Source organism: Microbacterium abyssi (genome assembly GCF_015277895.1).
Lineage (GTDB): Bacteria > Actinomycetota > Actinomycetes > Actinomycetales > Microbacteriaceae > Microbacterium > Microbacterium abyssi.
Window position 1 is genome coordinate 3,221,207 of the sequence record NZ_CP063815.1, and the last position, 46,081, is coordinate 3,267,287.

50 protein-coding genes (1 of these 50 only partly in view) are annotated in these 46,081 nt (G+C 68.0%); 18 read left to right on the forward strand and 32 right to left on the reverse strand.

The features are described 5' to 3' along the window. A protein-coding gene (gene msrA / locus IM776_RS15540; protein WP_194421024.1) for a peptide-methionine (S)-S-oxide reductase MsrA crosses the window boundary here: on the reverse strand, nt 1-367 show its 5' portion. Its footprint begins 167 nt before the window's first position; only the first 367 of its 534 coding nucleotides appear in the window; the start codon lies at nt 365-367; the stop codon falls past the left edge of the window. 74 nt (nt 368-441) lie between these two features. On the opposite strand from msrA, the gene IM776_RS15545 reads away from it, so the two are divergent. The 5 genes from IM776_RS15545 to IM776_RS15565 all read left to right on the forward strand — a co-directional run bounded on the left by IM776_RS15545 (nt 442) and on the right by IM776_RS15565 (nt 4,445). Then, nucleotides 442-843 (forward strand): cupin domain-containing protein, encoded by a 402-nt coding sequence (locus IM776_RS15545; protein WP_228479807.1) that lies wholly within the window; start codon nt 442-444, stop codon nt 841-843. A gap of 123 nt (nt 844-966) precedes the next feature. Then, nucleotides 967-1,797, forward strand: a complete 831-nt coding sequence (locus IM776_RS15550) for an SDR family NAD(P)-dependent oxidoreductase (RefSeq protein WP_194421025.1) — start codon at nt 967-969, stop codon at nt 1,795-1,797. A 53-nt stretch (nt 1,798-1,850) separates the two neighbouring features. Beyond that, the gene (locus IM776_RS15555) at nt 1,851-2,768 is read left to right on the forward strand and encodes a DUF808 domain-containing protein (RefSeq protein ID WP_194421026.1); all 918 of its coding nucleotides are present in this window, start codon (nt 1,851-1,853) and stop codon (nt 2,766-2,768) included. Nucleotides 2,769-2,796: 28 nt separating this feature from the next. After that, complete coding sequence (pnuC, locus tag IM776_RS15560) at nt 2,797-3,510, forward strand: nicotinamide riboside transporter PnuC (RefSeq protein WP_194421027.1); 714 nt, start codon at nt 2,797-2,799, stop codon at nt 3,508-3,510. Next, nucleotides 3,510-4,445, forward strand: a complete 936-nt coding sequence (locus tag IM776_RS15565; RefSeq protein ID WP_194421028.1) for a J domain-containing protein — start codon at nt 3,510-3,512, stop codon at nt 4,443-4,445. The genes pnuC and IM776_RS15565 overlap by 1 nt, the downstream gene beginning before the upstream one ends. A gap of 36 nt (nt 4,446-4,481) precedes the next feature. Here the strand turns inward: IM776_RS15565 and IM776_RS15570 are convergent, their stop codons facing one another. Then, nucleotides 4,482-5,321: a helix-turn-helix transcriptional regulator gene (locus IM776_RS15570; protein WP_194421029.1), complete on the reverse strand. Its 840-nt coding sequence runs from the start codon at nt 5,319-5,321 to the stop codon at nt 4,482-4,484. 148 nt (nt 5,322-5,469) lie between these two features. Here IM776_RS15570 and IM776_RS15575 point away from each other — a divergent pair, with 148 nt between their 5' ends. Together IM776_RS15575 and IM776_RS15580 are read left to right on the forward strand one after the other, a co-directional pair. Further along, the gene (locus tag IM776_RS15575; RefSeq protein ID WP_194421030.1) at nt 5,470-6,414 is read left to right on the forward strand and encodes an SDR family oxidoreductase; all 945 of its coding nucleotides are present in this window, start codon (nt 5,470-5,472) and stop codon (nt 6,412-6,414) included. A 40-nt stretch (nt 6,415-6,454) separates the two neighbouring features. Further along, nucleotides 6,455-6,682, forward strand: coding sequence for an RNA-binding S4 domain-containing protein (locus tag IM776_RS15580; protein WP_194421031.1), 228 nt, complete (start codon nt 6,455-6,457; stop codon nt 6,680-6,682). Between the two features lie 21 nt (nt 6,683-6,703). Here IM776_RS15580 and IM776_RS15585 read toward each other — a convergent pair whose 3' ends face one another. Together IM776_RS15585 and IM776_RS15590 are read right to left on the reverse strand one after the other, a co-directional pair. Beyond that, nucleotides 6,704-7,294 carry a protein-L-isoaspartate O-methyltransferase family protein gene (locus IM776_RS15585; RefSeq protein ID WP_228479809.1) on the reverse strand — a complete coding sequence of 197 codons (591 nt, stop codon included), beginning with the start codon at nt 7,292-7,294 and terminating at the stop codon, nt 6,704-6,706. Nucleotides 7,295-7,296: 2 nt separating this feature from the next. After that, nucleotides 7,297-7,863, reverse strand: a complete 567-nt coding sequence (locus IM776_RS15590; RefSeq protein ID WP_194421032.1) for a dihydrofolate reductase family protein — start codon at nt 7,861-7,863, stop codon at nt 7,297-7,299. Nucleotides 7,864-8,006: 143 nt separating this feature from the next. Here IM776_RS15590 and IM776_RS15595 point away from each other — a divergent pair, with 143 nt between their 5' ends. Together IM776_RS15595 and IM776_RS15600 are read left to right on the forward strand one after the other, a co-directional pair. Beyond that, a complete protein-coding gene (locus IM776_RS15595) occupies nt 8,007-8,663 on the forward strand; it encodes a histidine phosphatase family protein (protein WP_228479810.1) in 657 nt (218 codons plus the stop codon). A gap of 61 nt (nt 8,664-8,724) precedes the next feature. After that, the gene (locus IM776_RS15600; RefSeq protein WP_194421034.1) at nt 8,725-9,510 is read left to right on the forward strand and encodes a DNA/RNA non-specific endonuclease; all 786 of its coding nucleotides are present in this window, start codon (nt 8,725-8,727) and stop codon (nt 9,508-9,510) included. A 63-nt stretch (nt 9,511-9,573) separates the two neighbouring features. On the opposite strand, the gene IM776_RS15605 is transcribed toward IM776_RS15600, so the two are convergent. Then, the gene (locus IM776_RS15605) at nt 9,574-9,984 is read right to left on the reverse strand and encodes a DUF1428 domain-containing protein (protein ID WP_194421035.1); all 411 of its coding nucleotides are present in this window, start codon (nt 9,982-9,984) and stop codon (nt 9,574-9,576) included. 33 nt (nt 9,985-10,017) lie between these two features. After that, nucleotides 10,018-11,391 carry a replicative DNA helicase gene (gene dnaB, locus IM776_RS15610; RefSeq protein WP_194421036.1) on the reverse strand — a complete coding sequence of 458 codons (1,374 nt, stop codon included), beginning with the start codon at nt 11,389-11,391 and terminating at the stop codon, nt 10,018-10,020. Between the two features lie 554 nt (nt 11,392-11,945). Between dnaB and IM776_RS15615 the strand changes: the two genes are divergently transcribed. Both IM776_RS15615 and IM776_RS15620 read left to right on the forward strand, forming a co-directional pair. After that, a complete protein-coding gene (locus tag IM776_RS15615) occupies nt 11,946-12,935 on the forward strand; it encodes a hypothetical protein (protein WP_194421037.1) in 990 nt (329 codons plus the stop codon). A 92-nt stretch (nt 12,936-13,027) separates the two neighbouring features. Beyond that, nucleotides 13,028-14,824, forward strand: coding sequence for a beta strand repeat-containing protein (locus tag IM776_RS15620; RefSeq protein ID WP_194421038.1), 1,797 nt, complete (start codon nt 13,028-13,030; stop codon nt 14,822-14,824). Nucleotides 14,825-14,935: 111 nt separating this feature from the next. Here the strand turns inward: IM776_RS15620 and rplI are convergent, their stop codons facing one another. The 5 genes from rplI to IM776_RS15645 form a co-directional block, all read right to left on the reverse strand. Next, a complete protein-coding gene (gene rplI, locus IM776_RS15625) occupies nt 14,936-15,388 on the reverse strand; it encodes a 50S ribosomal protein L9 (RefSeq protein WP_194421039.1) in 453 nt (150 codons plus the stop codon). Nucleotides 15,389-15,399: 11 nt separating this feature from the next. Continuing rightward, a complete protein-coding gene (gene rpsR, locus IM776_RS15630; protein WP_071641238.1) occupies nt 15,400-15,654 on the reverse strand; it encodes a 30S ribosomal protein S18 in 255 nt (84 codons plus the stop codon). Between the two features lie 67 nt (nt 15,655-15,721). After that, on the reverse strand, nt 15,722-16,225 hold the full coding sequence (locus IM776_RS15635) for a single-stranded DNA-binding protein (RefSeq protein ID WP_194421040.1): 504 nt from the start codon (nt 16,223-16,225) through the stop codon (nt 15,722-15,724). A 5-nt stretch (nt 16,226-16,230) separates the two neighbouring features. Then, nucleotides 16,231-16,599, reverse strand: coding sequence for a 30S ribosomal protein S6 (rpsF, locus tag IM776_RS15640; protein WP_144793773.1), 369 nt, complete (start codon nt 16,597-16,599; stop codon nt 16,231-16,233). 119 nt (nt 16,600-16,718) lie between these two features. Beyond that, nucleotides 16,719-17,648 (reverse strand): cation diffusion facilitator family transporter, encoded by a 930-nt coding sequence (locus IM776_RS15645; RefSeq protein WP_194421041.1) that lies wholly within the window; start codon nt 17,646-17,648, stop codon nt 16,719-16,721. Nucleotides 17,649-17,693: 45 nt separating this feature from the next. On the opposite strand from IM776_RS15645, the gene IM776_RS15650 reads away from it, so the two are divergent. Continuing rightward, nucleotides 17,694-18,590 (forward strand): hypothetical protein, encoded by an 897-nt coding sequence (locus IM776_RS15650; RefSeq protein ID WP_194421042.1) that lies wholly within the window; start codon nt 17,694-17,696, stop codon nt 18,588-18,590. A 185-nt stretch (nt 18,591-18,775) separates the two neighbouring features. Here the strand turns inward: IM776_RS15650 and IM776_RS15655 are convergent, their stop codons facing one another. From IM776_RS15655 to IM776_RS15675, 5 genes are all read right to left on the reverse strand, one after another. Beyond that, entirely contained in the window at nt 18,776-20,194 is a 1,419-nt protein-coding gene (locus IM776_RS15655) for a DUF6716 putative glycosyltransferase (RefSeq protein WP_194421043.1), read from the reverse strand. Nucleotides 20,195-20,204: 10 nt separating this feature from the next. Beyond that, a complete protein-coding gene (locus IM776_RS15660) occupies nt 20,205-21,077 on the reverse strand; it encodes an N-acetylneuraminate synthase family protein (protein ID WP_194421044.1) in 873 nt (290 codons plus the stop codon). 68 nt (nt 21,078-21,145) lie between these two features. Next, entirely contained in the window at nt 21,146-22,318 is a 1,173-nt protein-coding gene (locus IM776_RS15665; protein ID WP_228479812.1) for an acylneuraminate cytidylyltransferase, read from the reverse strand. After that, complete coding sequence (locus IM776_RS15670) at nt 22,315-23,664, reverse strand: polysialyltransferase family glycosyltransferase (protein WP_194421046.1); 1,350 nt, start codon at nt 23,662-23,664, stop codon at nt 22,315-22,317. Before IM776_RS15670 ends, IM776_RS15665 begins: the two co-directional genes overlap by 4 nt. Next, entirely contained in the window at nt 23,661-24,641 is a 981-nt protein-coding gene (locus IM776_RS15675; protein WP_194421047.1) for a glycosyltransferase family 2 protein, read from the reverse strand. Before IM776_RS15675 ends, IM776_RS15670 begins: the two co-directional genes overlap by 4 nt. A gap of 56 nt (nt 24,642-24,697) precedes the next feature. On the opposite strand from IM776_RS15675, the gene IM776_RS15680 reads away from it, so the two are divergent. Further along, a complete protein-coding gene (locus tag IM776_RS15680) occupies nt 24,698-25,846 on the forward strand; it encodes a hypothetical protein (protein ID WP_194421048.1) in 1,149 nt (382 codons plus the stop codon). Here IM776_RS15680 and IM776_RS15685 read toward each other — a convergent pair. Next, entirely contained in the window at nt 25,839-27,149 is a 1,311-nt protein-coding gene (locus IM776_RS15685) for a glycosyltransferase (protein WP_194421049.1), read from the reverse strand. The two genes, IM776_RS15680 and IM776_RS15685, sit on opposite strands and share 8 nt — an antisense overlap. Nucleotides 27,150-27,213: 64 nt before the next feature. Here IM776_RS15685 and IM776_RS15690 point away from each other — a divergent pair, with 64 nt between their 5' ends. Then, nucleotides 27,214-27,852: a TetR/AcrR family transcriptional regulator gene (locus IM776_RS15690; RefSeq protein ID WP_194421050.1), complete on the forward strand. Its 639-nt coding sequence runs from the start codon at nt 27,214-27,216 to the stop codon at nt 27,850-27,852. A 121-nt stretch (nt 27,853-27,973) separates the two neighbouring features. Here the strand turns inward: IM776_RS15690 and IM776_RS15695 are convergent, their stop codons facing one another. Next, entirely contained in the window at nt 27,974-29,401 is a 1,428-nt protein-coding gene (locus IM776_RS15695) for a CCA tRNA nucleotidyltransferase (RefSeq protein ID WP_194421051.1), read from the reverse strand. A gap of 146 nt (nt 29,402-29,547) precedes the next feature. Beyond that, nucleotides 29,548-30,153: a TetR/AcrR family transcriptional regulator gene (locus tag IM776_RS15700; RefSeq protein WP_194421052.1), complete on the reverse strand. Its 606-nt coding sequence runs from the start codon at nt 30,151-30,153 to the stop codon at nt 29,548-29,550. Nucleotides 30,154-30,228: 75 nt separating this feature from the next. Here IM776_RS15700 and IM776_RS15705 point away from each other — a divergent pair, with 75 nt between their 5' ends. Next, nucleotides 30,229-31,452: an FAD-dependent oxidoreductase gene (locus IM776_RS15705; protein WP_194421053.1), complete on the forward strand. Its 1,224-nt coding sequence runs from the start codon at nt 30,229-30,231 to the stop codon at nt 31,450-31,452. Here IM776_RS15705 and IM776_RS15710 read toward each other — a convergent pair. From IM776_RS15710 to IM776_RS15720, 3 genes are read right to left on the reverse strand one after another with little or no spacing between them, the layout of a single operon-like run. Then, nucleotides 31,439-31,723 (reverse strand): hypothetical protein, encoded by a 285-nt coding sequence (locus tag IM776_RS15710; RefSeq protein ID WP_194421054.1) that lies wholly within the window; start codon nt 31,721-31,723, stop codon nt 31,439-31,441. The two genes, IM776_RS15705 and IM776_RS15710, sit on opposite strands and share 14 nt — an antisense overlap. A 25-nt stretch (nt 31,724-31,748) precedes the next feature. Continuing rightward, nucleotides 31,749-32,801: an LLM class flavin-dependent oxidoreductase gene (locus IM776_RS15715; RefSeq protein ID WP_194421055.1), complete on the reverse strand. Its 1,053-nt coding sequence runs from the start codon at nt 32,799-32,801 to the stop codon at nt 31,749-31,751. Between the two features lie 29 nt (nt 32,802-32,830). Further along, complete coding sequence (locus IM776_RS15720; RefSeq protein ID WP_194421056.1) at nt 32,831-34,345, reverse strand: DUF7059 domain-containing protein; 1,515 nt, start codon at nt 34,343-34,345, stop codon at nt 32,831-32,833. A 98-nt stretch (nt 34,346-34,443) separates the two neighbouring features. Between IM776_RS15720 and IM776_RS15725 the strand changes: the two genes are divergently transcribed. The 3 genes from IM776_RS15725 to trxA all read left to right on the forward strand — a co-directional run bounded on the left by IM776_RS15725 (nt 34,444) and on the right by trxA (nt 38,010). Next, on the forward strand, nt 34,444-36,543 hold the full coding sequence (locus IM776_RS15725; protein WP_194421057.1) for a DUF6049 family protein: 2,100 nt from the start codon (nt 34,444-34,446) through the stop codon (nt 36,541-36,543). A 94-nt stretch (nt 36,544-36,637) separates the two neighbouring features. Continuing rightward, the gene (gene trxB, locus IM776_RS15730; protein ID WP_194421058.1) at nt 36,638-37,609 is read left to right on the forward strand and encodes a thioredoxin-disulfide reductase; all 972 of its coding nucleotides are present in this window, start codon (nt 36,638-36,640) and stop codon (nt 37,607-37,609) included. Nucleotides 37,610-37,662: 53 nt separating this feature from the next. After that, complete coding sequence (trxA, locus tag IM776_RS15735; protein WP_228480001.1) at nt 37,663-38,010, forward strand: thioredoxin; 348 nt, start codon at nt 37,663-37,665, stop codon at nt 38,008-38,010. Between the two features lie 69 nt (nt 38,011-38,079). Here trxA and IM776_RS15740 read toward each other — a convergent pair whose 3' ends face one another. From IM776_RS15740 to rpmH, 10 genes are all read right to left on the reverse strand, one after another. Beyond that, nucleotides 38,080-38,415, reverse strand: a complete 336-nt coding sequence (locus IM776_RS15740) for a tryptophan synthase subunit alpha (protein WP_194421059.1) — start codon at nt 38,413-38,415, stop codon at nt 38,080-38,082. A gap of 9 nt (nt 38,416-38,424) precedes the next feature. Beyond that, the gene (locus IM776_RS15745) at nt 38,425-39,867 is read right to left on the reverse strand and encodes a sugar porter family MFS transporter (RefSeq protein WP_194421060.1); all 1,443 of its coding nucleotides are present in this window, start codon (nt 39,865-39,867) and stop codon (nt 38,425-38,427) included. Nucleotides 39,868-39,937: 70 nt separating this feature from the next. Continuing rightward, nucleotides 39,938-40,915, reverse strand: a complete 978-nt coding sequence (locus tag IM776_RS15750) for a ParB/RepB/Spo0J family partition protein (RefSeq protein ID WP_194421061.1) — start codon at nt 40,913-40,915, stop codon at nt 39,938-39,940. Beyond that, complete coding sequence (locus IM776_RS15755) at nt 40,915-41,838, reverse strand: ParA family protein (RefSeq protein WP_194421062.1); 924 nt, start codon at nt 41,836-41,838, stop codon at nt 40,915-40,917. The genes IM776_RS15750 and IM776_RS15755 overlap by 1 nt, the downstream gene beginning before the upstream one ends. A 1,021-nt stretch (nt 41,839-42,859) precedes the next feature. Continuing rightward, complete coding sequence (gene rsmG / locus IM776_RS15760; RefSeq protein ID WP_194421063.1) at nt 42,860-43,477, reverse strand: 16S rRNA (guanine(527)-N(7))-methyltransferase RsmG; 618 nt, start codon at nt 43,475-43,477, stop codon at nt 42,860-42,862. A gap of 38 nt (nt 43,478-43,515) precedes the next feature. Next, nucleotides 43,516-44,010 (reverse strand): Jag family protein, encoded by a 495-nt coding sequence (locus IM776_RS15765; protein WP_194421064.1) that lies wholly within the window; start codon nt 44,008-44,010, stop codon nt 43,516-43,518. Beyond that, nucleotides 44,010-45,077 carry a membrane protein insertase YidC gene (gene yidC / locus IM776_RS15770; protein WP_194421065.1) on the reverse strand — a complete coding sequence of 356 codons (1,068 nt, stop codon included), beginning with the start codon at nt 45,075-45,077 and terminating at the stop codon, nt 44,010-44,012. Before yidC ends, IM776_RS15765 begins: the two co-directional genes overlap by 1 nt. A 3-nt stretch (nt 45,078-45,080) precedes the next feature. Continuing rightward, nucleotides 45,081-45,431, reverse strand: coding sequence for a membrane protein insertion efficiency factor YidD (gene yidD, locus IM776_RS15775; protein WP_194421066.1), 351 nt, complete (start codon nt 45,429-45,431; stop codon nt 45,081-45,083). Then, nucleotides 45,428-45,778, reverse strand: a complete 351-nt coding sequence (rnpA, locus tag IM776_RS15780) for a ribonuclease P protein component (protein WP_194421067.1) — start codon at nt 45,776-45,778, stop codon at nt 45,428-45,430. The genes yidD and rnpA overlap by 4 nt, the downstream gene beginning before the upstream one ends. Before the next feature lie 5 nt (nt 45,779-45,783). Beyond that, nucleotides 45,784-45,921 carry a 50S ribosomal protein L34 gene (gene rpmH / locus IM776_RS15785; protein WP_005054680.1) on the reverse strand — a complete coding sequence of 46 codons (138 nt, stop codon included), beginning with the start codon at nt 45,919-45,921 and terminating at the stop codon, nt 45,784-45,786. Nucleotides 45,922-46,081 lie beyond the last annotated feature (160 nt).

Sequence of the window (46,081 nt, forward strand, 5' to 3'; positions counted from 1 at the left end):
CGTCGGCGATCGTGTCGCGGGCGATCTGCTCCTGCTCGGAGCTGAGCGGGAAGATCGCCGAGCGGTAGCTGGAGCCGACGTCGTTGCCCTGGCGGTTCAGGGTCGACGGGTCGTGGATCTGGAAGAAGAACGCCAGGATGTCGCGGTACGTCGTCTTCGTCGGGTCGAACACGATCTCCACGGCCTCGGCGTGGCCGGGATGGTTGCGGTAGGTCGCGTCGGCGTTGTCACCGCCGGTGTAGCCGACACGGGTGTCGAGCACGCCGGGCTGGCGGCGGATGAGATCCTCCATGCCCCAGAAGCAGCCGCCGGCGAGGACGGCGGTCTCGGTGCCGGGTGTGCGGGTGATGGTGCCGGGCTCGGTCATATGCACTCCTTTTCGCCCTTCAAGTCTGACGCACGATCCGGGCGCGGGTGCCATTCTTGAGGAACACTCAGGAAGTGCGTGCCGACGGGAGACGATCGATGGATGCCGACAAAGCAGGCGCTGCGAACCTCCTGCCCCGGATCGTGGGTGATGCCCTGACCGCATCCGCCGCGGAGGCCGGATCGGCCTGGCGGCTCGAGCCCGCCGAGCGTGGCCTCGACGCGAACGTGATCGTGCTGCCGGCCGGCGATGAGATCCGGACGCACACAGGACCCGAGCTGGACGTGGTGATCGTGGTGCTGACGGGTTCGGGCACGCTCGAGACCGAGGCGGATGCGATCGCCCTCGAACCCGGCGGAATCGTCTGGCTGCCCGCCCGCTCGCAGCGCCGGTTCATCGCGGGCGACGACGGCCTGCGCTATTTCTCGGTGCACCAGCGCAAGCCCGGTCTCGGCATCCGATCGCGGGTCGGGTGACGCTCGGATGCGAGAGGGGTTTCGTCGGTTTCGACCCGTTCTCAACCGACGAAAGGCATCCCGCGTGGTCGGTGCGTCACAAAGTTCCGTGTCGGGATGCCGTGACCGCATAGCGTTTCACGCATGAATGCGAACCCGATCACTGACGCTCTCGTCCTCATCACCGGCGCCGCGCGCGGCATGGGCGAGCTCTACGCCCGCCGCGCCGTCGCCGCGCGCGCTCGCGCGGTCGCGCTGTGGGACATCGATGAGGATGCCGCGAACGCACTCGCCGCCGAACTCTCCCGCTCCGGCGTCGACGTGCGCGGATACCGGATCGACGTCTCGGAGCGTGAGCAGATCGTCGCCGGCCTCGAAGGGGTGCGCGCCGACTTCGGCACTCCGGACGTCGTGATCAACAACGCCGGCATCGTGCGCGGCGCCGCGTTCTGGGAGCACGACCCGGTGCGTGACATCGAGGCGACGATGCGTATCAACTCGCTCGCGGCGATGTGGCTGACTCGCGAGGTCCTGCCGGAAATGATCGCGGACACGTCTCGGCCGAAGCGCATCCTCAACATCGCCTCGGCCGCGGGAACACTGGCGAATCCGAACATGAGCGTCTACGCGGCATCCAAATGGGCGATGATCGGCTGGAGCGAATCGATGCGCCTGGAGCTCGCCGCCCACGGTCATCGGCACATCAAGGTGACGACGTTCTGCCCGAGCTACATCTCCACCGGCATGTTCGCCGGAGCACGAGGGCCGCTGCTCACGCCGATCATGACGCCCCGGCATGCGACCGCCGCCGCGTGGAACGGGATGCTGCGCGGAACTCCCATGGTGCTGCGCCCGTGGACCGTGAAGCTGTCGATGGCGCTGCGCGGAGTCCTGCCGACGGCGGCCTGGGATCTCCTGGCCCGCCACGTGTTCAAGGTCTACTCGTCGATGGACCAGTTCACGGGACGCTCCTGAGGTGGCAGTAGTGTTGCTTTCCTGAAGTTTCGCGAGGTCTCACAGGGGGACGCATGTCGGTTGGTCTGCTCGCTGTCGTCGACGACATCCTGAGCGCGGCGCTCAAGGCGTCCGCGAAATCCGCCGGCGTGGTGATCGACGACGCCGCCGTGACCCCGCAGTACGTGCAGGGGATCACGCCGGCACGCGAGCTCCCGGTCGTCGCGAAGATCACCATCGGGTCGCTGGTGAACAAGTTCGTCATCATCATCCCTATCGCGCTGCTGCTGACGGCGTTCGCGCCGTGGGTGCTGCCGTTCCTGCTGATCATCGGCGGCACCTATCTCTGCTTCGAGGGCGCCGAGAAGGTGCTGGAGTGGTTCGGGTTCCATCACGAACATGCGGACGAAGGCGCCCGCAACGAGAACAAGCTCGTGTGGGGCGCTATCCGCACCGACCTGATCCTCTCGACCGAGATCATGCTCATCTCACTGTCGAATCTCGACGCTGGACTGAGTATCTGGATGACGCTCGCCATCCTCGCCGTGATCGCCCTGGCCATGACCGGACTCGTGTACGGCGCGGTCGCACTCCTCGTGAAGATCGACGACATCGGGCTGAAGATGGCCAAGAACCCGTCTCGCCGGGTGCGGCACACCGGTGCCCGGATCGTTCGATCGATGCCGGCGGTGTTCCGGGTCATCAGCGTGGTCGGCACCGTCGCGATGCTCTGGGTCGGCGGGCACCTGCTGCTGGCGAACCTCGGTGAGGTCGGGATCGTGTTCTTCAGCGACATGCTGCACGGCATCCACGACTTCCTCGCCCCGGCCGGAGCGGTGATCGCGTGGATCGGCGAGACGATCGTGTCGGCAGTGGCCGGTCTGATCGTCGGACTCATCGTCGTCGGTGTGGTGCTCCTGATCGCGCGGATGCTGGGCAGGCGGCCCTCGTTCAACGAGGGCGGCGAGTCGCCGGTGCAGGTCGCGGCGTAGGACGCCGCCGACGACACGCGCGACGAAGATGGAATTTCTGCGCTGGCTGGTCGACGCCTTCAACTCGCAGTGGATGCTGCCCGGTGGACAGACGCTCCTCATCCGCGAAGTCGTCGGCAACGTCTTCGGACTCGCCAGCGCGCTCGGCGGGATGCGCCGCAGGGTCTGGGCGTGGCCTGTCGGCATCATCGGCAACCTGCTGTTGCTCACCGTCTTCCTCGGCAGCATCCTGAGCCCCGAGCACGACCTGCCGAACCTGCTCGGGCAGGCCGGGCGTCAGGTCATGTTCATCACGGTCGCGATCTACGGCTGGATCCGCTGGCGGCAGGCTGCATCCGGAACCGGCCAGGTGGCTCCGCGCTGGGCCTCCAACGGCGCGCGCGTCGGCCTGGTCGTCACCCTGGTCATCGGCACCGTCGCCGTCACTCCGCTGTTTCGCGTTCTCGGGTCGTACGAACCGGTCTGGGCGGACGCCTGGACGTTCGTCGGCTCACTGCTCGCGACCTACGGCATGGCCAAGGGCTGGACGGAGTTCTGGCTCATCTGGATCGCCGTCGACGTGGTCGGCGTGCCGCTGCTGTTCAGCGCGGGCTACTACGCCACCGGATTCATGTACGTCTTCTATGGCGCTTTCACCGCCATCGGCTTCGTCGTCTGGTGGCGAGCGCAGGCGAACGCCAAGCCGCACATCGACACCATCATGCCCGACCCTCGCGTGAGCAGCGACGAGAATAGGGACTGATGTTCGACAGCCCGCTCTCCGCCTCCGCCTATGAGGTGCTCGATGTCGCGCCCGACGCCACCGCGGAAGAGATCAAGCGCGCGTTCCGCCTCCGCCTGCGTCAGACACACCCGGATGCCGGCGGTGACGCCTCGGCGTTCATCCAGGTGCAGCGGGCCTGGGAGCTGATCGGAACCCCGGAGGGGCGCGCCGCCTACGATCGCGGCCACGGATTCGCGACAGCATCCAGCACCACCACCGGCGAACAGGACTGGAGCGGATGGCGCGCGCCGGCGCCGCGCACCGACACCCGCCCGAAAGCACGCGCGTACGGGCATCCCGGCGGCTGGCGCCGCGAGCGCTATCTGACACTCATCCGCGAGTGGGCGGGTCGCGGCGTCGACCTGCCCGACCCCTACGACCCGGCGCTGGTGCGAACCGCCCCGCTCGAGATCCGGCGGCTCCTGGCCGACGCCCTCGCCGAAGAGGCGACCGCGAGCACCGTCTCCGATCTCGGCATGGGATTCACGGTCTGGCACGATGTCGCGACCGGTGCCGATCCTGCCGACAAGCTCGACCACGTCGTCCTGAGCCCGTCCGGCCTGTACGGCGTGATGTCGGAGGACTTCGCCGAGGTCGTGCGCTTCCGCCGCGGCGAGATCATCGGCCGCGGCGTCGACGGCCGCGCGCCGGTCGCCACCCTCCTCGCCCGCATGCGCGCCATCGCCCGCGCCGCGAAGGTGCGCTTCGGCGGCGCGATCATCGTCCTCCCCGACGACGACCTCGATCAGGCGGTGACGGCGCTCGGCAAGGTGCGCGGCGTACCCGTCGTCGTCGTGCGCCGCAGTGCGCTGAGCATGGTCCTGCGGCAGGGCGTGCCGGGCGCCCGCGACATCGGCGGCAACGAACTGTTCGACGTACGCACCCGCCTGCAGCACACCGTCCGCTTCGTCTGACCTCGACGCCGGTCGCGGCTCACCCTGAACGCGGCATCACAGCCGCTGACCGCCGATCACCGACAGCAGCTGCAGCTTCTCGTGGCTCTCCGAGCCGGGCACCGCGGTGTAGACCAGCAGCGAGTGCGACTGGTCGGGGTCGATCAGCGTCTGGCATGCGAGTTCGAGCAGGCCGACCTCGGGGTGGATGAAGTGCTTGACCGCGCTCGGCCGTACGCCGACCTCCTGGCGCTCCCAGAGGGTGCGGAACTCCGCGCTCTGCGCCAGCAGCGACTCGGAGAGCTCGACCCCGCGCGAGGAGGGGCCGCGCAATGCGATCGTCTCGCGCAGCCCGGAGACCCACAGGCGCGACAGGTGATCGTGATCCTCCGGCGCGTAGCGCTCGCGCACACCCGGATCGGTGAACCACCGATAGCCGATGCTGCGCTCCGGCCCCTCGAACCCGGTCAGGTCGCCGGTGAGCGCGACTCCGAGCGGGGTCTGTCGAAGAGTCTCACCCCACTCCGTCACGATCTCGGCGGGGGTGTCGTGCAGGCGGTCGATGATGCGCAGGAGTCCGGGACTGATGTGCGCGCTGTGCGCACCTCGAGGAGCCGGGCGATGCCCGGCCAAGCGCACGAGATGGTCACGCTCAGCGATCGACAGGTGAAGGCCCTGTGCGATGGACGCGATCATCTGCTCGGACGGCTGGGGTCCGGTGCCGCGCTCGAGGCGCGCGTAGTAGTCCGTCGACATGTGGCACAGCTGCGCCACCTCCTCGCGCCGCAGTCCGCCGGTGCGCCGCCGGGGCCCGCGTGTGAGCCCGACGTCCTCGGGCTGCAGCGCCTCCCGGCGGTTTCGCAGGAACGCCGCCAGCCCATCCCGGTCGATCGCCATGCACTCCCCTCCCATCGATTCTGAACCAGTTCTACCGCGGTGCGGTCCCGCCAGCCACTGACTGACGAGTCCTGGATAGTCTCCACCCGCGCCGCGAAGGTGGAACTGCACACACGAACATCCACGGCAGAGCAAGAGGGATCAGCCCATGGCATCCACGTCCATCGACATCCGTTTTCCAGACCTGAGCGGAAAGCGAGCAGTCATCACGGGAGGCAGCGACGGCATCGGCCTTCGCATCGCCACCCGTCTCGCCGCAGCCGGCGCCGAGATCGTCCTGCCGGTGCGCAACACCGCCAAGGGCGAGTCAGCGATCGCCGTCATCCAGAAGGCGGCACCGGACGCCCAGGTGTCGCTGCGCACCCTCGAGCTGTCGTCGCTCGATTCGGTGGCGGCCCTCGGCGAGACGATGCGCGCCGAGGGCGCGCCGATCCATTACCTCATCAACAACGCCGGCGTCATGACCCCGCCCGATCGGCAGACCACGAGCGACGGCTTCGAGCTGCAGTTCGGTACGAACCACCTCGCGCACGTCGCTCTCGTCGCACATCTGCTGCCGTTGCTGCGGGCGGGTTCGGCGCGCGTGACCTCACAGGTCAGCATCGCCGCGAACCAGGGCGCGATCAACTGGGACGACCTGCAGTGGCAACGTTCCTACGACGGGATGCGCGCCTACAGCCAGTCGAAGATCGCGTTCGGCCTGTTCGGCCTCGAACTCGATCGCCGCAGTGCGGCATACGACTGGGGCGTCACGAGCAACCTCTCGCACCCCGGCGTCGCGCCGACCAGTCTGCTGTCGGCGCGCCCCGAAGTGGGACGCTCGGCAGACACCCGGCAGGTGCGCCTGATCCGCTGGCTGTCCGCCCGCGGCCTCATCGTCGGCACCCCCGACACCGCCGCCCTGCCCGCCCTCTACGCCGCCACGTCGCCGGATGCCGGGGCACGACGTCTCTATGGGCCCAAGGGCCCCGGGCACCTCGGCGGGGCTCCAGCAGAGCAGAAGCTGTACACGCGGCTCCGCAGCGAGGACGACGCCCGCAGGATGTGGATGGTCTCGCAGGAGCTCACCGAAGCCCGCTTCCCGGAGGAGTAGACCGAAGCTTCGCAGGAGCCGCGGCGGCTAGCATTCAGGAATGGCGAACTCAGACCCGATCGACGACGTATCCATCGGAGGCGACGTCATCCGCCTCGGCCAGTTCCTCAAGTTCTCAGGGCTCCTCGACTCCGGCGGAGACGCCAAGGAGGTCATCATCGACGGCTACGTGAACGTCAACGGCGAGGAGGAGCGCCGCCGCGGACGGCAGCTCCGTGACGGCGACCTCGTCACGTTCGAGAGCCGGACGGTGCGCGTGCGCCCCTGAAGCGTAGGCCGCCCCCTGCCGTCAGTCCTCCCTCAGCGGAACGAAACTGTAGAGCCCGGCATCGTTCCTGCGCTTGACGCGGCCGTCCCGAACATCGGCGACGGTCATCGCTCCGGAGATCGGTGCGACCATGCGCCCGCCGTCGGCGAGCTGCTCGATGAGCTCGTCCGGTACGCGCCCGAAGTCGGCCGAGACCAGGATGCGCTCGAACGGGGCGGATGCCGGGAGGCCGAGCGTCCCCGTGGTGGCCTGCTCGATGCGGGCGTCGATGCCCGCCGCGGAGAGCCGGTCCCGGCCGAACTCCACGAGTTCGGGCACCCGTTCCACGCCGATCACAGCGCCGTCGCGGCCCGCGAGGTGCGCGAGCAGGGCCGTCGTCCAGCCGGAGCCGCTGCCGACGTCGAGCACGCGGTCGCCGGGCTGCACGGCGAGCAGTTCCAGCATCCGCCGGACCGTCGACGGCTGCGAGTTCGTGGCATCCCAGCCGATCATGACCGGACGGTCGGTGTCGGCGAGGTGGCGCACCTCGTCCGGGAGGAAATCCGCCCGCGGGACCGCGGCGAAGGCGGCGCGCACCCGCTCGCGCGTCTCGTCGCTGATCGGAATGCTCACGGTCAGGCACCGGGAGGACCGTCAAGGACAGTGGGAATGTACTCGAGCAGCTGACTGCGATCGTCGAAAGTGCGCGCTTCGATGAGATCGAGGCGCACGTCCGGGTAGCCGTCGAAGATCCGCTCCTGCCCCGTGGCGCCGGTGATGACGGGGAAGATCACCACGCGATAGCGGTCGGCAAGGCCCGCCGTGAGCAGCGAACGGCACAGCGAGAGGCTGCCGATGGTGCGCAGCGGGCGGTCGGAGGTCTCCTTCAGCTTCCGCACGAAATCCACCGCGCCTTCGCGCACAAGGGTGGAGTTCGGCCAGGTGAGCGGCTCCTTCAGCGTCGAGGAGAACACGTACTTGGGCACGTCGTCGAGCGATTCCACACCCTCCGTCTCGCTGGCCGCGAAGGCCGACATGAGCCGGTAGGTCGTCGCACCCATGAGGATGGGATGGTCCTTCTCGGGAAGGCCCTCGAGCCAGCCGAGGTACTCGGGCCCCTCCAGCCCCCACCACCCGGGCCAGCCCTCGGCGGCACCGTAGCCGTCGAGCGAGATGATGAAGTCGATCGTGAGTCTCTGCATCCGATCCTCCATGCGCGATCCGTGAACGACCGGCGCAGGAGGCCGGGCCGGCTTTCGCGGCGATCCTACGCCGCCGGATGCCGCGACGTAACCCCGTTCGCGGGTTCCGGCACCGACGGCGGCTGCGCCGGTACGGTTGCCCTGTGGACGCCACCGACCCGCTGCCCGATCGACCCGCCCCGGACAACCCGCAGGGCAAGCTCGTGCTGCTGCGGCACGGCGAGACCGAGTGGTCGCGCGACGGCCGGCACACCGGGCTGACCGACATCCCGCTCACCGTGCACGGTGAGGAGCTCGCGCGTTCGGCCGGTGAGCTGATGCGCGACTACGACTTCCGCCTGGTGCTCAGGTCGCCGCTGCAGCGCGCCGGCCGCACCGCCGAGCTGGCAGGACTGGACGCAGAGGTCGACCCGCTGCTGGTCGAGTGGGACTACGGAGGGTACGAGGGCCGCACCACGAAGGAGATCCGCGCCGAGCTCGGCTACAACTGGTCGGCCTTCACGCACGGCGTCATCCGTGGCGAGACACCAGGCGAGACAGTCGAAGAGGTCGCGGCGCGCGCCTCTCGGGTGCTCACCAGGGTGCTTCCCGCGATGGTCGACGGCGACGTCGCACTTGTCGGGCACGGACACTATCTGCGGATCCTCGCAGCCGTGTTCCTGCGGCAGGCGCCGAGGTTCGGCGCATCGATCACCTTCGGTGCCGGATCCGTGTCGGTGCTCGGCTATGACCGCGAGCACCCTGCGATCCTGGCGTGGAACCACGGTCCGCGCCTGCCGCTGGAGCCGCCGAAGTCGTGAGTGCTGTGATCGCCCGCGCGTGAGGGCGAACGATGTCCGCGGCATCCGTCACCATGGAGGCATGGCCGACGGATACGACTCCGCTTTCCTGACCACCTCGCTTCCCCTCCCTCGATCCGCGGGCAGAACTCGCGAGCTCACCTACCCGCGGTTCTCGGTGCTGCTCGACCCCGAACGACGGCTCGCGGCCGTCACGGCCGTGAACATCGACGGCGCGCTTCTCCGAGACGTCCCGCGCACGGGCGACTGGCGCCTGGATCCGAGAGTGGATGCCGCGGAGCAGACCGGCCCTGATGTCTACAGCCGCAACGATCTCGATCGCGGCCACCTCGTGCGACGGCGCGACCCCGGCTGGGGTGAGGCCGACGAGGCACGGGATGCCACGGAGGCGACGTTCTTCTACCCGAATGCCGCGCCTCAGGCGGCCGGGTTCAATCAGTCCAAAGAGCTCTGGCTGGGTCTCGAGGACCACGTTCTCGAGTACGCCCAGGCGACCGACCAGCGGGTGTCGGTGTTCACGGCGCCTGTGCTGGGCGATGACGATCCGCCCTATCGCGGCATCCGCATCCCGCTCCGATTCTGGAAGGTCGCGGCCTGGCAGGGGCCGGGCGGACTCGCGGCGGCCGGGTTCATCCTCGATCAGACCGAGCTCGTCGACACTGCCGAGGGGCTGCTCGCGGCGCCGCCGCTGGGAGTGTTCCGCACGTTCCAGGTGCCGATCGAGGAAATCGCCGGGATCAGTGGCGTGGACTTCGGGCCGCTGGCCGCGGCCGATGTGCTGAACGTGCGAGGCGCGCGTCCGGATGAGTGGCGCCCGCTGAGCGATCCTGCCGACATCACACTGTGACACGCCAGGCAGTTTGGGACTGTCACCATCCGTGCTGGAACCGCCCGCAGCACGTGGGAAAGGCTAGACGTCGGTCTGCTGCTGCGACGCGATGTGGAAGCTCTCGCCGATCACGCGTCCTCCATCGAAGATAGGTTCCTCGTCGAGCGTGGCAAGCACACGCGGGTCTTTCATCGCCGCAGCGTTGCCGCGATCGCGGGCTTCCTTCGACGGCCACTCCGTGATCGACACGACGACCGATTCGGAGTCGGAGGCGCCGGCAACGGCCGCTAATCCCCGCAACTCACCGGGAGCGTATGAGGTGCCGTCGGCATGAAAGTCGTTCTGGTCGGCCGCCGAACCTGCTTGCCAGTAGTCGGTGATCTTCGTCGCGCCGTGCTCGCGGTAGACGTCGGCCACGCGTTCCGAGAATGCCAGATAGGCGGCCTTCCGGTCGCTGAGAACGGGGACGATGGAGATGTCGGCGAACGTCATCGGTGGCTCCTCATGGTCGTCGCTGCTGCGACCTCAGTTGAAGTCCCCGCCCGGCGCCATGTCGGCGAATCGCGAGTAGTGGCCCTGGAACGCGACGTTGATGGTCGCGGTCGGGCCGTTACGGTGCTTGGCGACGATCAGGTCGGCCTCGCCGGGACGCACGTCCTTGTCGTAGACCGAGTCGCGGTGCAGCAGGATCACCATGTCGGCATCCTGCTCGATCGATCCCGACTCGCGAAGGTCGCTGATCTGCGGCTTCTTGTCCTGTCGGGCCTCTGAACCACGGTTCAGCTGCGACAGCGCGATGACCGGAACCTGCAGCTCCTTTGCCAGCAGCTTCAGAGCACGCGAGAACTCCGAGACCTCCTGCTGACGCGACTCGACGCGCTTGCCGCTCGTCATCAGCTGCAGGTAGTCGATCACGACCATCTTCAGTCCCGCGCGCTGCTTGAGGCGACGGCACTTCGCCCGGATCTCGACGAGCGTCATGTTCGGGCTGTCGTCGATGTACAGCGGGGCATCGTTGATGCGGCCACGGGTCGAGGCGACCGTCGTCCAGTCGCGCGGGTCGAGTGTTCCCTTGCGCATGTGCTGCAGCGGGATCGCGCCCTCGGCACTGAGCAGACGCATCGCGATCTCACTCTTGCCCATCTCGAGCGAGAAGAAGATCGCGGGCTGGTTGTGCCCGATCGCGGCGGCACGTGCGAAATCCAGAGCCAGCGTTGATTTGCCCATAGCAGGCCTCGCCGCCACGACGATCATCTGTCCGCCGTGCAGGCCGTTCGTGAGCTCGTCGAGTTCCTTGAACCCGGTCGGCACGCCGGTCATCGACCCGTCGCGGCCGCTGGCCGCCTCGATCTCCTCGACTGCGGCATCCACCGCGACGGTCAGCGGAACGTAGTCTTCCGCTGTCTCGGTGCCGGTCACGGAGTAGATCTCGGCCTGGGCGTTGTTGACGATGTCGGTCGCGTCGCCCTGACCGTCGTAGCCGAGCTGCACGATGCGCGTGCCGGCATCCACCAGGCGACGCAGGATCGATCGCTCCGACACGATGCCCGCGTAGTACCCCGCATTCGCCGCAGTCGGCACGATCGAGGTGAGCGTGTGCAGGTAGTCGGCGCCACCGGCCCTGCCGAGCTCGCCGGTCTTGATCAGCTCGTCGGTGACAGCCACGACGTCGGTCGGCTCGCCATGCGAGTACAGCGAGAGGATGGCCTCGAAGATGAGCTCGTGCTTGGGGATGTAGAAGTCGGCGCCCTTGAGCGTCTCGATCACGTCGGCGACGGCGTCCTTCGACAGCAGCATGCCCCCGAGCGCGCTCTGCTCGGCGAGAAGGTCGTGCGGCGGCGTGCGCTCCGGCTTGCGCTGTCCTCCGAGACGCTCCTCCGAGATGTCGGCTATCGACACTGTGCTCCCTTCGGTGCGGCTGGCAGGTGGTGCGGCAGAGGGATGCTGTGGCTTCCCCGGCTGGCGACAGCGGAGTGTTTCGCGGTCGCTGGGAGCGAACCACACACCACCGACATCTCGTCGCTCGTCCACGGTATGAGCGGAGTTTTTCTCATGCAACACGGCCTGTGGATAACTATGTGGAGAGTGTGCGGAGAACCTCGGAGTGTCTGTGCAGAACGGATGTGGATAACCCTGTGACAGCAACGCACATCCGAATGTCTTAGCCAGCGTGACCTGGGATTTATATTTTCCTCAGCCTGTGGACGAGAACCTGTTTAAACGACTGATTGAAGGTTCCTTCTGATGCGGTGAGATGTGTACAACTTGGGGAGAAGTCAAGACTTGATTTTCTCGGGCGCGTCCATGACTTTCTGTCGCTCGAACGCCCTTTCCGAGCCGAGATCAGGCAGCGATCCGACGCGAACACCCTGGACAGGGTGAACGTCCGCGAGTATCGTCGGCCGCGACACGACTTGTGTCAGATGGCGTTTCCCTCAGAGGGGGAGGTGAACGTGAGTACTACCGCATCTCGCCGGATCTCGACCGGCGTCGCATGGAGCGCGTTCGCTGTGCTCGCGTGGGCTGCCCTCACCCTCCTGACCTCCACCGGCACCGCGCACGCGGACGAGGAGACCGACGGACCACTGGACGGGCTCACGTCTCTCGTGGGGTCGACGGTCGGCGCCGGCACAGACCTCGTCTCAGATGTCGTGACCGACACCGTCACTCCCGCAGTCGAGTACGTGGCACCCGTCGTCACCGAGACCGTCCCCACCGCCGCCGAGCCCGTGGCGCAGAGCGTGTCCCAGACTGTCGACGCGATCCCGGTCGTCCGCGATGTGGTCCCGCCCGTCGTCGCCCCGGTTGCGGACGCGGCGACCGAGACCGCCACGGAGGTCACCGCTCCAGTGACCCAGCTGCTCAAGGACTCCCCTGTCTCACAGGTCACCGATCCGGTTCTCGACGCGGTCTCGGACATCCACATCGTCGGCGACGTACTTGAGGACCTGTCCATCACTGATGCCGCGACCGAGATCTCCCGCACTGTCGACGCCACGGCCGGGGTACTCGGAGGCGCGGTCGAGGATGCCTTTCCTCCTGTCCTCGAGACGGTCGACCGTGCGGTGCCCTCTGGTCCGGACGCATCTGCGCCGGAAGTAGACGCGGCCGATCCGTCGCCGATGCGCGAGCCCGCCATGCCTGCGATGGACAAGACTGCCACGAGCGTGAGCGCGGGTGCCGCCACGGTTGCGGCGGTGACGGCCGCGATCTCCGAAGCGGACGCTGCCGGTGAATCCGGTGTGCCCGCACGCGCTGCGCACCTGCCGCCGGGCTCTCCCGCACCCTCGTCGTCCACCGGCCACGGCGGCCCTGTCGGCGATGCCGCCCGCCCCGGCGACACGTCCGACGATGCGCTTCGCGCCTGGAAGCACCCGCTCGGCGCGACCGATGACGTTCTTCCGTGTTCTCCGGTCTTCGAGACCGACGCTTCTCCTGACTGACCCGGGTCCGGTCATCCCTCGCGGATGACATACGTCCGCGTGCGCCCCGTTCGCGCGCGCTCAACCGACCCATCTCAGTCAGGAGTTGAATCATGCAAACCTTCGTGAAGCGCGCCCTGTGGGGCGTCGCTATCGCCGGCGGGATCACCCTGCTCGGCGCGACTGCCGCCAACGCGGCAGAAACCGATGGAGAGGACAGCATCCTCTCCGGAACCCAGGCGGTCGCCCCCGTTTCGGTGCCCGTCGACGTCTCCGGCAATGCGATCTCGCTGCTCGGAACGTCGAATGCGGATGCTTCGGCGTCCGCTCCTGCCACGGCACCTGCCCCGCCTCCCGCCGCGGAGACGAGCGGTGTGGACGGAACGGCTTCCGGAACGCAGGCGCTCGTGACCGTCGACCTCCCGGTGACGGTTCAGGACAGCGGTGTGAGCGTGCTCGGCTCCTCCGATGTCGCCGCTCCAGCCGAGGCTCCGGCGGCCAGCGAACCGGCAACGCCGACCGCACCGGCCGTCAGCACCTCCGGCACCGACTCGCTGCTCAGCGGCACGCAGGCGCTGCTGGACGTGAACGTGCCCGTCACGGTCACGGACAACGCCGTCTCCGTGCTGGGCGAGAGCGCGGCATCCGATGACACCACAATGGGCACCACGGCACCGGCCGACGGAACCACCGGCACGATGCCGATGACCGAGGGAACCGACGGCACCGCCAGCGGATCCCAGGTCACCGCACCTGTCACGGCGCCGGTGAACGCCACCGGCAACGCGATCAGCGTGCTCGGCGAGAGCGCCGCATCCAGCGACGCAACCGCAAGCACCATGCCGGCTGACGGAACCACCAGTGCCATGCCCACCACCGACGGAACCGACGGCACCGCCAACGGAACCCAGGTCACCGCACCTGTCACCGCACCAGTGAACGCCACCGGCAACGCGATCAGCGTGCTCGGCGAAAGCGCCGCATCCAGCGACGCAAGCGCAAGCACCATGCCGGCTGACGGAACCACCAGTGCCATGCCCACCACCGACGGAACCGACGGCACCGCCAACGGAACCCAGGTCACCGCACCCGTCACCGCACCAGTGAACGCCACCGGCAACGCGATCAGCGTGCTCGGCGAAAGCGCCGCATCCAGCGACGCAACCGCAAGCACCATGCCGGCTGACGGAACCACCAGTGCCATGCCCACCACCGACGGAACCGACGGCACCGCCAACGGAACCCAGGTCACCGCACCTGTAACGGCGCCGGTGAACGCCACCGGCAACGCGATCAGCGTGCTGGGTGAGAGCGCGGCATCCGGTGACACCACAATGGGCACGACGCCACCGGCCGACGGGACCACCGGCACCATGCCCATGACCGACGGCACCGACAGCACCGCCAGCGGAACCCAGGTCACCGCACCGGTGACGGCACCCGTCACGGTCGGCGGCAATGCGATCAGTCTGGTCGGTGAAAGCGCCGTCACGGGCGGTGGCGCCGGTGCTCCGGTGTCCACGCCGTCCACTGGTGACGACACGGTCACGTCGGGGCTGGATTCGCTCCTGGGCGGCTCGCAGATCGCTGCTCCGATCAGCATCCCGCTGGACGTCGGCGGCAATGCGATCGGCGTGATCGGCGACAGCACCGTGATCGACCCCGGCACCGACCCGGGAACCGACCCCGGTACAGACCCGGGAACCGACCCCGGCACTGACCCCGGAGAAGCTCCGGGAACCGACTCCGACGCCACCCCCGTCCCCAGCGGACAGGGCGGAAACGTCGTGGAGGCAGGCGGCGGCATGCTCGCCAAGACCGGAGCGGACATCCCAGTCGCTCCGGTACTGTTCGCCACGATGCTGCTGCTCATCGGCGCCGGACTGCTGCGACGTCGCGTCACCGGCTGATCCCCATCACCGGCTGATGACGGTCCGATCCCAGCGGACTGACGTCGCGCACAGAAAAGGCGGATGCCCCGAGATCCGTAGATCTCGGGGCATCCGCCCTGCCGTGCAGCCTTACTTGGCGGCGACGACCTGAAGGGTGATGACGGCGACGACGTCCTCGTGCAGACGCACGGTCGCCTCGTGGTCACCGGTCGACTTGATCGGCGAGGTGATGGTCACCTTGCGCTTGTCGATGGCGCCCAGACCCGACGCCTCGACGGCGTCTGCGACGTGCTCGGTCTTGACCGAGCCGAACAGACGTCCGCCGGTGCCGGCCTTGACCGTCAGACGGACCTTCTGGGCCTCGATCTTGTCCTTGAGAGCCACTGCCTCTTCGCGATCGTGGATGGCGCGTGCCTTGCGGGCGGCCTGGATCGACTCGACCTGCTTGGCGCCACCACGGGTCCACGCCGTGGCGTAGCCCTGGGGGATGAGGTAGTTGCGGGCGTACCCGTTCTTGACCTCGACAACATCACCGGCGCTTCCGAGCCCGGCAACTTCGTTCGTGAGAATCAGCTTTGCCATGTCGGTACCCCTTAGCGGCCAGCGCCGGCGTAGGGCAGGAGAGCCATCTCGCGCGCGTTCTTGATCGCCTTGGCGATCAGACGCTGCTCCTGCACCGAGACTCCGGTGATACGACGGGCGCGGATCTTCCCACGCTCCGAGATGAACTTGCGAAGCGTTGCGACGTCCTTGTAGTCAATGACGCCGACCCGGATCGACTTCGCGGGAGCGGTGGGCTTGCCACCCTTCCGCGGCTTGCGGCGATCGCCGCTCGACTTTCCAGCCATGGTTGTTCCTTATTGATGATCGGATGCCGACCCTTCGACAAGCTCAGGGACCGGATCCAAGTTGTGATTAGAAGGGGGTGTCGTCGCCGAAGCTGCCCGGAGTGCTCCAGGCATCGGCGCTGGTCGAAGAACCGGGCGTGGACCACGGCTCCTCCGACACCTGCTGCTGCTGAGCCGGACGCTGTCCGCCGCCACCTGCGCCGCCGGAAGCGGCGCGCGTGACCTGAGCGGTCGCGTAGCGCAGCGACGGGCCGATCTCGTCGACCTCGAGCTCGATGGCCGTGCGGTTGTTGCCCTCACGGTCCTGGTAGGAGCGCTGACGCAGGCGGCCCTGCGCGATGACGCGCATGCCCTTGGTCAGCGAACCCGCCACGTGCTCGGCGAACTCGCGCCACACGGACGCGCGGAGGAACAGCGCTTCGCCGTCCTTCCACTCGTTCGCCTGACGATCGAAGGTCCGCGGCGTCGATGCGATGGTGAAGTTCGCCACCGGCAGCCCGTTCTGCGTGTAGCGCAGCTCGGGGTCGGCCGTGAGGTTTCCCACCACGGTGATGACGGTTTCGCCGGCCATCAGACTCAGGCCTTCGCAGCCTTGGCAGCCTTGCGGGCAGCCTTCTCTTCGGAGCGCTTGGCCTCAGACGCGATCATGGCCTGTGCCTCTTCGGCGCGGAGGACCTTGGTGCGCATGATCTGCTCGTTCAGCTTGAGCTGACGGTCGAGCTCCTGCGTGGCCTCGCTGGTAGCGGTGAAGTTGACGACGGCGTAGATGCCCTCGTTCTTCTTCTGGATCTCGTATGCGAGCCGGCGCTTGCCCCAGACATCGACGTTGTCCACTGAACCGCCATCGTTGGTGATGACCTTCAGGAACTTGTCGAGCGTGGGCGCAACCTGGCGCTCGTCGACCTCAGGGTTCAGAATGACCATGAGTTCGTACTGGTGCGTCACTTACCCACCTCCTTCGGACTTGAACGGCTTCCGGGACTTTCCCGGAAGCAGGAGGGTGTGTGCACGTGCCCGCCCATGGACCGCAGAATGCGGACCGGAGAGCAGACAACCACAGCAGTCTACTTCAGTTCCGGGCGTGTCGCGAACGGGAGCGAAGGCTCGTCGTCCACGGAGAGCGAGAGGACGACGGTCTCGACGACCGGATGCGCTTCGATCTGTCGCTCGACCTCACGGAGTCGGCGAGCGACATCGTGCTCGCGCTCATCGCCCGCGAGGTCGATCTCGGCGACGATGAACAGACGGTTCGGACCGACGTACTCGATGTGCAGGTACGTGACCCGCTCGATCGCGGGCGATTCGAGGAGCGCCCTGCCCACTCGCGACCGCAGGTCTGGCGAAGCGCTCGTGCCGACGATGAAGGCGAGGTTGCGTCCGATGAGGACGACGGCGACGATCGCCAGCAGGATGCCGACGAGGATCGACCCCACGGCATCCCACACCGCCTCTCCGGTCAACTGATGCAGCGCGATCGATCCGCCCGCCAGGACGAGGCCGATCAGCGCCGCAGCGTCCTCGAAGAACACCGCGCGCAGCGTCGTGTCGCTCGTCTGGATCACGAAGTCCCACGTCGACGTGCGCCGCTCCCGTGCCAGCCGCCGTGAGCGGATGAGCGCCTGCGTGAACGACGCCCCCTCCAGCACGAACGCGATCCCGAGCACGACGTAGGCGATCACCGGATCTTCGACCGGATCCTCGGAGGCGAGCTCCTGGATGCCGTGCATGATCGACACGATCGCACCGGCGGTGAAGATGCCGAACGCCGCGATCAGCGACCACACGAAGGCGCTGCGGCCGTACCCGAACGGATGCCGCTCATCCTTCTTGCGCCGACCCTGACGATCAGCGATGAGCAAGAAGATCTCGTTGCCGGCATCCGCCCACGAGTGCGCGGCCTCGGCGACCATCGATGCCGAGGAGGTGAGGAAGGCCGCGATGGTCTTGGCCACCGCCACGAGGATGTTGGCGAGGAACGCGATGAGCACCGTCACGCGCCCAGGCTACGCCCGTCGGATGCGGCGGGTACTGTGATCGGCATGGAGTGGATCGCGGACCCGATGACGGCTGGCGGCTGGCTCCGCGAGCGCCTGGACGACGACTGGTCGATGCACCACTTCGTACCGCACGGCTTCGAGGCGTACGCGCGGATCTTCCACCCCGCTCTCGTGCGCGACGATGCGGACGCCGAAGAAACGGCAACCACCTGGGCGGAGGCCGCCTCGGCGTTCGGCACGACCCTGCACGCCCACGCCTCCTGGCAGCATCTCGTCCGGACGCCGACCAACGGCGACTGGCGCACGCGCATCGCCCAGGATGGACGGGAGTTCTCCGCGCCGTCCGAAGGCGAGATGCCGCCCGAGCTGCTCGCCGCTATCGCAGGGCACCTGATCGCGCACACTTCGACCCCGGATGCCGGATTCGCCGCCGTTTGGGAGGGCTGGGGTGGTCTCCTCGGAGGCCACGGCGGCAACGGCCGGGGCTTCATCGAGTTCACGGACGAGGTGGCGCGCGAGCCGATGTGGTGGGGCAGCCTCCGCGAGAGCTTCGAGAATCCGTTCCGCAAAGCCAAGTGGCACCCCGGCATCCTCTCCGACGAGATCTCGAAGGGGCCGAGGTTCGAGCTGCCCGACCGCAGTCATGTGCTGTTCTCCGCGGCTCCGGCGGTGTTCGCGAACCCGGACTGGATCCTTGAGGCGCCCTGGCGCGATCGTGAAGCCGAATCGCACGGGTTCGAGCCGGACGCTCAGCATCCCAGCATCCTGTGGCCCGAGGATCGCGCGTGGGTGATGGTGAGCGAGATCGATCACGACTCGACGATCGTCGCGGGCTCCAACGAGCTGATCCGCGCGATCTGCACCGACCCCGCGATCGAGGCTCTCCCGATCCGCGAGGGCTCCTCCTTGCACTGGGACGCCGACGAGATCAACCGCTGAGCTGAGCGACGCTTCGACTCTTCGCTGCGCTCCTCGCTCAACGCGTTTCGTCTCGCTGACGCTCGCTCAACGACCCGCACGGTGGGCAGCTTGCGGGTCGTTGAGCGAAGGCGCGCAGCGCCGAAGACGAAACGGGCTGAGCGAGCGGAGCGAGTCGAAGTCGCAGGCTCAACGACCGGAGCGACTCAGCGCCGGACCGGATCCTTGTGCGGGGTCGGCTCCAGCGTGTAGTCCAGCGTGGGGTCGGACCAGGTGTCCGTGCCGGCGCGGCCGCGAACGCGGCGAAGGCCGACGATCCCCTGCACGAGCGGGGCGCCGATGCCGAGTGCGAGCTGGCCGGTGAACGAGCGGTCCTCCGACCCGAGCACGCTCTTGCGATGCCACGCCGCGTGCAGCGCTCCCCCGCGACCAGTCGGCACGACCTTCGCGGGCAGCGCTCCGCCACGACGCAGCATCACGAGCTCCTGCACGCGCTCCCACCAGTCCGACTCGTGAGACGCGTGGAAGTAGTTGTCGTGCATCCAGTCGGCGTCCGGATGCCGGAACCGCCGCGCGACGACGTCATCGGCGCTGCCGAGCAGGCCGCTTCCCGCGAACACCGTGTTCAGCAGCGACTTGTGCACGCCGAAGGTGTCCAGTGCGATGACCGGAATACGCCGCGCGATGGCCTCGACGGCGGCGGTAGAGCTGACCGTCACCAGCCCCTCGGCGCGTGAGAGCGCGAGAGCCATCGGCTCGTATGACAGCACGAGGTTCGCGGGCCGGTCCGCCAGCAGCTCCGTGTAAGCGTCGCGCTCGAGGTGCGTCTCGGCCTCTCCCGGCCGCGAGCGCAGCTTCACCACGACGCGCCGGTTCGGGCGTGCGGCGGCCGCACGGCGGAGGATGTCCACCATCGCCTCGCGCTCATGCCGTTCGGCGGGGACGAGCGCCTGTGCGGCGAACACCAGATCCGTGCCGCGGCGGTCCCGCTCGGCGACCGCGACTCCTCCCCGCGTCGCATCGCCGACGCCGGCGGTATCCATCGCCCGTCCTCGCGAGCGCACCCGCGAGGTGATCGACCCACCCGCATTCGATCGCGCGTACGGCAGGGTAGCCAACGCCATTGGCACGGCGATGCCGAGCCGATCTCCGAGCGCCTCGAACGCCCGGATCTCACGATGCGAGTGCAGCACGAGCAGATCGGACTCGCGACGGTACTCGAGCGCTCCGCGCTGCGCGGGGAGCGACATTCCCGGCAGTCCGCTCACGACGACCGGTCGGCGCTTCAGCCCGTCGATCACTCGGGCGATGAGGCGCACGAAGTGTCCGCGGCCGGCGAGTACGACGACGTCGGGCAGGTGTCCCTGCAGCCACCCCGCGACCTCATCGAAGCCGACCCGGGTGACCGATCCATCGCCGATGGACGTTCCCGCGAGCGCCATGTGCTCCTGCTCGCGGCTCACCGTCAGCGGCGTACGCACGAGGAGCATATGGCGACGGATACCGGCGGCCCCATCGAGCACCGAACCCGCCGAGGTGTCGGGGATCGCGTCGAGCAGTGCCGCCGACCACTTCACGAAGGAGTCGGCGTCCGCGATCGCGACGACGCGCAGCGCATCCGTCATGCGACGCCTTTCAGGCTCCCACCCGGCGCAGCTTCGCCATGGGCGCCTGCTCGCCGGGGAAGACGCGCTTCACGCCGTCGCCGAGGGCCGTCTCGATGACGCGGATGTCGCGCACGAGGTGCTCGAGTCCCGCCGGCTCCAGGGACGCGGCGTGGTCGGAGCCCCACATCGTGCGGTCCAGCGTGATGTGGCGCTCGACGGCGACCGCGCCGAGGGCGATCGCGGCCAGCGAGATCTGCAGTCCGCGCTCGTGACCGGAGTAGCCGACGGGCACACCGGGGTAGCGATCGCGGAGAGTGGAGATGACGCGGAGGTTGGCCTCCTCCGGCTCCATCGGGTATGTGGAGGTGGCGTGCATCAGGATGAGGCGGTCGGTGTTCAGCACGCCCATCGCCCGGTCGATCTGCTCCGGCGTCGACATGCCGGTGGAGAGGATGACGGGCTTGCCGGTCTCGCGGATCGCATCGAGCAGCTCGATGTCCGTCAGGCTCGCCGAGGCGACCTTGTGCGCCACCACGTTGAGGTCTTCGAGGAAGTCGACGCTCGGCACATCCCACGGCGAGGCGAACCAGTCGAGGCCCTGCATGGTGGCGTAGTCGCCGACCTCGATGTACTGGTCGCGGTCGAACTCCACGCGGCGGCGGTACTCGAGATAGGTCATCGTGCCCCACGGCGTCTCGCGTGGAACGTCGCGCATGTGCTCCGGGGTGGAGATCTCGGGCGTGCGCTTCTGGAATTTCACCGCGTTCGCTCCCGCGCGCGCGGCGACGTCGATCAGCCGCTTGGCGATCTCGACGTCGCCGTTGTGGTTCAGGCCGATCTCTGCGATCACGTACACCGGCGATCCTCCGCCGACCACGTTCGATCCGATGCTGACGGTCATTTCGTCCTCCTGTCGTCGCCCCCACCTCCTGGGTACGCCGCGACAGTGAACATGACGCGTCGGGCAGGTTACCGGCGTCGGTCGGCTGACAGAACGCGCTCGATGAGCTCACGCACGGCGCCGTCTCCCCCGTTGCGCGAGAGCACGACGCGGGCCTGGGCCCGCACGAGCGGATGCGCGTCGGCGACCGCGATCGGCCAGCCCACTGATCGCATGGCGTCGAGGTCGTTGACATCGTTGCCGAGGTAGGCGATGTCGCCGAGCGCGATGTTCTGCTCGGCGGCCCACTCGGCGAGCGCCTGCGCCTTGTCGTCGATCGCCTGCAGCACCGGCACCCGCAGCTTCTGTCCGCGTGCGCCGACGACCGTGTTCGTCTCGGTCGACAGGATGAGCATCGGGATGCCGGCACGCCGAAGGCGCGAGACGCCCAGGCCGTCCTCGCGGCTGACCCGTACATGTTCATGGCCTTCACTGTCGATGAGCACCGTGTCGTCGGTGTGCACCCCGTCGAAATCGGTGACGATTGCCGCGACGTCGATCACGCCCGGCTGGTCGATGAGACCCGCGACGGCGGATGCCGCGGCGAGCTGCTGCTCGTCGTCGATCTCCATCGCCGTCTGCTCCGGGACCTCGACGATCCCGATGCGGCCGAAGAACCGGTGCCCTGCGGCGCGGAACCCGGCTGCCGAGAAAGCGTAGAACGCTCCGGTCTCGAGGTAGTGCGGCTCGCGGTCCTGACGGCGCGGCCGATGGGCGGCGTCGTGGTTGATCGCAGCCGCCCGGCCGTTCTCGTCGCGGCGCCAGAGGAACCCGTAGGTCTCGTGCGCGGATAGCACGCTGTCGAAGCGGTCGTCCTGGATGTGCGCGACGGCCTTGTCGATTCCCGCGCTGGGGATGAACGGCGAGGTGGCCTGCACGAACACGACCGTGCCGACGAGGTCGCCACCTGCCTCGAGCTCGTCGATGGCGTGCAGCAGCGCGCTCTCGGAAGAAGCGGTGTCGCCGGCGAGCCCGGCAGGGCGGCGGATGACCCGCGCCCCGGATGCCGTGCTGATCGCGGCGATCTCGTCGTCGTCGGTGGTGACAACGACGAGATCGACGGCGGATGCCGCGGCCGCCGATTTGATGGCGCGCTCGATGAGCGGGATACCGCCGACGCGGCGGAGGTTCTTCCGCGGGACGCCCTTGGATCCTCCGCGTGCGGGGATGATCGCGACGGTGAGAGCCTCGTGCTGCGTCATAGTCCTCGGACCACCTTCCATGCTCGTGCGGCTCGGCGTCGCACACCGTCGACCGTCAGCCGCAGCTCCTCGACCCGGCCGACGCCTCCGGCCGACCGGAGCACGCGCCGCGGCATGCTCTCCCGCGGCGCTCCGGGCAGCTGCAGCCTCGCCAGGCGTGCGGGGTCGAAGTACCGGTCCCTGTCCTCGCGCGTCATGGCTCGCAGCAACTGCTCGGCGCGCGGCCGCAGGTGCGCCGCGATCTTCGGCTGCATGGCATAGCCGACGGCATCGACCAGCAGCTGCAGCTGTGCGGACTCGGCGTACGTCGATCCGGCGCGCGTGAGGGCGTCCACGATGGTCGCCGGCACCCGGTTGCTGTTCTCGTATGGGCTCAGTCGCCGCAGCATCGTGCCGGTGCCCACGGCCGCGATCGGCCGGTCATACAGAGCCCGGATGGTCGGCAGGGCGGTGGAGAAACCGGCGACGACGCCGACCGCGTCCACTCGCTCGGCCACGATCTCCGCCGGCACGTGACCGCGATAGACGACGAAGTCGAGCCCGTGACTCTCCGCGTGTGCGCGAACCGCGTCGGTCAGCGCGGGCGGCGCAGAGGGATGCGGCTTGAACACGATGCGGGCCGGACTCCATGCCAGCGCGCGGTCGATCATCTGCCGTTGCATCCCGATCTCCTCGTCCGGCCCGACGAGCCCGAGAGCTGCGAAGTACTGCCCGAGGACGAGAGCGGTCGGCGTACCGTCCGCGAGGGCGTCGAGGGCGGGGTCGTCGCCTCCGGTCTCGGCGAGCGCTGCGGCGAAGCGGGCGGCGAGGACCGGCATCCGCTCTGCGCCCGCCTCGCGGAACACCAGCGGTTCGACGCCCGGGACGACGTCGGCGTACACGACGCGGCCGATGCGGGCAACGACGCTGCGCGGCAGCTCGACGCGGATCGGCGAATAGGTCATGAGGCCGTCGCCGATGATCGTAAGGCGCGCGTTCGGGAAGAGCGACATCAGCGTGCGGGCGGGCGCGACCTGCGGACTCTGGACGCAGAGTTCGAGGTCGTCGTCGAGCGACCACGCCCGCTCCAGCAGGCGCCGGAGGACCGGAAGCTCGTCCTCGTCCGGTTCCCAGGAGCTCGGATGCCGCGGCTGCAGCAGCGCGTCGAGTGACTCGATCCGATCGAACCGGGCGCGCAGGGAGGTGAGGTGCGGATGCGCGTCGAGTCCGATCGTCGTCTCGGGGACACGGGCGGAGTTGAACGGCACGAGCACCCGTTCACCGCGACCCTCGAACAGACCCTCGTCGATGCCGGCGGCGGCTGTCGTCAGTCCGTAGGCGCTGTGCAGGGCGAACAGGACGGTCACGTCGTGCGCCCCGCCCGTCGCAGCGACCGCGCCAGCACTCGCCGGCGCGGTCCGTCGAGCCGCTGAAGGGCGCGTCCGGTCTCGGCTGCGGGGAGGCGAGTGAGGAGGGCGCGGATGCTGGCGCGCATGTCGCGACGCAGCGTCGGCGTCATGCGCCGTGAGCGCACCATGTGGTGCGAGCTGAGGGCGAGGATCGTCTGCACCGCCTTCGGAAGGAAGCGCTCCGCGTCAGCATCCTGCTGCACGAGATCGAGCACGTCGCGCATCGCCGCCGCGAAGTCGAGCTGGCGGCGATCGCCGACCTGGGTGAGCGACGTCGCGACGCCGCGCCGGTAGAGCAGCGCCGGGGCGTCGACGACGGCGAACCTGCGGGCCTGCAGGTGAAGCCGCCATATCCACGGCCGGTCCTCCGCGGTGAACAGCCCGTCCGGGAAGGCCGCGAGGCCCTGATCGATGACGCGGCGGTGCAGCATGCCCGCCCACGCGAAGGGGTAGTCGACCATCGTCTTGTCGTCGGCGGGGAGGATCGCGTCACGCGGAGAGGCGACGACGCCGCGCCATGGGTAGGGAGCGCGGACGAGCCTGCGGTCCTGACCGGTCACGCGGACGTGGTCTGTGCGGACGAAGTCGCAGTCCAGCTGCGCCAGCTGCGCGGTGAGGACCTGCAGGCGGTGCGGCTGCATCCAATCGTCGCCGTCGATGAAGCAGAACGCGTCGCCGTCGACGTGCGCGAGTCCCTGGTTGCGGGCCGTGGCGAGCCCCCGAGCGTGCGGGTTCACTAGCACCTCGGCGTGCGCGAACCGCTCGGCGTAGGCGCGCATGATGTCGCCGGTGCCGTCGCTCGAGCCGTCGTCGATCGCGACGAGCTTGAGCGCGGAGGGATCGTCGAACTGGCGCAGCAGGGTCTCGAGCGTCGTACCGATGTAGGGCGCGGCATCCTTCGCGGGGAGGATCGCGGTGACCTGGGCGGCGTGCATGGACCCTGATGCTGGCACCCGGACGTTAACGCCAGGTGACCGGTTACCGTGGAGGCGTGACGACGCCCACTCCCCTCTCATTCGACGCACGGCCGCTCACCGAGCCGGTCGACCCGAAGGACGTCAGCGCGTTCATCCGCGAGATGCGAGCGCGCGTCGCGGGCGGCGGGATCTCCGCGAGCACGGTGATAGTGGTCGTCGTGGTCGCGCTGATACTCGTCATCGCCGTGCCGATGGTCGTGTTCGGGGTCGTGGCCGGCATCCGCAGCGGGTCGGCCGTCGTCGGTCTGCCGTTCGTGCTCATCCTCGGGGTCATCGCGGTGATCGGCGTCGTGGCGTTCTTTGGCTACCGGCACAGCCGCGTCACCCGCTACCGCCTTTACCGCTTCGCCACGGCGAACGGCATGACCTATGAGGACCGCGTCGACGACCCCGCGCTGCCGGGGATGATCTTCAGCATCGGCCGGTCCCGGCAGGCGAAGCGGCTGGTCAGAGGTCACTCGCCGCGGTTCGTGGAGTTCGGCAACTACCAGTACACGGTCAAGTCGGGCAAGAACTCGACGACGTACAAGTGGGGGTACGTGGCCGTGAAGCTCGACGTGCCGCTGCCGAACATCGTGCTGGACGCGCGCGGCAACAACGGGTTCGGCTCGAACCTGCCGGCATCCTTCCGCAAGGATCAGCGCCTGTCGCTCGAGGGCGACTTCGACCGGTACTTCACCCTCTACTGCCCCGAGGGGTACGAGCAGGACGCCCTGTACCTGTTCACGCCCGACATCATGGCCCGATTCATCGACAGCGCCGCCGAGCTCGACGTCGAGATCGTGGACGACTGGCTGTTCCTGTACACCAAGCGCGAGGCGTCGACGCTCGATGCGGCGAGCTGGGCGTGGCTGTTCGGCGCCGTCGGCGCGCTGATCACGAAGCTCGACCAGTGGGCGCGGTGGCGCGATGACCGGCTGGTCGAGGAGCAGGGGCGCACGTTCTCGCAGGCCATGTCGGCAGCGGCGGCGGGTCAGCCGGCCACGCAGGCGGAGGGCGCCGGGTCGCATGCCCTCCCGTTCGCCCCGCCGGCCGGGATGCTGACGCCTCCGCCCGGCGTCGCCAGGGAGGGCCGGCGGCTGAAGCGGAGCGGATCGTGGGTCGCGGTCGTGTTCATCGTTCTGTTCGCCGCGGGCTGGATCTTCCTGCAGATCCTCAGTTAGCGGCGCCGGCCGGCCGTGACCACGAGTGCGTCACGGCCTCCAGCGCATCGACGAGCGCAGTCTCGGCGTCGGATGCGCGCATGGCGGCGCCGATGCGTTCGGCGTTCGCGCGATACGACCCGTCGCGCAGGATCGTGTCGACCGCGAAACGGACGCGCTCGGGCGCCACGGTCGTGGACCGGAGATTCACTCCCACGCCCGACCAGCCCACCCGCGCCGAGACCTCGACCTTGTCCTCGGTCTGCCCGGCCACCACGATCGGCACGCCGTGCGCGATGGCCTGCTGCACGCCCCCGTAGCCGCCGTTCGTGACGAGAACGTCGACGAGCGGGAGCAGCCGGTCGTACGGCAGGTACTCGCTCACCCGAACGTTGGAGGGGAGATCTGCCGGGAGCGCCTCCACGGGCCTGCCCCCGGTGGACACGACGACCAGGACGTCGGATGCCGCGAGCGCCGTGATCGTGGGAATGACGAGCTGCGCGAAGTCGGAGTTCGCGATGGTGCCCTGCGTCACGTGGACCACCGGCCGCGATCCATCGAGATCGGCCCACCATTCCGGGAGCGACGCGCCGCTCGGCGCCGGTGTCAACGGCCCTGCGAAGCGCACGGTGTCGGGCAGATCCGGGCGCGGGTACTCGAATTCCGGCACGGTGAACTGCACGTACGAGTCGGCGCGGCCCGGCCAGTCGAGCACGAATCCGCCGAGCGAGCGCCCGGTCTCACGCTGAGCGATGGCGTCGGCCTCCTTCTGGACGCCGCCGAAGATCACGCGCTCGGCCACGGTGCGGAGGACGGCGTTGCGCAGGCGGCCGATCGGTCCCCGCATCGGCGTGACGCCGAGTCCGAACGGCGCGGTGTCGCGGCTGCGCGCACCCAGCGGGAAGATTCCGAGCACGACCACCGGAGGGCGCTCGCTCTTCGGCAGCAGCTGCAGGAGCGCGCAGCCGACGAACAGGGGCTCCGACAGGATCGCGTCGATGTCGCCGCCGGCGATCTGCTCCCGCACCGCCGCGAGCTGAGCGGTGCCGGGCCGGATGAACAGATTGCTCATGTCGAAGCGGAGCGCGGCGGGCCCGGTGAGTCCTGCCCGCTCGGGAAAGGCGGCATCCGCGTCGTCCAGATCCACGTCGGCGTCCGCCGGCAGCGCGACGAACTGCGCGCCGATCTCGACGACCCGATCGGCGTAGCGGCTGCTGGTGAGGAAGCGCACATCGTCGCCGCGTTCGATGAGGTGCCGTGCGATCTGCAGCAGCGGGAGCACGTGGCCGTGCGCCGGCGTGCACGCGATGAGGTAAGTGGACATGCGGAGTTCTTTCCGTAAGGTTGAATGTACTCGAGAAGTATTCATCACCCCGTTAGGAAAGTCAATGGTTTTCGATGCACCCCGCTCGTATCGCTCCGAGCTGCGGGCTCAGCAGGCCGTCGCGACGCGGCGACGGATCATCGAAGCATCCGCCTCGCTGTTCGCGACCAAGGGCTATCAGGCGACGACGATCGCGGCGATCGCGCGCGAGGCCGGGGTGTCCGCCGAAACAGTGAAGGCCGCAGCATCGAAGGCCGAGCTGCTGATCGCGGCGTTCGAGGTGACGTTCTCGGGCTCCGAGGGAGCGGGATCGCTGGCCGACACCGAGGTGGCGGCCGGGATCGTCGAGTTGCCGGATGCCGTGTTCCTCGACACGGTGCTCACGCAGATCGCCACCGCGAATGCCCGCGCCCACTCGCTGTGGACGGTGCTGCTGGGCGCCGCGCTGTCGGATCCGGTCGTCGACGAGGCCCTGCAGGGGATGCTCGGACGTCGCGCCGCGGACAACGTCCAACTGGTGACCGAGCTGATGCGCCGGAAGCTGACGGCGCCGCAATCCGACGTCGAGGGGACGGCGGCCGCCCTGTCGTTCCTGCTCTCCCCCGAGGCGTACCAGCAGCTGGTCGCGCAGTCCGGGTGGTCGCCGGAGCGTTACCGGCGGTGGCTGGCGGATGCCGTCGCCGCAGAACTGGCGCGCGTCTAGGCACCCCGGGCCCGCCCGCCCGACCTCCGGACCGCGCGCTCCGCGAGAATTGCTTTGCCGGGCGAGAATTTGATTGCCAGCGCGATTCTCGTCGCGCAAGGCAATTCTCGCGGGGAGGGGACTACCCCCGCGCGGCCCACCAGTCGCGCAGGCGCTGCTCGGCGGCATCCGGACCGATCACGCCCTCGTCCAGGCGCAGGTCGAGCAGGAACCGGTACGCCTCGCCCACTTCGCGTCCGGGCCGGATCCCCAGGATCTGCTGGATCTGGTTGCCGTCGAGCTCAGGACGCATGGCGTCGAGCTCCTCCTGCTCGCGCAGGTCGGCGATGCGCTTCTCGATGTCGTCATAGGCGGATGCGAGGCGAGAGGCCTTGCGCCGGTTGCGGGTCGTCACGTCCGCGCGGGTGAGGATGTGCAGGCGTTCGAGCAGGTCGCCGGCGTCGCGCACGTAGCGGCGGACGGCGGCGTCGGTCCACGCTCCCTCGGCGTAGCCGAAGAACCGCAGATGCAGCTCGATGAGAGTGGCGACGGCATCCGTGGTCTCGCCATCGAAGCGCAGGGCCTGGAGGCGCTTGCGCGCCATGCGCGAACCGACCACGTCGTGGTGGTGGAAGGTCACCGCTCCCCCGGGCTCGAGCTTGCGGGTGCGGGGCTTGCCGATGTCGTGCAGCAGGGCGGCGATCCGCAACGGGACGTCGGGGGCGTCGCCGGGGTGACGAGCGTGTTCGAGCTCGATCGTCTGCTGCAGCACGGTGAGCGAGTGCTCGTAGACGTCCTTGTGGTGGTGATGCTCGTCGACCTCGAGGCGCAGCGCGCTGACCTCGGGCATGAACTCCTCGATGAGTCCGGTGTCGACGAGGACGCGGATGCCGCGCACGGGGTCGTCGGTCTGCATGAGCCGCACGAGCTCGCCCTGGATGCGCTCGGGGCTGACGATCTTCAGGGTCTCGCGCAGTCGGGCGATCGCGTCACGGGTGTCGCCGTCGATGTCGAAGCCGAGCTGCGCGCTGAAGCGGGCGGCACGCAGCATCCGGAGCGGGTCGTCGCCGAAGCTCACGTTCGGGTCGGTCGGGGTGCGAAGGATGCCCGAGACAAGATCCTCCACGCCGCCGGTCGGGTCGACGAGCTTGATACCGGGGACCTGCAGGGCCATGGCGTTGACACGGAAGTCGCGGCGCACGAGGTCGCTCTCGATCGTGTCGCCGAACTCCACGGTCGGCTTGCGCGTGACGCCGTCGTAGCTGTCGGCACGGTAGGTGGTGATCTCGACCTGTTCGCCGCGCACTCTCGCGCCGATCGTTCCGAACGCGCGACCGATGTCCCACTGGGCGGTGGAGATCGGGGTGACGATCCGGAGGATCTCGTCTGGGGACGCGTTCGTCGTGAAATCGAGGTCGTGCACGTCGCGTCCGAGCAGCGCGTCGCGCACCGGTCCGCCGACGACGGCGAGCTCGAACCCCGCCTTCTCGAATGCGACGGCCACCGCCGAGACGACCGGTTCTTCTGCGAGCGCGCGCAGACGTGCGAGCCCCTCGGCCATGTTCAGCATGGGTTCCAGGTTACCGGGCGTGTGCTGACGTCCGAGGTCTCCGCGCGCGGGCACAGGTTCGGATCCCGGCGGCGACGCGCTGCAGCATCCGCCTGGTCACCGGCGTTTCCGCACGACATTCCGAAGTTGTGCCCGGCCTGTTGCTCTCAGAGCTCGAGCAGCCGGCGCAGCACAAGGCCTGGGGCGGATGCCGCGACGACGGCCCGCGCGCCAGTCGCGCCCTCGCCGCCGCCCAGCGCCCACTCGTCGATCGCGCGGAGCACGGCGAACGCGACATCAGCCTGTAGGTCCAGTGGCAGCTCGTCCCGGACGGCACCGGAGTCGCGGCCGACATGCAGGACCTCCTCGACCCACGCGCGCACCCGTCGCAGCAGTTCGGCACGGGCTCCAGACTCGGCCGAGTCCTCCGGCAGGTAGAAGATCCGACCGAGGTGCTGGAGCGCGGGTTCAGCGGCGAGCGCGGCGAACTGCTCGAGCAGCGCGTCGACTCGTGGCCAGAACGCATCCGCGAAGTCTGCAGGCTCAGGGAGGCTCCAGAGCGCAGCGACATCGTCGATCAGCATCCGCACGACCGTGTCGAACAGCTCGTCCTTCGATCCGACGAAGTGATAGAACGAGCTCTTACTCATGCCCGCATCGCGGATGATGCGATTCAGCGACGCCCCTTCATACCCGGCGCGTGCGAACTCCGCGACAGTCGCCTCGGCGAGCGCCCTGCGGCGCTCGGGGCTCAGACGCATGAGATCGGTCATAGCGCGATCTTAATGGACCGCCCGGTCCAGTTCGTCTAGACTGTGGACCAGCCGGTCCAGAACGAAGGTAGCTCGATGCTCACGGAAACCACGCTGCAGGATCAGATCGACGCGCAGCGCGACGACCGCGTTCGCATCCTCATCATCGGCGCCGGCATCGCCGGTCTCACGCTCGCAGCCCTGCTTCGCAAACAAGGTCTGCATCCAGTCCTGATCGAGCGGATGCCGCGGATGGACCATCCCGGCTACATGCTCGCGCTCATGCCGACGGTCGATCCCGCGCTGAAGGACATCGGCGTGCACGACGCGTATCTCAAGAGCAGCACGCCGCTCGCCCGCTACTCGTTCCGTTCGCATCGCGGCAAGACGCTTCGCACGGACGATCTCGGCGCGCTGCTCCAGGTCCACGGCGACTACCAGGGCATCGACCGGGGCGCGCTCATCGAGGTGCTGACGACGAACGGCTGCCCGGTATCGTTCGGCACGACCGTCACGCGGTTCGACGACGGGCACGTGACGTTCAGCACCGGCGCGCAGACCTCGTTCGACCTGGTGGTCGCGGCCGACGGCATCCATTCCCGCACCCGCGACCTGTTCGACGTCGGGGACGTCTCGACGGTCGACACCGGTTGGGCAGGGTGGGTCACATGGTCGGAGGTGCTCGGCGACGACCCGGCGCTCGGCGAGGAGCTGTGGGGCGACGGCTTCTTCCTCGGCGTCTACCCGGTCAAGGACAGGCTCGGCGTCTTCCTCGGCGGACCGGTCGGAGACCTCGACATCGGGCCTTCGGCGTTCGCCGCACGCGTGCGCGACGCGGCGCCAGGGATCGACGCTCGTCTGCGTGCGGCGCTGGATGCCGTCTCCGCCGAGCCCGACCCGTATCTGTGGCCGCTCACCGATGTGCGCGCCGAACGGTGGCTCACCGGGAGCGACGCCGGGTACGCGGTCCTGCTCGGCGACGCCGCATCCGGATTCCTCCCCACCGCAGGCATCGGAGCCGGCATGGCGATGGAATCGGCATGGATACTGGGGCGGATGCTCGCGCACGCCGACCGCTCGAATCTGGGTGCGCTGCTCGCCGAGTGGGAGCGGGTGCAGAAGCCGCGAGTGGAATCCGCTCAGTCGAACTCGCGGATGCTGGCGAAGCTGATGTTCCGCCGCGGGAGGATCATCGCGTGGCTGCGGGAGACCGCGATGCGCGTGATGACCGTGCGGTCGGTGCTGGGTCCGATCATCCGGCTCGTCGCCGAGCAGCCCGATCCGGACGAGGTGGCGAAGCGCGTGCTCAGCGGCCGGTGAGGTCGCGCATCTCCTGGGCGTGGCGGCGCCCTATGGACACGAGACTCATGCTCAGGATGAAACCGCCGATGAGCGCAATGGCGACGAGCAGCCAGATGCCCTGCTCCGGATCGATGAGCTCCAGCAGGTAGACCACGACCACGCCCGCCAGCAGGGCGATCCCCTCGATGATCGCGAACGCGATGAAGAAGCGGGTCTGCCGCTGCTGGTGCTGTCGCTTGAGCGCATCGACGCGGTCGTCGTTCGAACTGCCGTTCAGCGAATAGCTCATGCGCGAAGCGTAGCGGGGCGCAGGCTCAGACCGGGTCGCCCTGCACCGGCCCCTCCGTGTTCGGCTTCCAGCCGAGCTCAGGCGCCACGTGCTTCGCGAACGCGTCAAGCACGTGCAGGTTGTAGTCGACGCCCAGCTGGTTGGGGATCGTGAGCATGAGGGTGTCGGCCGCCATGACCGCCTCGTCGGCGAGCAGCTGCTGGACCAGCACGTCGGGCTCGGCCGCGTACGTCTTGCCGAACGTCGAGCGGAAGCCGTCGATGATGCCGATCTGGTCGCCGTTCTCGGCGCTGCGCAGCCCGAAGTAGGCGCGGTCCACGTCGGAGACGAGCGGGAAGACGCTGCGGCTCACCGACACCCGCGGCGTGCCGGTGTGGCCGGCGGCCTTGTATGCAGCCCGGTACTGGTCGATCTGCTCGCGCTGCAGCTCGTGGAACGGCACGCCGGTGGCCTCGGTCAGCAGCGTCGAGCTCATGAGGTTCAGCCCCTTGCGGCCGGTCTCCTCGGCGGTCGCCCGTGAACCGGATCCCCACCAGATGTGGTCGCGCAGCGTCTCCGATCGCGGCTCGATGGCCAGGTACCGGCCCTCGCCGACCTGCTTCGGGTCGCCCTGCACGACACCCGTGCCGCCGATCGCCTCGAGGAAAAGCTCGAACTTGTCACGGGCGAGATCGGCCCCGCGCGGGTCGTCCGAGCCGACGTAGCCGAACGCCTCGTAGCCGCGCAGCGCGGTCTCGGGTGATCCGCGGCTGACGCCGAGTGCGATGCGGCCGCGGGCGATCAGATCGAGCGCCGCGGCCTCCTCGGCGAACTGCAGCGGGTTCTCGTACCGCATGTCGATGACGCCGGTCCCGACCTCGATGTGCTCGGTCTTGGCCGCCATCGCCGCGAGCAGCGGCATGGGCGATGCGGCCTGGCGTGCGAAGTGATGCACGCGCACGTAGGCGCCGTTGACTCCGATCTCATCGGCGCCGACCGCCAGATCGATCGTCTGGTGCAGCATGTCGCCGGCCGTGCGCGTGCCCGATCCGGGCACGGGCGCGTAATGCCCGAACGAGAGGAATCCGAATGCCTTCATGCTGCATTCGAACGAATGGATGCCGGTGGCTATTCCCCCGGAACGAGGAACCCGTCCCGCACGAGCTCGCGGATGCGTGGCTCGAGCTCGCTCCACAACTCGGCCAGCGGCACCTCGAACAGGTCGGCGAGGGCCGCGGCGATCTGCGACACGGTGAGCTCGCCGTCGCACGCGCCGACGAACCCGGCGAGCGCGGAATCCGCCGCGATCGTGCGCCCGAACCCGCCGCCCTGACGAAGCTCGATCACGCTCGGGTCATCGTTGCCGGGCATGTAATGCCGCGCCTCGGTGACATCGGTTGCCGTCACGAGCGTCTGCGGGATGCCGGCGCCCAGGACATCGTGCGCGGCCAGCCCGTCGCGCAGCGCACGCCCCGGAGCCGAAAGCGGCTGAGACAGCGTCTCGAAGCGGCGCAGCGGGTCGCGGCCGGCCGGAGCCCGACGCAGCAGCACGTACCCGAACCCGATCGCGGTGACGCCCCGCGCGGCGAAGTCATCCAGCCAGGCCTCCAGCATCCGCCCGAAAGCGGCCTCGCGCGGCGTCGTGCCGCCGTCGCGGATCCACAGCTCGGCGTAGGCGAGCGGCGTCAGCTCCTCGCGCTGGATGACCCAGGCGTCGAGGCCGGAATCGATCCACGACTCGAGGCGCTGCAGACCGTCGCCGGAGTCGAGCGACTCCCAGTTGCCGAGCAGCTGCGCGACGCCGCCGGGTGTGAGGTGCTCCGGCGCCTGCCGCATGAACTGCTCGACCAGCGCATCGCCGATGAGGCCGCCGTCGCGGTACTCGTATGCCGTGACCCCGTCCACTCGCGGCGTGATGACGAACGGCGGGTTCGAGACGATGAGATCGAACGCCTCGCCGGCGACGGGCTCGAACATGCTCCCGTGTCGGAAGGTGATGTTGCTCACGCCGTTCAGCCGGGCGTTCAGCGCGGCGAAGGCGAGTGCACGAGCAGAGACGTCCGTCGCGACGACCTCCCCGGCGTGACGGGCGACCAGCAGCGCCTGGATTCCGCATCCGGTGCCGAGATCCAGCGCCCGGGAGACGGGAACGGGCACGATCAGCTCAGCGAGCGTGCGAGATGCCCCGCCCACGCCGAGCACGTGATCGGCGGGCAGCTCGGTGCCGAGCGCCAGCTCGTCGAGGTCGCTGGCGATCCACCACTCGCCGATCCCGTCGGCATCGACGAACGACTGCGGTCGCAGCAACGCCGTGGGCACGAGATCGTCACCGGCCGCACGCGCGAGCCCCACTGCGGCGAGACCGTCGACGCCGAGTCGCGGCAACGCCGCCGCGACCGCGGCAGCAGGCTGCGGCATCCCAAGCATGAGAAGGCGACCGAGCGTCGCGAGTACGTCGTCGTCGCCTGCGATCGCACGCAGCATGGGTTCGCGCACACCGCGGCCCAGCGCGTCGTCGGCCTCTTCACCCCACAGCCGCCGAAGCGGTTCGGAGCGGTAGTCGGCAGCATCCAGATCGGCGGCGAGCGCGGCGACGAGAGCGGGATCGGGGACGGGCGGAAGTGCGTCTGACACGGCCGTCACTCTACGCGCCTTCAGGCATCCCCGAACGCGCCCGCCTAGAATTACGGCGTCACAACTCACGGGTTCGCCGCCGCGGCACCCGAGGAAGACCAGAGACGTTGATCAGCCCCCGAATCGGAAGCGGTGCCCGCGCGCACCGCTTCGCACGCGTCGCCGCGGTGTTCGCGCTCGCGTTCGGGCTGATCGCCACCCCGCATTTCAGCGCGCCGACAGCGACCGCGTCGGCGACGCCCGCGCCCGAGGACGAGGGCACGGCGCGCCTGTCGCTGTCGGCCGGAGTGCACGGCGTCGTGCAACCCGACACCCCGCTGACCACGTCCGTGATCATCGACAACGGCAGCGACGAGACGATCACGCCGGGTGTCATCACCATCGAGATCAACACGACGCCCCTCGACGACGCCGCGGCGCTGGCCGCCTGGCTCGACGCCGACGAGGCGGAGGGCGCCTTCACCTCTCTCGGCACCGAGGAGTCCGTGGACGTCCCGGCGTCCGAGACGTCCACGGCGTTCGTAAGCGCGAGCGCCACGGCCCTGAACGGTCTCGACGCCGGCGTCTACCCGATCCGCGCGAGCCTCATCGGCGACGACGCACCCGGGACGCTCACCGCAACCAGCGTCCTCATCCTCGACGCCGGCAACAGCCCGCAGGTCGCGGTGCTCGTGCCGATCACAGCATCTCCAGCGGACGGCGCCCTGCTCACGGCGGACGAGCTCACTGAGCTCACCGATCCCGACGGCGCGCTCACTGCGCAGCTGGACGGCGTCACGGGGACCTCCGCCGTGCTCGCGATCGACCCGCTCATCCCCGCCTCGATCCGAGCCCTCGGCACTGCCGCACCGGTGAGCGCGGTCACCTGGCTGACCCGGATGGAAGCGCTCTCGAACGAGCGCTTCACCCTGCAGGCCGGCGATGCGGATGCCACGGTGCAGGCCCGCGCGGGCCTCCCCGAGCTGCTCGCGCCCCTGCCGCTGAACTCCCTCCTCACCCCCGATAACTTCTTGGCGACGGACACCACATCGACGTCCACACCCACGCCCACGCCGACCCCCTCCCCGTCGACGACGCCTGCCGAGCCGGATCTTCCCACCACCGAAGAGCTCACGTCGGTACCCAGTGCGCAGCCCGGCATCCTGTGGCCGCTCGGCGGCGCCCAGGAGACCGATCTGGCGACGTTCGACGCCTACCTCGGCACCGACGTCACGACGATCCTGCCGTCCACCTCGTTTGCGGCGACGCCGAGCGCGGTCGTCGAGGTCGACGGCCATCGCGTGCTCGTGACGGACGCCGACGCCTCTGCGAGCCTGTCGGACGCCGCCGCCACGATCGATGACGCGGAGCGCGAGCGCGAGATCGCCGAGGCGATGGCCCAGCTCAGCTTTGCCGATCAGTCGTCGCTGCTCGTCGGCCTGGAGCGCGATGAGACCCGCACCGCCGATGCGCTGCGGGAGGCGATCCTGTCGGTCTCCTCGATCGGTCAGCAGACGAGCTTCGCGGAGCTTCGATCCTCAGCGCCGGCATCCGCCACACTCGACAGCGAGAGTTCGGACGACCGTGCGGCCGCGCTGAAGAACCTGCTCGCGGACGAGGGCCGGCTGACGTCGTTCTCCTCGATCCTGGAGGACCCGCTCGTCCTCCTCTCCCCCGAACGACTCGCGATCATGCGACTGATCGGCGTCGGCACGGCCGAGACGTTCCCGGTGGACTCCGCGACCCACCGCACCGAGACCACGGCGACGCTGAACGCCGTGGGCGTGCAGCAGCCGAGCCCCATTCAGCTGTTCACCGCCGCGGCCCCCTTGCCGGTCTGGGTGCACAACGATCTTCCATGGCCGGTCACCCTCACCCTCACCTCGGAGCCCTCCGACGCACGCCTGGGCATCCAGCCGCGCACGCCGGTCGAGGCGCAGCCCGCCAGCAACACCCGCGTGAAGGTCCCGGTCGAGGCGCGCGTCGGCAGCGGAGAGCTCGAGGTGCGATTCGGTCTCGTCTCGCCCACCGGCGTGCAGATCGGACCTGACCAGACCGCGACGGTGACGGTTCGCGCCGAGTGGGAGAGCATCGGGCTCGGCATCCTCGGTGGCGTCATCGGGCTGCTGCTCGTCCTGGGCGTCGTCCGCACCATCGTCCGGCGCCGCAAGGAGCGCGAACCGGATGCTGCGCCCGCTCCGTCCGCCGATTCTGAGCCGACTCCCTGACACGAACCCTGCCGGGGAATGCCGCGCGGTTACGATTGGTTCCTAGCAGTGGGTGCACGCAGGCACGCTGCGGGCACGCGAGAAGAGAGAGCACATGCGCAAGGTCATCATCATCGGCTCCGGTCCGGCCGGATTCACCGCCGCCATCTACGCCGCGCGCGCGAACCTCGAGCCGCTTCTCATCGCGAGCTCGGTCGAGGTCGGCGGTGAGCTGATGAACACCACCGAGGTCGAGAACTACCCCGGCTTCCCCGACGGCATCCAGGGCCCCGACCTGATGGCGAAGTTCCAGGCGCAGGCCGAGAGGTTCGGCACCGAGGTCGTCTACGACGACGTGACCTCGCTCGACCTCGACGGCACCGTCAAGAAGGTGACGCTGGGCAGCGGCGCGGTGCACGAGGCGCAGACGATCATCTACGCCACCGGCTCGGCCTACCGCAAGCTCGGCGTCGAGGGCGAAGAGCGCCTGTCCGGCTACGGCGTCTCGTGGTGCGCGACCTGCGACGGCTTCTTCTTCCGCGAGAAGACGATCGCGGTCGTCGGCGGCGGCGATTCCGCGATGGAGGAGGCCACGTTCCTCACCCGCTTCGCCGACAAGGTCTACGTCATCCACCGCAAGGACACCCTGCGCGCCTCGAAGATCATGCAGGAGCGGGCGTTCGCGAACGAGAAGATCGAGTTCATCTGGAACAGCGAGGTCACCGAGATCCAGGGCGGGGATGCCGTCACCGGCGTCACGCTGCGCTCGACGGTCGATGGATCCACTCGTGAGCTGCCGTTGACGGGCCTCTTCGTCGCGATCGGCAACGACCCGCGCACCCACCTGGTGCACGAGAAGCTCGATCTCACCGACGCCGGGACGATCTGGGTCGACGGCCGTTCGTCCCGCACCTCAGTGCCCGGTGTATTCGCCGCCGGTGACGTCATCGACCCCATCTACCGCCAGGCGATCACCGCCGCCGGCTCAGGAACGGTCGCAGCCCTCGACGCCGAGCACTTCCTCGCCGATCTCGAGGACGCCTCGGTCGAGGTCCCGGCTGCCGAAGCCGCCGAGATCATCGCCTGAGGGAACACTTCCGACGCCGCTGCTGTTGCAGACGGTGAACTTCGATCAGTTCGATCAACAAGAACCAGGAGAAGCAGATGACTGCCAAGGTAACGAGCCAGGCGACGTTCGAGCAGGACGTGCTGCAGGCCGATGGACCCGTCCTCGTGGACTTCTGGGCCGAATGGTGTGGTCCGTGTCGCATGGTCGCGCCGGTTCTGGACCAGATCCAGGCCGAGCACCCCGACAAGATCACCATCATGAAGCTCAACGTCGACGAGAACCCCGAGTTGGCGATGAAGTACCAGATCACGTCGATCCCGGCGATGAAGGTCTTCCAGGGCGGTGAGGTCAAGACGACCATCATCGGCGCGAAGCCGAAGCCCGCGCTCGAGCAGGATCTCGCCGCGTTCATCGGCTGATCCCGAACGCATCAGAGCCCGTCTCTCCCTCTGGAGGGGCGGGCTCTTCTTGTCGGAGACGTGTGGATGCTACGACGCGTCGGCGATCGTGGCATCCCACTGGCGGTGACGGGATCCCTCGCCCAGAAGCCCCCACACGGCGGGTGTGAGCTCCGGGTACTCCAACGCGATCTGGCGCATCACCCGGTAATTGCGGGCGGCGTTGGGGCGCACACCGTCGTTCGCGGCGATGTTGTCAGCGCGCAGCAGGTAGACGACGAGTTCGTCGACGCTGGGGAGGTCCTCCATGAAGTCCCACGGGTCCTCGCCGCTCAGCAGCCGCTCCTGGATGAGAACGGCCAGCTCGTCCGATGCCTCGGCGCGCAGCACTTCGAGGCTGGCCCGGCGTGGAACGGCTTCTGACATGCATCCAGCCTACGCGCGCTTGCGGCCTCCGCGGCGCGGGAGGTTCACGACATCCGTCATCGTCTCGAGTTCTCGGCCCTTCGTCTCGGGAACCTGGAAGTACACGAAGAAGAACGACACGATCGCGAAGAACGCGTAGAAGCCGTAGGCGAAGGTGAGGCCGATCTCGGCGAAGGCCGGGAACGTCGTGGAGATGAAGAAGTTGGCGACCCACTGCGCGGCGGCGGCCACGGCGAGGGCGCCGGCGCGGATGCTGTTCGGGAACATCTCCCCCAGCAGCACCCAGACCAGCGGACCCCAGGTGGCGCCGAAGAAGACCACGAAACCGTTCGCGCAGATCAGGGCGATCAGCGACCACGGCTGCGGCAGCACCACCGCGCCATCCTGCAGGGTGCCGAACGAGAACGCGACGGCCATCATGCCCAGGGTCACGGCCATCCCGATCGATCCTGTGAGCAGCATCGGACGCCGCCCGACCTTGTCGACGAGCAGGATCGCAACGATCGTGACGACGATGTTCGTGATCGAGGTGATCACCGAGGTCAGCAGGGCCTGTGACTCCTCGAACCCGACTGAGAGCCACAGCGTCGTCGAGTAGTAGAAGATCACGTTGATGCCGACGAACTGCTGGAAGACGCTGAGGAGGATGCCGACCCACACGATCGGCTTCAGCCCGAACTTGTCGCCGCGGAGGTCCTTCAGCGATTCCTTCTGCTCGGCGTTCAGCGTCTTCCGGATCTCCTCGATCTTGAGGTTCGCATCGGTCTCACCGGTGAAGTCGAGCAGAACCTGGGACGCCTTGTCGACCTTGCCGCGAGCGACGAGGAAGCGCGGGGATTCCGGCAGGCGCAACGCCATGACGCCGTAGACGACGGCCGGGATCGCCTCGACCATGAACATCCATCGCCAGGCGTCGATCCCGAACCAGAGCACGTTCGCCGCGGACCCGGCGATGTTCGCGAGGAGGGCGTTCGAGAGCAGTGCCGTGAAGATACCCGTGACGATCGCGAGTTGCTGGAGAGATCCGAGCCGACCGCGAACCTTGGCCGGAGAGACCTCGGCGATGTAGGCCGGGGCGATGACGGATGCCGCGCCGACGCCCAGGCCGCCGATCACACGCCAGATGATGAGATCGATCACGCCGAACGCCAGACCGGAACCGATCGCCGAGACCAGGAAGAGCACAGCGGCGATCAGCATGACCGGGATGCGTCCGAGCTTGTTCGCGAGACTGCCGGCGAACCACGCGCCGACCGCACAGCCGATCAGCGCCGATGAGACGGCGAAGCCCTGCAGGCCCGGGCCGAGCTCGAACGCTCCGGCCAGAGCATCCACCGCGCCGTTGATGACCGCGGTGTCGAAACCGAACAGGAATCCGCCGAGCGCGGCCGCGATGCTGATGCCGATGACTCGGGCGCTGAAGCGTCCGGCTTTGCTCTTGTTCTGAGACATGTGCCCCTCCCCTGTCTGAGCCCACTCTAGGAGCCAGGAGGATGCCAGAGCGATAAGTGGGCGGTGTCGGTCAGGATCCGTACTGCTCTTCACCGAGCTCGGAGAGGATGCGGTTGAGATCCTGGATCGACGCGAACTCGATCGCGACCTGGCCTTTTCGTGCGCCGAGAGTGATCTTCACCCGGGTGTTCAGGCGGTCGCCGAGCTTGCCGGAGACCTCGTCGAGGTAGGCCCGGCGGGCGCCCGGCTGCGGCTTGATGCTCTTCGTTCCGGCAACCGGGAGTGCCTTGGCAGCCTGCTCGGTGGCGCGCACCGAGAGGTCTTCGTTGACGACCTTGTCCGCTAGCTTCCGCATCTGCTCCGGGTCGTCGAGCGAGAGGAGCGCGCGGGCGTGGCCTGCCGAGAGCACGCCGGCAGCAACGCGCTGCTGAACCGGGACAGGCAGCTTGAGCAGTCGGATCGTGTTGCTGATCTGGGGGCGGGATCGACCGATGCGCGTCGCGAGCTCCTCCTGAGTGATGCCGAAGTCCTCGAGCAGCTGCTGGTATGCGGATGCCTCTTCCAACGGGTTCAGCTCGGAACGATGCAGGTTCTCAAGGAGTGCGTCTCTGAGGAGGTTCTCGTCAGCGGTGTCGCGCACGATCGCGGGGATCGCTTCGAGGCCGGCCTCGCGGGCGGCCCTAGTACGCCGCTCGCCCATGATCAGCTCGTAGTCACCGTCTTCGTTCTTGCGCACGACGACGGGTTGCAGCACCCCGAACTCGCGGACGCTGTGGACGAGTTCAGCGAGATCATCCGAGTCGAAGTGCGTGCGCGGCTGTCGCGGGTTAGGGACGATCTTGTTCGGATCCACCTGCATCAAGTGGATGCCGGGAACCGATTCGAGCTCGGGCGCGGGCTCTACGGCATCCGCTGCCTGATCGGCCGGTTCCTCGGCTGCAGGGCGGATCGACCCACCGGGGAAGAACACGTCGACCGGACGCGCCGCCTGGTCGGATACGGGGATGAGGGCGCCGATTCCACGGCCCAATCCAGTGCGCTTCGCCATCAGTTCTCCTTGCTCTGCGTCTTCTGGGACGCGATCTCGACAGCGGCCTCGCGATAGGCGATCGCGCCGGCGGAGGATCCGTCGTAGGCGATCACCGTCTGGCCGAAGCTGGGGGCCTCCGACACCCGTACTGAACGCGGGATCACCGTGTTCAGGACCTGTGTGGGGAAGTGGGTGCGCACCTCATCGGCTACCTGCTGGGCAAGACGGGTGCGTCCGTCGTACATCGTGAGCAGGATCGTGGAGAGGTGAAGCTCGGGATTGAGGTGCTTCTGGATCATCTGGATGCTGCCGAGCAGCTGGCTCAGGCCCTCGAGCGCGTAGTACTCGCACTGGATCGGGATGAAGACCTCGGATGCCGCGGTGAACGCATTGATCGTGAGCAGTCCGAGCGACGGAGGGCAGTCGATGATGACGAAGTCGACGGCGTTGGCTTCGACGTACTGGTCCAGAGCGCGGCGCAGCCGGTGCTCTCGTGCGACCTGAGAGACCAATTCGATCTCTGCACCGGCGAGGTGGATCGTGCTCGGAGCGCAGAGCAGGTTCTCCGACTCGGGACTCTGCTGCACGACCTCGGCGAGGGGAACATCGTCGATCAGTACGTCGTAGATGCTCGCGGTATCCGCGTTGTGCGGAACGCCGAGGGCGGTGGAGGCGTTCCCCTGCGGATCCAGGTCGATCACCAGGACCTTGGCGCCGAAAGATGCGAGCGCGGATGCCACGTTGACGGCGGTCGTCGTCTTGCCGACGCCACCCTTCTGGTTGGACACCGTCAGGACGCGTGTGTCGCCGGTGAAGTGGAGTTCGACGTCCGCCAGGTTGCGGCGTCGTGCGCTCAGATCAGCGATCTCGCGTGCCAGGGGCGTATCGATCCCGAAAGCCTCGTTCGGCGTAGTCTGCTCGGACTGTTTCACGTGAAACATCCACTCCTCTCGATGGCCGCGTTCCACTCTAATCGCTCCCACCGACCTTGCCCGCACCGGATTACTCCCCCGCGGATCGTCGAGCGAGCGCGGCGACGCGAACTCTCCTAGCCCGCTGACACTTCGACTCGCTCCGCTCACTCAAATGCGTTTCGTCTGCGGGCTTCGCCCTCCGCTCAACGACCCACACCCACTGGTGTTTCACGTGAAACACCCCGCTGGGTGAAGGGAAACTACCGCGGTCGTTGAGCGAGCGCAGCGAGACGAAACGCGTTGAGCGAGAAGCCGCCGGCGACAAGCCGAAACGTCACCAGTTGACGGGGCTTAGTCTGCGGGCTTCGCCCTCAGCTCAACGGGCCGCAACCTGGCGTTTCACGTGAATCACCCCGCTGGTGAAGGGGACCTCCGCGGGTCGTTGAGCGAGCACAGCGAGACGAAACGCGTTGAGCGAGGAGCCGCAGGCGACAAGTCGAAGCGGCACCAGTTGACAAGGCTTCGACTCACCTGCGGCTCGCTCACCCCAGCTTCCTCTCCGGGCTTCGCCCTCCACTCAACGACCCGCAACCAATGACGTTTCACGTGAAACAATCCGCTCGTGAACGGAGCTACCGCGGGTCGTTGAGCGAGCACAGCGAGACGAAACGCGTTGAGCGAGGAGCCGCAGGCGACAAGTCGAAGCGTCACAGCTGTCACGGCTTCGACTCGCCTGCGACTCACTCACCCCGCTTCGTCTCCGGGCTTCGCCCTCCACTCAACGACCCGCAACCAATGACGTTTCACGTGAAACACTCCGCTCCGTGAACGGGGCTACCACGGGTCGTTGAGCGAGCGCAGCGAGACGAAACGCGTTGAGCCAGGAGCCGCAGGCGACGAGTCGAAACGTCACCAGCCGCAGAGAACCCGACTCGCCTTCGGCTCGCTCACCCCGCTTCGTCTCCGGCGGCTCCGCCGCCTCCGCTCAACGACCCGCACGAGGGTGTTTCACGTGAAACATCGGCGCGTAAACGCAGCGAGAAGAAAATCAGCGAACGACGGCCCGGACAACGCGGGTGGTCTCAGCCAGGACACCCTCGCCGAGCACCTCGACCCGCACATCACTGAGCCGGTACTTCTTCGACTGCTTCGCCGCAGCATCGATCTCGGCTTCAGCGTTCTTTCCCTTGAGGAGTGCAAGTTCTCCCCCATCCCGCACCAGCGGCGCCGTGAACGGCAGCAGCGTGCGCAGGGCACTGACCGCTCGAGCCGTGACGACGTCGAACTGCTTCGGCTCGACGTCTTCTGCCCGCGACCGCAGCACGGTGACGTTCGTCAACGCGAGTTCTTGGACCTGTTCCGTGAGCCACGCGACGCGACGCTCCATCGGCTCAACGAGTGTGAAACTGACGTCCGGGCGAGCGATCGCGAGCACGACTCCAGGAAGGCCGGCCCCCGAACCGATGTCCGCCGCCGATCCATGGAACAGCGGTGCGGCGATCGCACTGTTGAGCACATGTCTGGTCCATAGACGCGGAAGCTCGAGCGGACCGATCAGCCCGCGCTCCTCCCCCTGTGCGGCAAGGTTCGCCGTGAACGCTCGTGCGACTTCGATACGGTCGCCGAATAACGATGACGCGACTTCGGGCTCGGCTTCGATGGTCATGACTCAGACAGATTCCACGCGATGTTTCACGTGAAACATCAGCGACGGCGGATGACGGTGTGGCGATCAGCGCCGTCGCCGTAGGACTCGGAGACCAGGTCTCGATCCGCGACGATGTCGTGCACCAGTTTGCGCTCGTAGCTCGACATCGACGGCAGCGATGCCTGCGATGCCCCTTCGTCGAGCCTGACGACCGCAGCATCCACCAGCTTCTCGAGCTGACGACGGCGCGCATCACGCGAGCCACCGATGTCGAGGATCAGCCGCGAGAATGACCCCGTCGTGCTCTGCACAGCCAGGCGCGTGATCTCCTGCAGTGCCTGCACGGTGTCGGGCTCGGACAGAACCGAGAGGCTTTCATCCTCCGACTCCACCGAGACGTACGCACGTCCCTGACGAACATCGAGGTTCAGGTCGCCGTCGATGTCGGCGATGTCAAGCAGGCCTTCGATGAAGTCCGCAGCGACGTCACCCTCCTGCTCGAGCTGCTCCACCGTGGGCTCAGAACGCTCTGCGATGTTCTCGGTCGTCATCAGTTCGTGCCCTTCTTCTTGGCGCGCTTCTTGCTCACCGGCTGCTGACGCTTGGGAGCCTCCTGCTTCGCCTTCTCCACCTCGTCGAGCAGACGCTGCTGCTCAGCCTCGTACACGGCCATCGGGACGACCTTGCCGGACGAATCGATCGCCTTGCCCTTGCGAGCCAGACGCTCCTCGCGGGCCTTGGCGGCCTCCGAGCCGGGCGTCGGCATCTCGCGGATCACCAGGAACTGCTGGGCCATGGTCCACAGGTTCGAGATGAACCAGTAGACGACGACGCCCAGCGGGAAGAAGACACCCGAGAAGATGAAGCCCAGCGGCAGCACGTAGAGCATGATCTTCTGCATCTGGTACGCCTGGCCGGTCTTGGCCTCGGGCGATAGGTTCTTCGAGATGATCTGCAGCTGCGTGAAGAACTGCGAAGCGATCATCAGGACCACGAGGATGACCAACAGAACGATCGCGATCGTGTTCTGCGTCTCGACGGCCTCGCCGAGCGTTCCGTGCAGCGACACCGAGCCGAAGATCGTGGCGTCGTAGAACTCCTTCGTCAACTCAGGACTGAGCAGACCGACGCCGCCCTGACCGGCGACCGCGTGCTTGGTGACATCGTTGAGCACGCTGAACAGCGCGAAGAAGATCGGCATCTGCACGATGAGCGGCAGGCAGCTCGACATGGGCGATGTGCCGTGCTTCTTGTACAGGGCCATGGTCTCGCGGCTCATCGCCTCGCGCGAGAGCTGATCCTTCTTGCCTCGGTACTTCTCCTGGACCTTCTTCATCTCAGGAGCGATTTCCATCATCTTGCGCTGGCTCTTGATCTGCCGCACGAACAGGGGAAATACCGATGCGCGGACGACGATCACGAGGCCGACGATGGCGAGGATCCAGGTGACGCCGGATGCTGCCGGCAGACCCATCGTGGTGAACAGCCAGTGCCAGGCGACGAGGATGAGCTCGACGGCCCACTTCAGCGGCCACAGGATCGTGCCGAGCAGATCGAAGCCACCGCCTCCGGAGTCCGGGGCGGGCGTCGCAGAGGCGAGCAGAAGGTCAAGACCCACTGATCAGTCCTTTCGAGAAGGTACGACGAAACCTCGGGCGGTCAGGTCGTGTCGGAAATGGTCGTGAGGACGGACGTCATCGACGCCGCCTTTGCTCCAGGGATTGCATCGCAGGACGCGCCAGGCCGAGAGAGCTGCTCCCTTGAGCGCACCGTGCTGCTGCACCGCACCTACAGCGTAAGCGGAGCAGGACGGGTAATAGGCACACACATCTCCGTAGATGGGGGAGATCACGGCGCGGTATGCGGTGAGGAATCCCAGAACGAGATTGCGAGGCATCAGCGGGATGCTGCGCACCAGGTCGCCGGCATGCAGATGTCCCGTGCCCAGGGCATAGGACGGCAGCGCACTCATGTCCGTGCCGTCGTGCGGTCGAGTCTGGCCAGGCAACGCGTCACATCGGCCTTGAGTTCGGCGAACGTCGCCGTTGCAGACGCAGGAAGGGCACGGATGACGACATCCGTGCCCTGAGGGACATCTGTGATCGCGTCCGCGCATACGGCTTTGAGCCGTCGACGCACGGTGTTGCGGATCACAGCGGTACCCACCTGCTTGCTGATGATGAACCCGAACCGGGGTTCGCGCGCTTCTCCGGTCGTCATCATGGAGGTGACGACTCGGGCGCCCCCGCACCGGACACCGCGACGGACGACCGACCTGTAGTCAGTGCCTCGCGTCAGTCGGAACGGACGGGCGAGCACGAGGCTTACGCCGAGAGCTCGGTGCGGCCCTTCGCGCGGCGAGCCGACAGGATGCTGCGGCCGGCGCGAGTGCGCATGCGGGCGCGGAAGCCGTGCTTCTTGGCGCGACGACGGTTGTTGGGCTGGAACGTACGCTTGCTCATGGAATCACTCCGGAAATGGTGTCACCGGATGAGTACGACCGGAGACATGGGGAACTGCCCTGAACCGGGCATAAGTCAACCGACTAAGGGTACGTCTTGGCGGCGCGGAGAGCAAATTGCCCGCGCGCAGTCCTCGGCTCGTCCGCCGCTTCGCACACCA

Coding starts and splice junctions, on each gene's coding strand:
- IM776_RS15620 (WP_194421038.1), top strand. CDS start 13,028: ATGCAAACCTTCGTGAAGCGCGCCCTGTGGGGCGTCGCTATCGCCGGC.
- IM776_RS15755 (WP_194421062.1), bottom strand. CDS start 41,838: ATGTTTCACGTGAAACAGTCCGAGCAGACTACGCCGAACGAGGCTTTC.
- rplI (WP_194421039.1), bottom strand. CDS start 15,388: ATGGCAAAGCTGATTCTCACGAACGAAGTTGCCGGGCTCGGAAGCGCC.
- IM776_RS15580 (WP_194421031.1), top strand. CDS start 6,455: ATGGCGAACTCAGACCCGATCGACGACGTATCCATCGGAGGCGACGTC.
- IM776_RS15570 (WP_194421029.1), bottom strand. CDS start 5,321: ATGGCGATCGACCGGGATGGGCTGGCGGCGTTCCTGCGAAACCGCCGG.
- IM776_RS15590 (WP_194421032.1), bottom strand. CDS start 7,863: ATGCAGAGACTCACGATCGACTTCATCATCTCGCTCGACGGCTACGGT.
- IM776_RS15660 (WP_194421044.1), bottom strand. CDS start 21,077: ATGACCGTCAGCATCGGATCGAACGTGGTCGGCGGAGGATCGCCGGTG.
- IM776_RS15740 (WP_194421059.1), bottom strand. CDS start 38,415: ATGTCAGAAGCCGTTCCACGCCGGGCCAGCCTCGAAGTGCTGCGCGCC.
- IM776_RS15750 (WP_194421061.1), bottom strand. CDS start 40,915: ATGGCGAAGCGCACTGGATTGGGCCGTGGAATCGGCGCCCTCATCCCC.
- IM776_RS15700 (WP_194421052.1), bottom strand. CDS start 30,153: ATGACCGATCTCATGCGTCTGAGCCCCGAGCGCCGCAGGGCGCTCGCC.
- IM776_RS15550 (WP_194421025.1), top strand. CDS start 967: ATGAATGCGAACCCGATCACTGACGCTCTCGTCCTCATCACCGGCGCC.
- IM776_RS15765 (WP_194421064.1), bottom strand. CDS start 44,010: ATGACGACCGAGAACATCGCAGAGCGTTCTGAGCCCACGGTGGAGCAG.
- IM776_RS15600 (WP_194421034.1), top strand. CDS start 8,725: ATGGCCGACGGATACGACTCCGCTTTCCTGACCACCTCGCTTCCCCTC.
- IM776_RS15575 (WP_194421030.1), top strand. CDS start 5,470: ATGGCATCCACGTCCATCGACATCCGTTTTCCAGACCTGAGCGGAAAG.
- rpsR (WP_071641238.1), bottom strand. CDS start 15,654: ATGGCTGGAAAGTCGAGCGGCGATCGCCGCAAGCCGCGGAAGGGTGGC.
- rsmG (WP_194421063.1), bottom strand. CDS start 43,477: ATGACCATCGAAGCCGAGCCCGAAGTCGCGTCATCGTTATTCGGCGAC.
- IM776_RS15745 (WP_194421060.1), bottom strand. CDS start 39,867: ATGTCTCAGAACAAGAGCAAAGCCGGACGCTTCAGCGCCCGAGTCATC.
- IM776_RS15665 (WP_228479812.1), bottom strand. CDS start 22,318: ATGACGCAGCACGAGGCTCTCACCGTCGCGATCATCCCCGCACGCGGA.
- rpmH (WP_005054680.1), bottom strand. CDS start 45,921: ATGAGCAAGCGTACGTTCCAGCCCAACAACCGTCGTCGCGCCAAGAAG.
- trxB (WP_194421058.1), top strand. CDS start 36,638: ATGCGCAAGGTCATCATCATCGGCTCCGGTCCGGCCGGATTCACCGCC.
- IM776_RS15675 (WP_194421047.1), bottom strand. CDS start 24,641: ATGCACGCCGCCCAGGTCACCGCGATCCTCCCCGCGAAGGATGCCGCG.
- IM776_RS15710 (WP_194421054.1), bottom strand. CDS start 31,723: ATGAGCTATTCGCTGAACGGCAGTTCGAACGACGACCGCGTCGATGCG.
- IM776_RS15555 (WP_194421026.1), top strand. CDS start 1,851: ATGTCGGTTGGTCTGCTCGCTGTCGTCGACGACATCCTGAGCGCGGCG.
- IM776_RS15655 (WP_194421043.1), bottom strand. CDS start 20,194: ATGACGGATGCGCTGCGCGTCGTCGCGATCGCGGACGCCGACTCCTTC.
- IM776_RS15685 (WP_194421049.1), bottom strand. CDS start 27,149: ATGTCCACTTACCTCATCGCGTGCACGCCGGCGCACGGCCACGTGCTC.
- IM776_RS15690 (WP_194421050.1), top strand. CDS start 27,214: ATGGTTTTCGATGCACCCCGCTCGTATCGCTCCGAGCTGCGGGCTCAG.
- IM776_RS15565 (WP_194421028.1), top strand. CDS start 3,510: ATGTTCGACAGCCCGCTCTCCGCCTCCGCCTATGAGGTGCTCGATGTC.
- IM776_RS15695 (WP_194421051.1), bottom strand. CDS start 29,401: ATGCTGAACATGGCCGAGGGGCTCGCACGTCTGCGCGCGCTCGCAGAA.
- IM776_RS15715 (WP_194421055.1), bottom strand. CDS start 32,801: ATGAAGGCATTCGGATTCCTCTCGTTCGGGCATTACGCGCCCGTGCCC.
- yidD (WP_194421066.1), bottom strand. CDS start 45,431: ATGAGTGCGCTGCCGTCCTATGCCCTGGGCACGGGACATCTGCATGCC.
- IM776_RS15635 (WP_194421040.1), bottom strand. CDS start 16,225: ATGGCCGGCGAAACCGTCATCACCGTGGTGGGAAACCTCACGGCCGAC.
- IM776_RS15705 (WP_194421053.1), top strand. CDS start 30,229: ATGCTCACGGAAACCACGCTGCAGGATCAGATCGACGCGCAGCGCGAC.
- pnuC (WP_194421027.1), top strand. CDS start 2,797: ATGGAATTTCTGCGCTGGCTGGTCGACGCCTTCAACTCGCAGTGGATG.
- IM776_RS15605 (WP_194421035.1), bottom strand. CDS start 9,984: ATGACGTTCGCCGACATCTCCATCGTCCCCGTTCTCAGCGACCGGAAG.
- IM776_RS15650 (WP_194421042.1), top strand. CDS start 17,694: ATGGAGTGGATCGCGGACCCGATGACGGCTGGCGGCTGGCTCCGCGAG.